Annotated in this window: 56 protein-coding genes and 1 riboswitch (2 of these 57 cut by a window edge); of the genes, 39 read left to right on the top strand and 17 right to left on the bottom strand. The window is 71.3% G+C overall.

Features of this window, described 5'->3' with window-relative positions; translation table 11 throughout:
- Positions 1 to 691, top strand: the 3' end of a protein-coding gene (gene ffh / locus ACFC0G_RS31085; protein ID WP_376409531.1) for a signal recognition particle protein. 863 nt of this gene lie to the left of the window's left edge; 691 of the gene's 1554 nt are visible here — the last part of the coding sequence; the start codon falls outside the window, past its left edge; the stop codon is at positions 689 to 691.
- 218 nt (positions 692 to 909) lie between these two features.
- Complete coding sequence (gene ftsH / locus ACFC0G_RS31090) at positions 910 to 2835, top strand: ATP-dependent zinc metalloprotease FtsH (protein ID WP_376409533.1); 1926 nt, start codon at positions 910 to 912, stop codon at positions 2833 to 2835.
- Between the two features lie 65 nt (positions 2836 to 2900).
- Here ftsH and ACFC0G_RS31095 read toward each other — a convergent pair whose 3' ends face one another.
- Positions 2901 to 3638 (bottom strand): class I SAM-dependent methyltransferase, encoded by a 738-nt coding sequence (locus ACFC0G_RS31095; RefSeq protein ID WP_376409536.1) that lies wholly within the window; start codon positions 3636 to 3638, stop codon positions 2901 to 2903.
- Between the two features lie 390 nt (positions 3639 to 4028).
- Between ACFC0G_RS31095 and ACFC0G_RS31100 the strand changes: the two genes are divergently transcribed.
- The 17 genes from ACFC0G_RS31100 (at position 4029) to ACFC0G_RS31180 (ending at position 16995) form a co-directional block, all read left to right on the top strand.
- The gene (locus ACFC0G_RS31100) at positions 4029 to 4622 is read left to right on the top strand and encodes a hypothetical protein (RefSeq protein WP_073912906.1); all 594 of its coding nucleotides are present in this window, start codon (positions 4029 to 4031) and stop codon (positions 4620 to 4622) included.
- Positions 4623 to 4823: 201 nt separating this feature from the next.
- Positions 4824 to 5267 carry a 30S ribosomal protein S16 gene (gene rpsP / locus ACFC0G_RS31105; RefSeq protein WP_376409539.1) on the top strand — a complete coding sequence of 148 codons (444 nt, stop codon included), beginning with the start codon at positions 4824 to 4826 and terminating at the stop codon, positions 5265 to 5267.
- Between the two features lie 2 nt (positions 5268 to 5269).
- A complete protein-coding gene (locus ACFC0G_RS31110) occupies positions 5270 to 5509 on the top strand; it encodes an RNA-binding protein (protein ID WP_005311361.1) in 240 nt (79 codons plus the stop codon).
- A 118-nt stretch (positions 5510 to 5627) separates the two neighbouring features.
- Positions 5628 to 6203: a ribosome maturation factor RimM gene (gene rimM / locus ACFC0G_RS31115; protein ID WP_376409542.1), complete on the top strand. Its 576-nt coding sequence runs from the start codon at positions 5628 to 5630 to the stop codon at positions 6201 to 6203.
- Positions 6200 to 7021 (top strand): tRNA (guanosine(37)-N1)-methyltransferase TrmD, encoded by an 822-nt coding sequence (gene trmD / locus ACFC0G_RS31120; protein WP_024755883.1) that lies wholly within the window; start codon positions 6200 to 6202, stop codon positions 7019 to 7021. The genes rimM and trmD overlap by 4 nt, the downstream gene beginning before the upstream one ends.
- Positions 7022 to 7148: 127 nt before the next feature.
- The gene (gene rplS / locus ACFC0G_RS31125) at positions 7149 to 7499 is read left to right on the top strand and encodes a 50S ribosomal protein L19 (protein WP_189510914.1); all 351 of its coding nucleotides are present in this window, start codon (positions 7149 to 7151) and stop codon (positions 7497 to 7499) included.
- Between the two features lie 68 nt (positions 7500 to 7567).
- Positions 7568 to 8326 (top strand): signal peptidase I, encoded by a 759-nt coding sequence (lepB, locus tag ACFC0G_RS31130; protein WP_376409546.1) that lies wholly within the window; start codon positions 7568 to 7570, stop codon positions 8324 to 8326.
- Entirely contained in the window at positions 8319 to 9257 is a 939-nt protein-coding gene (gene lepB, locus ACFC0G_RS31135; protein WP_376409549.1) for a signal peptidase I, read from the top strand. The genes lepB (ACFC0G_RS31130) and lepB (ACFC0G_RS31135) overlap by 8 nt, the downstream gene beginning before the upstream one ends.
- 10 nt (positions 9258 to 9267) lie before the next feature.
- Positions 9268 to 10191 carry a signal peptidase I gene (gene lepB / locus ACFC0G_RS31140; RefSeq protein ID WP_376409812.1) on the top strand — a complete coding sequence of 308 codons (924 nt, stop codon included), beginning with the start codon at positions 9268 to 9270 and terminating at the stop codon, positions 10189 to 10191.
- Positions 10192 to 10244: 53 nt separating this feature from the next.
- Positions 10245 to 11075: a signal peptidase I gene (lepB, locus tag ACFC0G_RS31145; RefSeq protein WP_376409552.1), complete on the top strand. Its 831-nt coding sequence runs from the start codon at positions 10245 to 10247 to the stop codon at positions 11073 to 11075.
- The gene (locus tag ACFC0G_RS31150) at positions 11072 to 11593 is read left to right on the top strand and encodes an NUDIX hydrolase (RefSeq protein WP_376409554.1); all 522 of its coding nucleotides are present in this window, start codon (positions 11072 to 11074) and stop codon (positions 11591 to 11593) included. The genes lepB (ACFC0G_RS31145) and ACFC0G_RS31150 overlap by 4 nt, the downstream gene beginning before the upstream one ends.
- Positions 11594 to 11648: 55 nt before the next feature.
- Positions 11649 to 11957, top strand: a complete 309-nt coding sequence (locus ACFC0G_RS31155; protein WP_005311352.1) for a DUF2469 domain-containing protein — start codon at positions 11649 to 11651, stop codon at positions 11955 to 11957.
- Positions 11958 to 12111: 154 nt separating this feature from the next.
- Positions 12112 to 12477 (top strand): YraN family protein, encoded by a 366-nt coding sequence (locus ACFC0G_RS31160; protein WP_376409557.1) that lies wholly within the window; start codon positions 12112 to 12114, stop codon positions 12475 to 12477.
- Positions 12477 to 14090 carry a YifB family Mg chelatase-like AAA ATPase gene (locus ACFC0G_RS31165; protein WP_376409558.1) on the top strand — a complete coding sequence of 538 codons (1614 nt, stop codon included), beginning with the start codon at positions 12477 to 12479 and terminating at the stop codon, positions 14088 to 14090. The genes ACFC0G_RS31160 and ACFC0G_RS31165 overlap by 1 nt, the downstream gene beginning before the upstream one ends.
- Positions 14087 to 15298, top strand: coding sequence for a DNA-processing protein DprA (dprA, locus tag ACFC0G_RS31170; protein ID WP_376409561.1), 1212 nt, complete (start codon positions 14087 to 14089; stop codon positions 15296 to 15298). The genes ACFC0G_RS31165 and dprA overlap by 4 nt, the downstream gene beginning before the upstream one ends.
- 239 nt (positions 15299 to 15537) lie before the next feature.
- Positions 15538 to 16374 carry an RNA polymerase sigma factor WhiG gene (whiG, locus tag ACFC0G_RS31175; RefSeq protein WP_376409563.1) on the top strand — a complete coding sequence of 279 codons (837 nt, stop codon included), beginning with the start codon at positions 15538 to 15540 and terminating at the stop codon, positions 16372 to 16374.
- A 54-nt stretch (positions 16375 to 16428) separates the two neighbouring features.
- Entirely contained in the window at positions 16429 to 16995 is a 567-nt protein-coding gene (locus ACFC0G_RS31180) for a TetR/AcrR family transcriptional regulator (RefSeq protein ID WP_376409814.1), read from the top strand.
- A gap of 65 nt (positions 16996 to 17060) precedes the next feature.
- Here ACFC0G_RS31180 and ACFC0G_RS31185 read toward each other — a convergent pair whose 3' ends face one another.
- Positions 17061 to 17510 (bottom strand): murein hydrolase activator EnvC family protein, encoded by a 450-nt coding sequence (locus tag ACFC0G_RS31185; RefSeq protein WP_376409566.1) that lies wholly within the window; start codon positions 17508 to 17510, stop codon positions 17061 to 17063.
- A gap of 255 nt (positions 17511 to 17765) precedes the next feature.
- Between ACFC0G_RS31185 and rpsB the strand changes: the two genes are divergently transcribed.
- The 9 genes from rpsB to ACFC0G_RS31230 all read left to right on the top strand — a co-directional run bounded on the left by rpsB (position 17766) and on the right by ACFC0G_RS31230 (position 27680).
- Positions 17766 to 18704, top strand: coding sequence for a 30S ribosomal protein S2 (rpsB, locus tag ACFC0G_RS31190; protein WP_376409569.1), 939 nt, complete (start codon positions 17766 to 17768; stop codon positions 18702 to 18704).
- Between the two features lie 102 nt (positions 18705 to 18806).
- Complete coding sequence (gene tsf, locus ACFC0G_RS31195) at positions 18807 to 19643, top strand: translation elongation factor Ts (RefSeq protein ID WP_376409572.1); 837 nt, start codon at positions 18807 to 18809, stop codon at positions 19641 to 19643.
- A 163-nt stretch (positions 19644 to 19806) separates the two neighbouring features.
- Positions 19807 to 20571, top strand: coding sequence for a UMP kinase (gene pyrH, locus ACFC0G_RS31200; RefSeq protein WP_356677385.1), 765 nt, complete (start codon positions 19807 to 19809; stop codon positions 20569 to 20571).
- Positions 20572 to 20669: 98 nt separating this feature from the next.
- Entirely contained in the window at positions 20670 to 21227 is a 558-nt protein-coding gene (frr, locus tag ACFC0G_RS31205; RefSeq protein ID WP_024755672.1) for a ribosome recycling factor, read from the top strand.
- Positions 21227 to 22330, top strand: a complete 1104-nt coding sequence (locus ACFC0G_RS31210; protein WP_376409576.1) for a phosphatidate cytidylyltransferase — start codon at positions 21227 to 21229, stop codon at positions 22328 to 22330. The genes frr and ACFC0G_RS31210 overlap by 1 nt, the downstream gene beginning before the upstream one ends.
- Before the next feature lie 208 nt (positions 22331 to 22538).
- A complete protein-coding gene (rlmN, locus tag ACFC0G_RS31215) occupies positions 22539 to 23651 on the top strand; it encodes a 23S rRNA (adenine(2503)-C(2))-methyltransferase RlmN (RefSeq protein ID WP_376409578.1) in 1113 nt (370 codons plus the stop codon).
- A 29-nt stretch (positions 23652 to 23680) separates the two neighbouring features.
- Positions 23681 to 23790, top strand: a riboswitch (TPP riboswitch).
- Between the two features lie 115 nt (positions 23791 to 23905).
- Positions 23906 to 24985, top strand: coding sequence for a thiamine ABC transporter substrate binding subunit (locus ACFC0G_RS31220; protein WP_376409817.1), 1080 nt, complete (start codon positions 23906 to 23908; stop codon positions 24983 to 24985).
- A 47-nt stretch (positions 24986 to 25032) separates the two neighbouring features.
- Positions 25033 to 26646, top strand: coding sequence for an ABC transporter permease (locus tag ACFC0G_RS31225; protein WP_376409819.1), 1614 nt, complete (start codon positions 25033 to 25035; stop codon positions 26644 to 26646).
- Positions 26646 to 27680 (top strand): ABC transporter ATP-binding protein, encoded by a 1035-nt coding sequence (locus ACFC0G_RS31230; protein ID WP_376409580.1) that lies wholly within the window; start codon positions 26646 to 26648, stop codon positions 27678 to 27680. Before ACFC0G_RS31225 ends, ACFC0G_RS31230 begins: the two co-directional genes overlap by 1 nt.
- Before the next feature lie 6 nt (positions 27681 to 27686).
- Here ACFC0G_RS31230 and ACFC0G_RS31235 read toward each other — a convergent pair whose 3' ends face one another.
- The 6 genes from ACFC0G_RS31235 to ACFC0G_RS31260 form a co-directional block, all read right to left on the bottom strand.
- Positions 27687 to 28739: a hypothetical protein gene (locus ACFC0G_RS31235; RefSeq protein WP_376409582.1), complete on the bottom strand. Its 1053-nt coding sequence runs from the start codon at positions 28737 to 28739 to the stop codon at positions 27687 to 27689.
- 118 nt (positions 28740 to 28857) lie between these two features.
- A complete protein-coding gene (locus ACFC0G_RS31240; RefSeq protein ID WP_376409584.1) occupies positions 28858 to 29997 on the bottom strand; it encodes an LOG family protein in 1140 nt (379 codons plus the stop codon).
- Between the two features lie 108 nt (positions 29998 to 30105).
- The gene (locus ACFC0G_RS31245; RefSeq protein WP_376409587.1) at positions 30106 to 31257 is read right to left on the bottom strand and encodes a hypothetical protein; all 1152 of its coding nucleotides are present in this window, start codon (positions 31255 to 31257) and stop codon (positions 30106 to 30108) included.
- The gene (locus tag ACFC0G_RS31250; protein WP_376409590.1) at positions 31239 to 31967 is read right to left on the bottom strand and encodes an ABC transporter ATP-binding protein; all 729 of its coding nucleotides are present in this window, start codon (positions 31965 to 31967) and stop codon (positions 31239 to 31241) included. The genes ACFC0G_RS31245 and ACFC0G_RS31250 overlap by 19 nt, the downstream gene beginning before the upstream one ends.
- Positions 31968 to 32239: 272 nt before the next feature.
- A complete protein-coding gene (locus ACFC0G_RS31255) occupies positions 32240 to 33619 on the bottom strand; it encodes an aspartate aminotransferase family protein (RefSeq protein WP_376409593.1) in 1380 nt (459 codons plus the stop codon).
- Positions 33604 to 34110: an Lrp/AsnC family transcriptional regulator gene (locus ACFC0G_RS31260; RefSeq protein ID WP_037641878.1), complete on the bottom strand. Its 507-nt coding sequence runs from the start codon at positions 34108 to 34110 to the stop codon at positions 33604 to 33606. The genes ACFC0G_RS31255 and ACFC0G_RS31260 overlap by 16 nt, the downstream gene beginning before the upstream one ends.
- Before the next feature lie 190 nt (positions 34111 to 34300).
- Between ACFC0G_RS31260 and ACFC0G_RS31265 the strand changes: the two genes are divergently transcribed.
- The 3 genes from ACFC0G_RS31265 (at position 34301) to ACFC0G_RS31275 (ending at position 37709) form a co-directional block, all read left to right on the top strand.
- Complete coding sequence (locus tag ACFC0G_RS31265) at positions 34301 to 35737, top strand: gamma-aminobutyraldehyde dehydrogenase (protein WP_376409598.1); 1437 nt, start codon at positions 34301 to 34303, stop codon at positions 35735 to 35737.
- Between the two features lie 145 nt (positions 35738 to 35882).
- Positions 35883 to 37046: a spermidine/putrescine ABC transporter substrate-binding protein gene (locus ACFC0G_RS31270; protein WP_376409601.1), complete on the top strand. Its 1164-nt coding sequence runs from the start codon at positions 35883 to 35885 to the stop codon at positions 37044 to 37046.
- Positions 37047 to 37169: 123 nt separating this feature from the next.
- Complete coding sequence (locus tag ACFC0G_RS31275; RefSeq protein WP_376409604.1) at positions 37170 to 37709, top strand: hypothetical protein; 540 nt, start codon at positions 37170 to 37172, stop codon at positions 37707 to 37709.
- Here ACFC0G_RS31275 and ACFC0G_RS31280 read toward each other — a convergent pair.
- On the bottom strand, positions 37654 to 38367 hold the full coding sequence (locus ACFC0G_RS31280; protein WP_376409607.1) for an IclR family transcriptional regulator: 714 nt from the start codon (positions 38365 to 38367) through the stop codon (positions 37654 to 37656). The two genes, ACFC0G_RS31275 and ACFC0G_RS31280, sit on opposite strands and share 56 nt — an antisense overlap.
- Positions 38368 to 38440: 73 nt before the next feature.
- On the opposite strand from ACFC0G_RS31280, the gene ACFC0G_RS31285 reads away from it, so the two are divergent.
- Positions 38441 to 39091, top strand: coding sequence for a nitroreductase family protein (locus ACFC0G_RS31285; protein WP_376409610.1), 651 nt, complete (start codon positions 38441 to 38443; stop codon positions 39089 to 39091).
- Here ACFC0G_RS31285 and ACFC0G_RS31290 read toward each other — a convergent pair whose 3' ends face one another.
- From ACFC0G_RS31290 to ACFC0G_RS31315, 6 genes are all read right to left on the bottom strand, one after another.
- Positions 39092 to 40282, bottom strand: a complete 1191-nt coding sequence (locus ACFC0G_RS31290) for a serine hydrolase domain-containing protein (protein ID WP_376409613.1) — start codon at positions 40280 to 40282, stop codon at positions 39092 to 39094.
- Between the two features lie 96 nt (positions 40283 to 40378).
- Positions 40379 to 41095, bottom strand: a complete 717-nt coding sequence (locus ACFC0G_RS31295) for a response regulator (RefSeq protein ID WP_376409616.1) — start codon at positions 41093 to 41095, stop codon at positions 40379 to 40381.
- Positions 41092 to 42273 (bottom strand): sensor histidine kinase, encoded by a 1182-nt coding sequence (locus tag ACFC0G_RS31300; protein ID WP_376409619.1) that lies wholly within the window; start codon positions 42271 to 42273, stop codon positions 41092 to 41094. Before ACFC0G_RS31300 ends, ACFC0G_RS31295 begins: the two co-directional genes overlap by 4 nt.
- Positions 42273 to 43052 (bottom strand): SAM-dependent methyltransferase, encoded by a 780-nt coding sequence (locus ACFC0G_RS31305; protein ID WP_376409621.1) that lies wholly within the window; start codon positions 43050 to 43052, stop codon positions 42273 to 42275. Before ACFC0G_RS31305 ends, ACFC0G_RS31300 begins: the two co-directional genes overlap by 1 nt.
- Positions 43049 to 43738 (bottom strand): glycerophosphodiester phosphodiesterase, encoded by a 690-nt coding sequence (locus ACFC0G_RS31310; protein ID WP_376409623.1) that lies wholly within the window; start codon positions 43736 to 43738, stop codon positions 43049 to 43051. Before ACFC0G_RS31310 ends, ACFC0G_RS31305 begins: the two co-directional genes overlap by 4 nt.
- A 19-nt stretch (positions 43739 to 43757) precedes the next feature.
- Positions 43758 to 44789 carry an adenosine deaminase gene (locus ACFC0G_RS31315; RefSeq protein ID WP_376409626.1) on the bottom strand — a complete coding sequence of 344 codons (1032 nt, stop codon included), beginning with the start codon at positions 44787 to 44789 and terminating at the stop codon, positions 43758 to 43760.
- Between the two features lie 75 nt (positions 44790 to 44864).
- Here ACFC0G_RS31315 and ACFC0G_RS31320 point away from each other — a divergent pair, with 75 nt between their 5' ends.
- Entirely contained in the window at positions 44865 to 45542 is a 678-nt protein-coding gene (locus ACFC0G_RS31320; RefSeq protein WP_376409629.1) for a DUF4190 domain-containing protein, read from the top strand.
- Between the two features lie 58 nt (positions 45543 to 45600).
- Here the strand turns inward: ACFC0G_RS31320 and ACFC0G_RS31325 are convergent, their stop codons facing one another.
- A complete protein-coding gene (locus tag ACFC0G_RS31325; protein ID WP_376409632.1) occupies positions 45601 to 46149 on the bottom strand; it encodes an NADAR family protein in 549 nt (182 codons plus the stop codon).
- A 175-nt stretch (positions 46150 to 46324) separates the two neighbouring features.
- Between ACFC0G_RS31325 and ACFC0G_RS31330 the strand changes: the two genes are divergently transcribed.
- Genes ACFC0G_RS31330 through ACFC0G_RS31355 form a run of 6 tightly spaced genes read left to right on the top strand, consistent with a single transcriptional unit; the run spans position 46325 to position 53556 of the window.
- On the top strand, positions 46325 to 47854 hold the full coding sequence (locus tag ACFC0G_RS31330; RefSeq protein WP_376409636.1) for a gamma-aminobutyraldehyde dehydrogenase: 1530 nt from the start codon (positions 46325 to 46327) through the stop codon (positions 47852 to 47854).
- Positions 47855 to 47903: 49 nt separating this feature from the next.
- The gene (locus tag ACFC0G_RS31335; protein WP_376409639.1) at positions 47904 to 49151 is read left to right on the top strand and encodes a PotD/PotF family extracellular solute-binding protein; all 1248 of its coding nucleotides are present in this window, start codon (positions 47904 to 47906) and stop codon (positions 49149 to 49151) included.
- A gap of 44 nt (positions 49152 to 49195) precedes the next feature.
- A complete protein-coding gene (locus tag ACFC0G_RS31340) occupies positions 49196 to 50374 on the top strand; it encodes an ABC transporter ATP-binding protein (RefSeq protein ID WP_376409642.1) in 1179 nt (392 codons plus the stop codon).
- On the top strand, positions 50371 to 51306 hold the full coding sequence (locus ACFC0G_RS31345) for an ABC transporter permease (protein WP_376409645.1): 936 nt from the start codon (positions 50371 to 50373) through the stop codon (positions 51304 to 51306). The genes ACFC0G_RS31340 and ACFC0G_RS31345 overlap by 4 nt, the downstream gene beginning before the upstream one ends.
- Positions 51306 to 52100 (top strand): ABC transporter permease, encoded by a 795-nt coding sequence (locus ACFC0G_RS31350; RefSeq protein ID WP_024755644.1) that lies wholly within the window; start codon positions 51306 to 51308, stop codon positions 52098 to 52100. Before ACFC0G_RS31345 ends, ACFC0G_RS31350 begins: the two co-directional genes overlap by 1 nt.
- A gap of 37 nt (positions 52101 to 52137) precedes the next feature.
- A complete protein-coding gene (locus ACFC0G_RS31355; RefSeq protein WP_376409650.1) occupies positions 52138 to 53556 on the top strand; it encodes an NAD(P)/FAD-dependent oxidoreductase in 1419 nt (472 codons plus the stop codon).
- A 22-nt stretch (positions 53557 to 53578) separates the two neighbouring features.
- On the opposite strand, the gene ACFC0G_RS31360 is transcribed toward ACFC0G_RS31355, so the two are convergent.
- A protein-coding gene (locus ACFC0G_RS31360; protein ID WP_376409653.1) for an MMPL family transporter crosses the window boundary here: on the bottom strand, positions 53579 to 55014 show its 3' portion. It continues 931 nt past the right edge of the window; the window shows 1436 of its 2367 coding nt (coding positions 932–2367); the start codon falls outside the window, past its right edge; the stop codon is at positions 53579 to 53581.

Below are 55014 nucleotides of genomic sequence, written 5' to 3' on the forward strand. Positions count from 1 at the left end.
CCCGGACCGCATGGCGTCGCGCATCCTCGGTATGGGCGACATGCTCTCCCTCATCGAGAAGGCCCAGCAGACCTTCGACGAGGACGAGGCCGCCAAGATGGCCTCGAAGCTCGCGTCGAAGAAGGGCCAGGACTTCACGCTCGACGACTTCCTGGCGCAGATGGAGCAGGTCCGCAAGATGGGCTCCATCTCCAAGCTGCTCGGCATGCTGCCCGGCATGGGCCAGATGAAGGAGCAGATCGCCAACATCGACGAGCGGGAAGTCGACCGTGTCGGCGCCATCATCAAGTCGATGACCCCGGCCGAGCGCCACGACCCGACCATCATCAACGGCTCCCGCCGCGCCCGTATCGCCAAGGGCTCCGGCGTCGAGGTCAGCGCGGTGAAGGGCCTCGTCGAGCGGTTCTTCGACGCCCGCAAGATGATGTCCCGCATGGCCCAGGGCGGCGGCATGCCGGGGATGCCCGGCATGCCCGGCATGGGTGGCGGCCCCGGCCGGCAGAAGAAGCAGATCAAGCAGGCCAAGGGCAAGCGCAAGAGCGGCAACCCGATGAAGCGGAAGGCCGAGGAGCAGGCCGAGGCCGAGCGCCGCGAGCAGGCGCAGCAGGGCGGCGCCTTCGGTCTCCCGGCCGCGGGCCAGAGCCCGAAGGACTTCGAGCTCCCCGACGAGTTCAAGAAGTTCATGAACTGATCCAGGAACGTCCCGGGCCGACCGGTCCGGTGAGGTCCGGGCCGACCAGCCCGGTGAGGTCCGGGCTGAGTGAGGCCTCATGAGGGGCCCGGAGCGGTGTGAAACCGCTCCGGGCCCCTTTTCACTCTCCCTTTCACCCCTCCGGCCCGCCCGCGATGCCGGGTTCGTCCCGCTCTTCGATACTGGGGCCACTGCCGCCGCGCCCCGAGGAGAGTCACGTGGCCAACCCCGTACCCCCGCGCGACCGGACGGACCAGCCGTGGCGCTCGGAAGGGGCCCCGCCGCCCCCGCCGCCGCAGAGGAAGAAGATGCCGGGCGGCTGGGGCGGGCTCATCCTCACCGCACTCGTCGTCTACCTGCTCGCCAACATCGTCCTGTCGTTCTTCAACGAGGGCGACGGGCCGACGATCTCGTACACCGAGTTCGACAAGCAGGTCGCCGCCGGGAACGTCACGAAGATCTACTCCAAGGGCGACGCGATCCAGGGGCAGCTGAAGGACAAGCAGCCCGTCCCCGACGGCAAGGGCGACTACACCAAGTTCACCACCCAGCGCCCCGCCTTCGCCGACGACGACCTGTGGGCGCAGCTGACCAAGCAGAACGTCGTCGTCACCGCCGAGCCGGTCGTCAAGGAACGCAGCTTCCTCGCCAACCTCCTCATCTCGCTCGCCCCGATGCTGCTGCTCATCGTGCTGTGGGTGTTCATCGCCCGCCGCATGAGCTCGGGCATGGGCGGTGCGGGCGGCGGCATGCTCGGCCGCAAGACCCCGCCCAAACCCGTCGAGCTGGAGGGCGGCAAGCGCACCACCTTCGCCGACGTCGCCGGCATCGACGAGGTCGAGGGCGAGCTCAACGACGTCGTCGACTTCCTCAAGAACCCGCAGGCCTACCGCGAGATGGGCGCCAAGATGCCCCGGGGCGTGCTCCTCGCCGGCCCTCCCGGCACCGGCAAGACCCTCCTCGCCCGCGCCGTTGCCGGCGAGGCCGGAGTGCCCTTCTTCTCCGCCTCCGCCTCCGAGTTCATCGAGATGATCGTGGGCGTCGGCGCCTCCCGGGTCCGCGAGCTCTTCGCCGAGGCCCGCAAGGTCGCCCCGGCGATCATCTTCATCGACGAGATCGACACCATCGGGCGCGCCCGGGGCGGCGGTTCGGGCATGGGCGGTCACGACGAACGCGAACAGACCCTCAACCAGATCCTCACCGAGATGGACGGCTTCACCGGCTCCGAGGGCGTCATCGTCCTCGCCGCCACCAACCGCGCCGACGTCCTCGACCCCGCCCTCACCCGGCCGGGCCGCTTCGACCGGATCGTCCACGTCAACCCGCCCGACAGGGGCGGACGCGAGGCCATCCTGAGGATCCACACCCGGGAGATCCCGCTCGCCAAGGGCGTCGACCTGGAGCACGTCGCCCGTACGACCCCGGGCATGACCGGCGCCGAACTCGCCAACCTCGCCAACGAGGCCGCCCTCCTCGCGGTCAAGCGCGACCAGAAGGCCGTCACCCAGTCCGACCTCTCCGACGCCCTGGAGAAGGTCCAGCTCGGCGCCGAACGTCCCCTGGTGATGCCGGAGGAGGAGCGGCGCCGCACCGCGTACCACGAGAGCGGGCACGCCCTGCTCGGCATGCTCCAGCCGGGCGCGGACCCGGTCCGCAAGATCACCATCGTGCCGCGCGGCCGGGCCCTCGGCGTCACCCTCTCGACGCCCGACGTCGACAAGTACGCCTACACGGAGGAGTACCTGCGCGGCCGGATCATCGGCGCCCTCGGCGGCATGGCGGCCGAGCAGGTCGTCTTCGGCGTCGTCACGACCGGCGCCGAGAGCGACCTGGAACAGGTCACCAGCATCGCCCGGGGCATGGCGGGACGCTGGGGCATGAGCGAGCGCGTCGGCCGCCTCACCGCCATCCCGAGCGACGCCCAGCAGGCGTACGGCCTGTCGGCGGCCCCCGCGACGCTCGACGCCGTCGACGCCGAGATGCGCCGCATCGTCGACGAGTGCTACGAGGGCGCCGTACGCCAGCTCCGCGACCACCGCGCCCAGCTGGACGCCCTGGCCGCCGCCCTCCTCGCGAACGAGACCCTGGAGGAGGACGCGGCCTACCGCGCGGCCGGCGTCGTCCGGCCCGGCAAGGACGACTGACCCCGGCGGGGGCCGCGGCAGGGGCCTCGCCGCCGGGCCTCGCCCCCGGGTCTCAGCGCCGGGTCTCAGCGCACCCGGGCGAGCACGTACCGGAAGACGTTCGGCATCCACACCGTCCCGTCCGCCCGGACGTACGGCGCGAGCGCCTCCTCGATCTCCTTCTCCACCTGCGAGAGCTCCGTCGCCCGGACGGCCTCGTCGAACGCGCCCGTCGACAGCAGGCCGCGCACCGCGCTCGTCCCGTCCGCGTACCCGAAGGGGCACGCGACCCGCCCCGAACCCGCGGGCCGGAGCCCCGCCCCGGCCACCAGGCCGTCCAGATCGGCCCGCACCGAAGGCGGCCGGTCCGCGAGCCGGTCCGCGACCCGCAGCACCGGCTCCGTGGCACACCGCTCCGGCGGCCCCCACCCCGCGAGGACGACCACCGCGTCCGATTGCGCCGAACGGGTGAGCGCCGCGAGCGCGGGGAGCAGCCCGTCCGTCGCGTGGAACGCCGTGATCACGTCGTACGGACCGTCGCCCCGCGGTACGCCCTGCACGTCCTCCGCGACCACCACGTCCTGCGGGAGACGCTCCCGGGCCAGCTCCACGCGCGCGTGGTCCCGGTCCACGCCGGCCACCCGCGCGCCCCGCGCCGCCGCCATCAGCAGCGCCAGACCGGTGCCCGAGCCGAGCCCGAGCACCCGGGACCGCGCACCCACGCCGACGCGGTCGTACACCGCCTCGTACAGCGGGACGAGCATGCGTTCCTGGATCTCGGCCCAGTCACGCGCGGGGTGGTGCGGGACGAGCGTAGGTGTCATGGAAAGAGCCCCAATCCGTGCCTGGACGACAGCCCCCCGTAGTCAGGGAACTGCGCAACCCCGGCCGCGTCCAGTGCTCGCGCCGCACCGATTCACCCCGGGGGAGGGGTGGTGCGCGCTCCCACGCGCCGACCCGGTAATGTCCCTGCAACGCTTCCCGCGCCCGTCCCGGAACGCAACGGGAGCCCCTCCAGGGGGCGTGAGCACCACGGCTGCGCGCCGGGGCGTATGCGTCACTACGCACCGGCTTGACGCCCACTGCGCGGCTTCTCCGCAGATCGGCGCACTGGCCCTCGTCAGGACGCATCAACGGCAACTGACGGGTAAGTGCAAAATATTTGGGATGCCCCGGAATGGAACCCGGGGGCACATCGGCTCGTTGTACACGACGTGAGCACGACACCACCTGTTCTCGCCGCAGAGCTGGCACAGGCGTGGGCCGACATTCAGCGGCACCACCCCGAGCTGCCCGATCTTGCCGCGCCCGAGTCCCTGATCGGAGAGTCCTCGTCCGCCTGCGGCGCCGAGCTCTCCTTCGAGCGACTGCTCCACGAGGCAGTCCACGGCATCGCCGCCGCCCGAGGTGTCCGTGACACCTCCCGCGCCGGCCGGTACCACAACCGCAGATTCCTCGCGATCGCCGAGGAGATGGGGCTCGACCACCCCGAGGAGCCACACGCCAGCAGCGGCTTCTCCCTGGTCACGCTCAACCCGGAGGCGCGGCGGCGGTACCGCCCCACCATGGAGCGGCTCCAGCGGGCCCTCAAGGCCCACACGGTCGCGACCGCGGCCGACACGAAGCGCTCCTTCCGGGGACCGGCCGCCCGGCACGGCTCCTCCGGCGGCGGCGTCCGCGTCAAGGCCGTCTGCGACTGCGGGCGGAACGTCCGCGTGGTGCCGTCCGTCCTGGCTCAGGCCCCGATCGTCTGCGGCGGCTGCGGCAAGCCCTTCCGCATCCCGGAGACGGTCGGCGCCGCCAGCTGACCCGGCGCCCTTCCCTGTCCCGCGGACAATGGGCGCCGCCAGCCGACCCGGCGGCGTGTGGCACAATGGACAGCTGTACTCGACAGTCGCACAGGACCCCTCTCTCCTCCGGCTGACGCGTCCATCGGGCATCCGAGTACCGCAACCCCACGTGGCATCTCAAAGTGCCCAACCACGTCAAGACCAGGAGACACCACTCCAGTGGCAGTCAAGATTAAGCTCAAGCGCCTCGGCAAGATCCGCCAGCCGCACTACCGCATCGTCGTCGCCGACTCCCGCACCCGCCGGGACGGTCGCGCGATCGAGGAGATCGGCCTCTACCACCCGACGTACAACCCGTCGCGTATCGAGGTCGACTCCGAGCGTGCGCAGTACTGGCTCTCCGTCGGCGCCCAGCCGACCGAGCCCGTCCTCGCCATCCTGAAGCTCACGGGCGACTGGCAGAAGGCCAAGGGCCTCCCGGCCCCCGAGAAGGCGCTGCTCGTCCCCGCCACCAAGGAGGCGAAGCGCGCCACGTTCGACGAGTTCGCGAAGGCCCTCGAGGGCGGCGACGACAAGGGTGAGGCCATCACCCCGAAGGCCAAGAAGGCCGACAAGAAGGCTGACGAGGCCGAGGCCGCGTCGACCGAGTCGACCGAGGCCTGAGCATGCTCGAGGAGGCTCTCGAGCACCTCGTGAAGGGCATCGTCGACAACCCCGACGATGTGCAGGTCGCCTCGCGCAACCTGCGCCGTGGCCGCGTGCTGGAGGTCCGGGTGCACCCCGACGACCTCGGCAAGGTGATCGGCCGTAACGGCCGCACCGCGCGTGCGCTGCGTACCGTCGTGGGCGCCATCGGCGGCCGTGGGATCCGAGTCGACCTCGTCGACGTGGACCAGGTCCGCTGAACAAGTCGGCCGCATCGGTTGAATGATGTGCCGGCACGGGCCGGGGAGGGCTTACGAGCCCACCCCGGCCCGTTGTCGTTTGTGTCGTACGAGCTGTGTGACAGGAGAGTGTGGAGCAGTGCAGTTGGTAGTCGCGCGGATCGGCCGCGCCCACGGCATCAAGGGCGAGGTCACCGTCGAGGTGCGCACCGACGAGCCCGAGCTCAGGCTCGGCCCCGGCGCCGTCCTGCTCACCGACCCGGCCTCCGCCGGGCCGCTGACCATCGAGTCCGGCAAGGTCCACAGCGGCAAGCTGCTGCTGCGCTTCGAGGGCGTCCGCGACCGCAACGCCGCCGAGGCCCTGCGCAACACCCTCCTCATCGCCGAGGTCGACCCCGAGGAGATGCCGGAGGAGGAGGACGAGTACTACGACCACCAGCTCATGGACCTCGACGTCGTCCTCGCCGACGGCACCGAGATCGGCCGGATCACCGAGATCTCCCACCTGCCGTCCCAGGACCTCTTCATCGTCGAGCGGCCCGACGGCACCGAGCTGATGATCCCGTTCGTCGAGTCGATCGTCATCGAGATCGACCTGGAGGAGCAGCGGGCCGTCATCGACCCGCCGCCCGGCCTGATCGACGACCGCGCCGAGATCGCCTCCTCCCGCGAGGAGTCCGAGGAGTCCGAGGAGTCCGAGGAGGCAGGGGAATGAGGCTCGACGTCGTCACGATCTTCCCCGAGTACCTCGAACCGCTGAACGTCTCCCTCGTGGGCAAGGCGCGCGCCCGGGGTCAGCTCGACGTCCACGTCCACCACCTGCGCGACTGGACGTACGACCGGCACAACACGGTCGACGACACCCCGTACGGCGGCGGACCCGGCATGGTCATGAAGACCGAGCCCTGGGGCGACGCCCTCGACCAGACGCTCGCCGACGGCTACGAGGCCGGCGCCCACGGTCCGGTCCTCGTCGTCCCGACCCCCAGCGGCCGGCCCTTCACCCAGGAACTCGCCGTCGAGCTCTCCGAGCGGCCCTGGCTGATCTTCACCCCGGCCCGCTACGAGGGCATCGACCGTCGCGTCATGGACGAGTACGCGACCCGCATGCCCGTCTACGAGGTCTCCATCGGCGACTACGTCCTCGCCGGCGGAGAGGCCGCCGTCCTCGTCGTCACCGAGGCAGTCGCCCGCCTCCTCCCCGGTGTCCTCGGCAACGCCGAGTCCCACCGCGACGACTCCTTCGCCCCCGGCGCCATGGCCAACCTCCTGGAGGGGCCCGTCTACACGAAGCCCCCCGAGTGGCGCGGCCGGGGCATCCCCGACGTCCTCCTCAGCGGGCACCACGGCAAGATCGCGCGCTGGCGGCGGGACGAGGCCTTCCGGCGTACCGTCGCCAACCGGCCCGACCTCATCGAGCGCTGTGATCCGGCCGCCTTCGACAAGAAGGACCGCGAGATCCTCTCGATGATGGGATGGGCGCCCGAGCCAGGTGGCCGATTTTGGCGCAGGCTCCCCGACGTGGAAGAATAGGCCGCTGTCGTCCGTCCGGCGCGCGCCCCTGCCACAGGGGGAACGACGCCCGCCAGGCACGAACGGCACCCCAGACATCCGAACGTACCGCTGATGACCTGTGGCATCAGCGAGGAAAGAGACCTCCATGGCCTCCCTGCTCGACCAGGTCAACGCGGCTTCCATCCGCTCCGACCTCCCCGCCTTCCGCGCCGGCGACACCGTGAACGTCCACGTGCGCGTCATCGAAGGCAACCGCTCCCGTATCCAGCAGTTCAAGGGCGTCGTCATCCGCCGCCAGGGCGCGGGCGTCAGCGAGTCCTTCACGGTCCGCAAGGTCTCGTTCTCCGTCGGCGTCGAGCGCACCTTCCCGGTGAACAGCCCGATCTTCGAGAAGATCGAGCTCGTCACCCGCGGTGACGTCCGTCGCGCCAAGCTCTACTACCTGCGCGAGCTGCGCGGCAAGGCTGCCAAGATCAAGGAGAAGCGCGACCGCTGAGCCCCGGCTCACCGCTCACGCGACGCTTGAGGTCCTCGCACAGACGGGCCGGATAGGCTCTGTCCCCGATGGACACCGAAGCACAGCACACGGAGCGCGACCCCTCCACCGACACGGAGGACGGGTCGCGCTCCGCGCGCGTTTCCTGGCGGCGTACGGGCTTCCTCGGCGCCGCCTGTGTGGTCTTCCTGCTGCTCCTGAGCCACTTCGTGATCCAGCCGTTCCTGATCCCCAGCAGCTCGATGGAGCCGACGCTCCGGGTCGGCGACCGGATCCTCGTGAACAAGCTGGCGTACCGTTTCGGCAGCGAGCCTCAGCGGGGTGACGTCGTCGTCTTCGACGGCACCGGCTCCTTCGTACGGGAGGACCTCGGCGGCAATCCGCTCACCGGGCTCCTGCACGACGCCGCGGCCGCCCTCGGCTTCGCCGAACCCGACGAGACCGACTTCGTGAAGCGGGTCGTCGGCGTCGGCGGCGACCGGGTCGTCTGCTGCGACAAGGACGGGCGGCTCACCGTCAACGGCGTCCCCGTCGAGGAGCGGTACGTGATGCTCGGCGACCGGCCGTCCAGCGTCCCCTTCGACATCGTCGTCCCCGACGGCAGGCTCTGGGTGATGGGCGACCACCGGAGCCAGTCCAGCGACTCCCGCGACCACCTCGGCAGCCCCGGCGGCGGCATGGTCCCCGTCGACAAGGTCATCGGACGCGCCGACTGGATCGCCTGGCCCTTCGGCCGCTGGTCCACCGTGCCCGGGACGGAAGCCTTCGACGCCGTACCGGCCCCGGCCGCAGCCGCCGGCGGGCACGGCACGGGCCCCCATGGGTAGCCGCGGCCGCCCGCCGGGCGGACCCGTCCACGGCCCCGGCGTCGCACCGCTGCCCGGACGGGCCGAGCGGCGCAGACTCGCCCGCAAGGTCAAGCGGCGCCGACAGCGCTCCGCGATCCGCGAGATCCCCATCCTCGTCACCGTCGCCGTGCTCATCGCGCTCGTCCTCAAGACCTTCCTGGTCCAGGCGTTCGTCATCCCCTCCGGCTCCATGGAGCAGACGATCCGCATCGACGACCGGGTCCTCGTCGACAAGCTCACCCCCTGGTTCGGCTCCCGCCCGCAGCGCGGCGACGTCGTCGTCTTCAAGGACCCCGGCAACTGGCTCCAGCACGAGGCCGCGCCGGCCTCCGAGGACCCGATCGGCGTCAAGCAGGTCAAGCAGGCCCTGACCTTCATCGGACTGCTGCCCTCCGCCGACGACCGCGACCTCATCAAGCGCGTCGTCGCCGTCGGAGGGGACACCGTCCGCTGCTGCGACAAGGACGGCCGGCTCACCGTCAACGGCGTACCCCTGGACGAGCCGTACCTGCACCCCGGGAACAAGCCGTCCACGATCCCCTTCGAGGTGAAGGTCCCGGAAGGCCGCATCTTCGTCCTCGGCGACCACCGCTCCAACTCGGCCGACTCCCGCTTCCACCTCGACGAGAAGGACCACGGCACCGTCTCAGAGGAGCAGATCGTGGGGCGCGCCGTCGTGATCGCCTGGCCCGTCGGGAACTGGCGGAGCCTGGAGGAGCGGGAGACTTTCGCCGCCGTACCGGACGCGCGTGCGAGTGCCGACCCCGCGCTCGGTCTGTCGCATAGTGTGTCCCCGCGCAATCTGAACGGATTGCCCGGGCTCCCGACCCCTGCGGAACTTCTGCTCGTTATGGGAGTGGTGGGCCTGTCCCTGTTCCGGGGCAGGCGATCGCACGGAGTGAGGAGTTGATGTGGGGGATTTGGCCGTCGGCGCACGATCCGGACACGATGAGCCCGAGAAGAGGGCCGACGAGGCCATCGGCGACGACGTGACGGGTGACGATGTGACGGATGACGAGCGGGCGCACGACGAGGGGGCGCACGACGACGAGGCGGCGGCGGGCAGGTCGGGCACGAGTCCGAAGAAGCCGCGCTCCTTCTGGAAGGAGCTGCCCCTTCTCATCGGCATCGCCCTGGTGCTCGCGCTCCTGATCAAGACCTTCCTGGTGCAGGCGTTCTCGATTCCCTCGGAATCCATGATGAACACGCTCCAGCGCGGTGACCGGGTCCTCGTCGACAAGCTCACCCCGTGGTTCGGCTCCGAGCCGGAGCGCGGCGAGGTCGTCGTCTTCCACGACCCGGGCGGCTGGCTGGAAGGCCAGGAGACCCCCGAGCCGAACGTCGTCCAGAAGTTCCTCAGCTTCATCGGCCTCATGCCGTCCGCCGAGGAGAAGGACCTCATCAAGCGGGTCATCGCCGTCGGCGGCGACACGGTCTCCTGCAAGGAGGGCGGCAAGGTCGTCCTCAACGGCGTCGCCCTGGACGAGACCTCGTACCTCTACCCCGGCTCCGTGCCCTGCCAGGACTCCTTCGGCCCGATCAAGGTCCCCAAGGACCGCATCTGGGTCATGGGCGACAACCGGCAGAACTCGCTGGACTCCCGCTTCCACCAGCAGCTCCCCGGCGGTGGCACCGTCGCCAACGACCAGGTCGTCGGCCGGGCCGTCGTGATCGCCTGGCCCGTCACCCGCTGGGCCACCCTCCCCGTGCCCGACATCTTCGACCAGCCCGGCCTCAACCAGGCCGTGGCCGCCGCCCCGCTGGGCGCGGCCGGTCTGGCCGGAGCGCTCCCGCTGGTGCTGTGGCGCCGGAAGAAGCGCACGGCAGGGCATACCGCCGAGTAGTGACCCGCGGGTAGATTGCCGTCCCGGACCGTCGACAGACCTCTGGGGTGCGCATGAGCGGAAACAAAAGAGCAGACAGCGGCCACGGCCGCCTCGGCAGCTTGCTGTCGGGGCTGACCGTGGCCGTCGGCTGTGTGCTCTTCCTCGGCGGCTTCGTCTGGGGCGCGCTCGTCTACCAGCCGTACACCGTCCCCTCCGACTCCATGACCCCCACCATCGCCGTCGGCTCCCGCGTCCTCGCCGAGCGCATCGACGGCGACGAGGTGCGGCGCGGCGACATCGTCGTCTTCACCGACGCCCTGTGGGGCTCCTCGCCTATGGTCAAGCGCGTCGTCGCGGTCGGCGGCGACACCGTCGCCTGCTGCGACCGGGACGGCCGGCTCACCGTCAACGGCCAGGCCGTCCACGAGCCCTACCTGCGCCCGGGACCCGGCGGCACCGTCGTCGCCTCCGGCCAGGAATTCTCCGTGACCGTTCCCGAAGGGAACCTCTTCCTCCTCGGCGACGACCGCCACACCTCGCTCGACTCCCGCTCGCACCTGGAGGACGTCGGGCAGGGGACCGTACCCCGCTCCGCGGTCGTCGGCAGGGTCGACGCCGTCGCCTGGCCCGCCGAGGGCCTCCTGGAGCCCGCGACGGGCTTCGCCGCCCTCCCCGGCGGGATCTCGACGCCAGGGCCCTTCACGGCCCTCTTCACGGCGATCGTGGCCGGGTGCGTCCTGGTCATGGCGGGGGCCGCTTACGGGCCCGTGGCGCGCCTTCTGACGCGACGTCCGGGCGGGACGGGCCCGGGGGCGGGCTCGGGGGCGCGGTCGGGGGCCGGCGCCGGGGCTGGGTCCGGGTCAGGGTCCGGGTCCGGGTCCGGGGAGAAGGTGGGGACATGACGGAAAGCCGTTCCTCCGAGGCGCCTCCGCCCGCCGCGCGCCAGGTGGCCCGGGTCGTCCTCCTCGACCCCGACGACCGCATCCTGCTCATGCACGGGTACGAACCGGACGACCCCGCCGACACCTGGTGGTTCACCCCCGGCGGAGGCCTGGAGGGCGACGAGACCCGGGCCGAGGCAGCGCTGCGCGAACTCGCCGAGGAGACCGGCATCACCGACGCCGAGCTCGGACCGGTCCTGTGGAAGCGGTACTGCTCCTTCCCGTTCGACGGACGCCGCTGGGACCAGGATGAGTGGTACTACCTGGCCCGCATCCGCCGCACCGGCACCGAGCCCCGCCCCCAGGCCCTCACGGAGCTGGAGACCCGCAGCCTCGCGGGCCTCAGATGGTGGACCTCCGCCGAACTGTCGGCGGCCCGTGAGACGGTGTACCCGACCAGACTCGCCGAGCTGCTGCGCACGCTGCTCGACGAGGGACCTCCGAGTGCACCGGTGGTTCTCGCCCCGGAAATCGTTTAGGGGTGCGGCCCGCTGGCGCACAATGGGTGGACGCACGGCTGAAGGGGAACATGCCATGAGCGCCGAGGACCTCGAGAAGTACGAGACCGAGATGGAGCTGAAGCTCTACCGGGAGTACCGCGACGTCGTCGGGCTGTTCAAATACGTGATCGAGACCGAGCGACGGTTCTATCTCACCAATGACTACGAGATGCAGGTGCACTCGGTTCAGGGTGAGGTCTTCTTCGAAGTCAGCATGGCTGACGCCTGGGTCTGGGACATGTACAGGCCGGCCAGGTTCGTCAAGCAGGTCCGCGTCCTCACGTTCAAGGACGTGAATATCGAGGAGCTCAACAAGAGCGACCTCGAACTCCCCGGCAGCTGACCCACCCCCTGACCCACCTCCTGACGCACCGCCCCGCCCGCCCCCCCTGAATCACCCTCAGGGGTGAGGGAGTTCTCCACAGCGCCCCGGCCCTCCACAGGGCCGCACACGGTCCCGCCCGCTCCGTCACAGTCGGTGACGGAGGTGGTACCGCATGAACAAGACCCAAGCCCTCGGACGGTACGGAGAACAGCTGGCGACCCGCCGGCTCACCGCGACCGGCATGCACATCCTCGCCCGCAACTGGCGCTGCGGCCGGGCCGGAGAGATCGACATCGTCGCCCGCGACGGCGACACCCTCGTCATCTGCGAGGTCAAAACCCGACGCCACGGCAGCTACGAACACCCGATGGCCGCCGTCACCCCGACCAAGGCCGAGCGCCTCCGCCGCCTCGCCGCATGCTGGCTCGACCGCAGCGGCACCCCCGCCCCGGCGGGCGGCGTCCGCATCGACCTCGTCGGCATCGTCCTCCCTCGCAAGGGCGCCCCCGTCCTCACCCACGCACAAGGGGTGGCCTGATGGGATTCGCCCGCACCTGCTCCGTCGCCCTCGTCGGCGTCGAAGGCGTCGTCGTCGAAGTCCAGGCCGACCTCGAACCCGGCGTCGCCGCCTTCACCCTCGTCGGCCTCCCCGACAAGAGCCTCAGCGAAAGCCGCGACCGCGTCCGCGCCGCCGTCGTCAACTCCGGCGCCGAATGGCCCCAGAAGAAACTCACCGTCGGACTCAGCCCCGCATCCGTCCCCAAGAGCGGGAGCGGCTTCGACTTGGCGGTCGCGGCCGCCGTACTCGGCGCCGCCGAGCGCATCGACCCCCGCGCCATCGCCGACCTCGTCCTCATCGGCGAACTCGGACTCGACGGGCGCGTCCGCCCCGTCCGAGGCGTCCTGCCCGCCGTCCTCGCCGCCGCCGACGCGGGATACCGCCAGGTCGTCGTCCCCGAACAGACCGCCGGCGAAGCCGCGCTCGTCCCCGGCGTCTCCGTCCTCGGCGTCCGCACCCTCCGCCAGCTCATCGCCGTCCTCACCGACGAACCCGTCCCCGACGAGGAACCCACCGAGGAAGGGCGACCCGACGCCATGCTCGCCGGCCTCCTCGTCCCCGGCGCCGGCATCGGCACCGGACTCGCCGCCGACCCCACCGAAGGACCCGACCTCGCCGACGTCGCCGGCCAGCGCCGAGCCCGCCACGCCCTGGAGATCGCCGCCGCCGGCAGCCACCACCTCCTGCTCTCCGGCCCACCCGGCGCCGGAAAGACCATGCTCGCCGAACGACTCCCCGGCATCCTCCCGCCCCTCACCCGACAGGAATCCCTCGAAGTCACCGCCGTCCACTCCGTCGCCGGCATCCTCCCGCCGGGCGAACCCCTCGTCCGCCGCGCCCCCTACTGCGCACCCCACCACTCCGCGACCATGCAGTCCCTCGTCGGCGGCGGCAACGGCCTCCCCAGGCCCGGCGCCGTCTCCCTCGCACACCGCGGCATCCTCTTCCTCGACGAAGCCCCCGAGTTCTCCGGCAAGGTCCTCGACGCACTCCGCCAGCCCCTCGAATCCGGACACGTCGTCATCGCCCGCGCCGCCGGCGTCGTCCGCCTCCCCGCCCGCTTCCTCCTCGCGCTCGCCGCCAACCCCTGCCCCTGCGGACGGCACACCCTCCACGGCGCCGGCTGCGAATGCCCCGCCTCCCTCATCCGCCGCTACCAGGCCCGCCTCTCCGGCCCCCTCCTCGACCGCGTCGACCTCCGCGTCGAGGCCGAACCCGTCACCCGCGCCGACCTCCTGGGACGCGGCGGGCGGGGCGAGACCACCGCCACCGTCGCCGCCCGCGTCCACGAGGCCAGAGCCCGCGCCACCGCCCGCCTCGCCGACACCCCCTGGAGCGTCAACAGCGAGATCCCCGGACACGAACTCCGTACGCGCTACCTCGCCGCACCCGGCGCCCTCGCCGCCGCCGAACGCGACATCGAACGCGGACTCCTCACCGCCCGCGGCCTCGACCGCGTCCTCCGCGTCGCCTGGACCGTCGCCGACCTCGCCGGACACGACCGGCCCGACAGCGAGGACATCGCCCTCGCCCTCGAAATGCGCACCGGCATCGCCCGCGGCGTGCCCGTCGGAGCGGGGGAGCGCCCATGACCGGCGGCCGCAACACACCGGACAACAACCCCGACACCCCGTGGACCGCACACACCACCGACACCACGGACGAGCGAATCGCCCGCGCCGCCCTCACCCGAGCCGTCGAACCCGGCGACGAGCACGCCGGCCGCTGGCTCCGCCACTTCGGAGCCATCGGCTTCCTCGACCGCCTCCTCCACCCCGGCGACGACCCCTTCCCCGGCACCGGAGCGCGACGCGTCGACGGCTGGCGACGACGCGCCACCACCGCCGACCCCGCCCGCGACCTCGACACCGTCCACCGGCTCGGCGGACGCTTCCTCGTCCCCGGCGACACCGAATGGCCCCGTCAACTCGACGACCTCGGCCACGCCCGCCCCCTCGGCCTCTGGATCAGAGGCCCCGCCGACCTGCGCACCTGGGCCCTGCGCTCCGTCGCACTCGTCGGAGCCCGCGCCTGCACCCCCTACGGCGCCCACATCGCCGCCGACCTCGCCACCGGCCTCGCCCGACAGGGCTGGGTCGTCGTCTCCGGAGCCGCCTACGGCATCGACGGCGCCGCCCACCGCGGCGCCCTCGCCGCCGGCGGAGCCACCGTCGCCGTCCTCGCCTGCGGCGTCGACACCCCGTACCCCCGAGGCCACGCCGGGCTCATCGGCCGCATCGCCGAACAAGGACTCGTCGTCGGAGAACTCCCACCCGACAGCCACCCCACACCCAGCCGGTTCATCCTCCGCAACCGCGTGATCGCCGCCCTCACCCGCGGCACCATCGTCGTCGAAGCCCAGCACCGCAGCGGCTCCCTCGTCACCGCCCGGGCCGCCACCCGCCTCGGCCGCCACACCATGGGCGTCCCCGGGCCCGCCACCAGCGCACTCTCCGCCGGCGTCCACGAACTCCTCCGCGGCGACGCCACCCTCGTCACCGACGCCCAGGAGATCGTCGAACTCGTCGGCGACATGGGCGAACTCGCCCCCGCCCGCCGCGGCCCCGTCCTCCCACGCGACCTCCTCGCACCCGCCACCGCGCACATCCTCGAAGCCGTCCCCGCCCGCGGCCCCACCCCCACCACCGTCATCGCCCGCCGAGCCGGAACCACCCCCGACGACACCCTCGCGAAGCTGTACGAACTGCACTCCCTCGGCTTCGTCGAACGACACGGAGAAGGCTGGCAGTTGACGAACACGGCCACACAGGGTTCGAACGCGCGGCGAGGCGATACTTGACCTGGAGCATTCGGGTGACAGGGTGAAGCCGATGAGCAACCGAGTTCTCTCGGCCGGATCCGAGGGGTCGACACGCGCCACGGCCCGGGTTCGAAGATGTGGCCGAGGGTGTCCACCCCGACCGGCGCGATCCACCGATGTTCGCGCACCGCGACAGCGCACTCACGCTACGCTCACCAGGATTCCCCACAGGACACCCCCGACGACACCCCCGACAGCAGAACGGCTCAAGGCAACGCATGCCCCAGCACACCTCCGGGTCTGACCGCGCTGCGGTGCCCCCAGCAGCCCGGGGCGCCGTGCGACCACCCGCACCGACCTCCCTCGACGAGCTGTGGCGGTCGTACAAGGACACGGGCGACGAGCGGCTGCGGGAGCAGCTGATCCTGCACTACTCGCCCCTCGTCAAGTACGTGGCCGGACGGGTCAGCGTGGGGCTGCCGTCCAACGTGGAACAGGCCGACTTCGTCTCCTCCGGGGTCTTCGGCCTCATCGACGCCATCGAGAAGTTCGACGTCGAGCGCGCCATCAAGTTCGAGACCTACGCGATCACCCGCATCCGCGGCGCCATGATCGACGAACTCCGCGCCCTGGACTGGATCCCGCGCTCCGTCCGCCAGAAGGCCCGCAACGTCGAACGCGCCTACGCGACCCTCGAAGCCCAGCTCAGGCGCACCCCCTCCGAGAGCGAAGTCGCCGCGGAGATGGACGTCACGCTGGAGGAACTGCACGCGGTTTTCAGCCAGTTGTCCCTGGCGAACGTAGTCGCCCTGGAAGAGCTGCTGCACGTCGGCGGCGAGGGCGGCGACCGCCTCTCCCTGATGGACACCCTGGAGGACACGGCGGCGGACAACCCCGTCGAGGTCGCCGAGGGCCGCGAGCTGCGCCGACTGCTCGCCCGGGCGATCAACACCCTCCCCGAGCGGGAGAAGACCGTCGTCACGCTCTACTACTACGAGGGCCTCACGCTCGCCGAGATCGGCAACGTCCTCGGCGTCACCGAGAGCCGCGTCAGCCAGATCCACACCAAGTCGGTCCTCCAGCTCCGCGCCAAGCTGGCCGACGTCGGACGCTGAGCCACTCGGGGCCGGTCGTACAGTGGAGCCGTGCCCAGGATTCGAGCGGCCTCCGTGGCCGAGCACCGGACGATGCAGCGAGGCGCCCTGCTGGACGCCGCGCGTTCCCTGCTGTCCGAGGGCGGTACGGAGGCGTTGACCTTCCCCGCACTCGCCGAGCGCACGGGCCTGGCCCGGTCCTCGGTGTACGAGTACTTCCGATCGCGCGCGGCCGTCGTCGAAGAGCTGTGCGCCGTCGACTTCCCCGTCTGGGCCGCCGAGGTCGAGACCGCCATGGCCGGCGCCGATACGCCCGAGGGCAAGGTCGAGGCGTACGTCCGCACCCAGCTGACCCTGGTCGGGGACCGGCGCCACCGGGCGGTCGTCGCCATCTCGGCGAGCGAACTGGACGACGGCGCCCGCGAGAAGATCCGCGCGGCCCACGGCGGCCTCGTCGCCATGATCGTCGAAGCCCTCGCCGCCCTGGGCCAGCCCGAGCCCCGCCTGGGCGCCATGCTGCTCCAGGGCGTCGTCGACGCGGCCGTCCGCCGCATCGAACTCGGCGCCGCGGAGGAACCCACGGCCATCGCGGAAGCCGCGGTCACCATGGCCCTCCACGGAGTGGCCGGCCCCCGCACCTGACCTTTAGGGCCCCCTCCCCCCTCCCTCCCCCGCCCTCCCGCCCCCGTGCCCTTGTGCCGCGTGTGTCAGCCGCCTGGGGGCAGCAGGCGGGACGGGGGCCTTCTCGTCAGGGTGAGCGGGTTCAGGTAGGTGGTGCCGCGGAGCAGGCCCCAGTGGAGGCAGGTCCGTGGGCAGTGGGTGTTCGGGGCGACCCGGGCCACGGGGGTTCCGGGGGTGACCCGGGTGCCCGCCTTCACCAGGGGGGTCACGGGGGAGAAGGTCGTGCGCAGTGGGGGAGTGCCCGTGCCCGGGAGGGTGAGGGTGAGGACTCCTCGGCCGCCGACCGGGCCCGCGAAGGTGACGGTGCCCGCGGCCGGGGCGAGGACCGGGGTGCCGGGCGGCGCCGCCAGGTCGATGCCGCGGTGGCCGGGGCCGTACGGGCCTGCCGGGGGTTGCCAGCCGCGGAGGATGTCCGGCGGGGGCGGGCCCACCGGCCACAGCAGGCCGAGGGCCAGGAACAGGGTCATGAGGTGCATGGGGGAAGACTCCCCCGGGTGACCGGTTCGCGGGGGTCGGGGACGGTATCTGTGGAGTACCCGCCGGTTGTGGACAGTGCCGTCACCCGTGGCTCCCCGGGTCCCGTACACTTCCTATGGCGACTCGGGTCACCGGGTCGACTTCGCACGCCCCGCCATAACCCTCACGGGTCATGGCAGCGCCTTTCGGTCCCTTGTGGGCATGGCGCGTCGGGGCGTCAGGAATACAACCGAGAAACCCAAGGAGATACGGCCATGGCCGTCGTCACGATGCGGGAGCTGCTGGAAAGCGGCGTCCACTTCGGTCACCAGACCCGTCGTTGGAACCCGAAGATGCGTCGCTTCATCTTCACGGAGCGCAACGGCATCTACATCATCGACCTGCTCCAGTCGCTGTCGTACATCGACCGCGCCTACGAGTTCGTCAAGGAGACCGTCGCGCACGGCGGCTCCATCATGTTCGTCGGTACGAAGAAGCAGGCCCAGGAGGCCATCGCCGAGCAGGCGACGCGTGTCGGCATGCCGTACGTCAACCAGCGTTGGCTCGGTGGCATGCTCACCAACTTCTCCACCGTCTACAAGCGTCTGCAGCGCCTCAAGGAGCTTGAGCAGATCGACTTCGAGGATGTGGCCGCGTCCGGCCTCACCAAGAAGGAGCTCCTGGTCCTCTCCCGCGAGAAGGGCAAGCTGGAGAAGACCCTTGGCGGTATCCGCGAGATGTCCAAGGTGCCCAGCGCCGTCTGGATCGTGGACACCAAGAAGGAGCACATCGCCGTCGGCGAGGCTCGCAAGCTCAAGATCCCGGTCGTCGCGATCCTCGACACCAACTGCGACCCCGACGAGGTCGACTACAAGATCCCGGGCAACGACGACGCGATCCGCTCCGTCACCCTGCTCACCCGCGTGATCGCCGACGCTGTCGCCGAGGGCCTCATCGCCCGCTCCGGCGCCGCGACCGGCGACTCGAAGCCGGGCGAGAAGGCCGCCGGCGAGCCCCTCGCCGAGTGGGAGCGCGACCTGCTCGAGGGTGAGAAGAAGGCCGACGACGCCGCCGAGGTCCAGACCTCCGCCGAGACCGAGAAGGTCGCGGACGCCGAGGCTGCCGACACCGCCGAGGTCGTCGCCGAGGCCGAGGCCGAGGTCGTCGCCGAGGTCGTCGCCGAGGCTCCGGCCGCGGACGCCGAGCAGGCCTGACCCTTCAGGACCTTCGGGTGACGACGGCGGGGGCCCACGAAGCCCCCGCCGTCCACCCGTGGACCCGCCCGATCTTTCAGACTTCGAGAGAGAAACAGACTCATGGCGAACTACACCGCCGCTGACGTCAAGAAGCTCCGCGAGCTCACCGGCGCCGGCATGATGGACTGCAAGAAGGCCCTGGACGAGGCCGACGGCGATGTCGACAAGGCCGTAGAGGCCCTGCGCATCAAGGGCCAGAAGGGTGTCGCCAAGCGCGAGGGCCGCTCCGCCGAGAACGGCGCCGTGGTCTCCCTCATCGCCGACGACAACACCTCCGGTGTCCTCGTCGAGCTGAAGTGCGAGACGGACTTCGTCGCCAAGAGCGAGAAGTTCCAGGTCGTCGCCGACCAGCTCGCCGCCCACGTCGCCGCCACCTCCCCGGCCGACCTCGCCGCGCTGCTCGCGTCCGAGATCGAGGCCGGCAAGACCGTGCAGGCGTTCGTCGACGAGGCCAACGCCAACCTCGGCGAGAAGATCGTCCTGGACCGCTTCGCGCAGTACACCGACGGCTTCGTCTTCTCGTACATGCACCGCACGATGCCGGACCTCCCGCCGCAGATCGGTGTCCTCGTCGAGTTCGACAAGGCCGACGCCGCCGTCGCCAAGGGTGTCGCCCAGCACATCGCCGCCTTCGCGCCGAAGTACCTCACCCGTGAGGACGTTCCGGCCGAGGTCGTCGAGACCGAGCGTCGCGTCGCCGAGGAGACCACCCGCGCCGAGGGCAAGCCCGAGGCCGCGCTCCCGAAGATCGTCGAGGGTCGCGTCAACGGCTTCTTCAAGGACGCGACGCTGCTCGGTCAGCCGTACGCCCTTGACAACAAGAAGTCCGTCCAGCAGGTCCTGGACGAGGCCGGTGTCACCCTGAAGCGCTTCACGCGCATCAAGGTCGGCATCTGAGTCCGTCCGCGAACGCGACGGACACCGGACCCCGGTAGGGTCTGAGGCAGTCGTCCGCCCCCGCGCAGGACGACCGCAGATCTGACGAGGAGGCCATTGCCGTACGGGATACCGCGAGGACCCAAGGCAATGGCCTCCTTCGTATGTGCACGAGGAGATCTCCATGAACCAGGGCGCCGTACAGGGCGACGACAACAACGGCAAAAAGGCCGGCCGCTACATGCTGAAGCTGTCCGGAGAAGCCTTCTCCGGCGGTACCGGCCTGGGCGTCGACCCCAACGTCGTGCACGCCATCGCGCGTGAGATCGCGGCGGTCGTACGCGACGGCGCGGAGATCGCGGTGGTGATCGGCGGCGGCAACTTCTTCCGTGGCGCCGAGCTCCAGCAGCGCGGCATGGACCGGGCCCGCTCCGACTACATGGGCATGCTCGGCACCGTGATGAACTGCCTCGCCCTCCAGGACTTCCTGGAGAAGGAAGGCATCGACTCGCGCGTCCAGACCGCCATCACCATGGGCCAGGTCGCCGAGCCGTACATTCCGCTGCGCGCCGTGCGCCACCTGGAGAAGGGCCGCGTGGTCATCTTCGGCGCGGGCATGGGCATGCCCTACTTCTCCACCGACACCACCGCGGCCCAGCGGGCCCTGGAGATCGACGCCGAGGCCCTGCTCATGGGCAAGAACGGCGTCGACGGGGTCTACGACTCCGACCCGAAGGCCAACCCCCACGCGGTCAAGTTCGACGCGCTGGAGTACGGCGAGGTGCTCTCCCGCGACCTCAAGGTCGCCGACGCCACCGCCATCACCCTGTGCCGGGACAACAAGCTCCCGATCCTCGTCTTCGAACTGCTCACCGAGGGCAATATCGCTCGCGCGGTGAAGGGTGAGAAGATCGGCACGCTCGTGAGCGACCAGGGCACCCGGGCCTGACACCCGAACCGGGAACCGCCCCGCAAGGGGATGGGACAGAGCCCTGCCGGTCGTACCCACCGTGCAGGACACAACGCGACGACACGCAGGAGCATGTGGTGATCGAAGAGACCCTCCTCGAGGCCGAGGAGAAGATGGAGAAGGCCGTCGTGGTCGCCAAGGAGGACTTCGCCGCGATCCGCACCGGCCGTGCGCACCCGGCGATGTTCAACAAGATCGTGGCGGACTACTACGGCGCCATCACCCCCATCAACCAGCTTGCGTCGTTCTCCGTTCCGGAGCCGCGCATGGCCGTGGTGACCCCGTTCGACAAGAGCGCGCTGCGCAACATCGAGCAGGCGATCCGTGACTCGGACCTCGGCGTCAACCCGAGCAACGACGGCAACATCATCCGGGTGGTGTTCCCCGAGCTGACCGAGGAGCGCCGCCGGGAGTACATCAAGGTGGCCAAGGGCAAGGCCGAGGACTCGAAGATCTCGATCCGCGCCGTGCGCCGCAAGGCCAAGGAGTCCATCGACAAGCTCGTCAAGGACGGCGAGGTCGGCGAGGACGACGGCCGTCGCGCGGAGAAGGAGCTCGACGACACCACCGCGAAGTACGTCGCGCAGGTGGACGAGCTGCTCAAGCACAAGGAAGCCGAGCTGCTCGAGGTCTGATGAACGACTCTTCCTGGGGGGCCCCGGGCGGCATCGGCCGCCGGGGACCCGACCAGGGGCCTGCCCCGGCGGGTCCCGCAGACGATCGGCATCAGGCGGCGCAGACTCGGCCCATGCCCATCGTGCCCGACGTTCCCGCCGGCGGATTCCAGGACGGTCACAGCCGGGGGGCCGCTCACCAGAGCGGTCCCCTGTTCCGTGACGAGACGCCGCACGAGCACCCGCAGGAGCCCATGTCCAGCCCCACCCCGCCTCCGCCGCCCGCGCCGACGGCGCCACGGCAGAAGAAGAGCGCGGGGCGTGACCTGGGCGCGGCCATAGGGGTCGGAGTCGGTCTCGGCGCCGTCATCGCCGCCTCGCTGTTCATCTGGAAGCCGGCGTTCGTCGGGGTGATCGCGGTCGCCGTGGTCGTCGGGCTGTGGGAGCTCACGTCCCGCCTCCAGGAGCGCAAGGCCATCAAGGCTCCGCTGGTGCCGCTCGCGGTCGGCGGTGCGGCGATGGTCGTCGCCGGCTACGTCCGGGGCCCGGAGGGCGCCTGGGTGGCGATGGCGCTGACGGCGCTCGCGGTACTCGTCTGGCGGATGACGGAGCCCCCCGAGGGCTACCTGAAGGACGTCACGGCGGGTGTCTTCGCCGCGTTCTACGTGCCGTTCCTGGCGACGTTCGTGGCGATGCTGCTGACCGCGGACGACGGTCCGCAGCGGGTGCTGACCTTCCTGATCCTGACGGTGGTCAGCGACACCGGGGCGTACGCGGTCGGCTGGCGCTTCGGCAAGCACAAGCTGGCGCCGAGGATCAGCCCCGGCAAGACCCGTGAGGGTCTCGGCGGGGCGGTGGCGTTCGCGATGGCGGCGGGCGCGCTGTGCATGGAGTTCATGATCGACGACGGGACCTGGTGGCAGGGTCTGCTCCTGGGTCTGGCGGTGGCGGCGAGCGCGACGCTCGGCGACCTCGGCGAGTCGATGATCAAGCGTGATCTCGGCATCAAGGACATGGGCACGCTGCTCCCCGGTCATGGAGGCATCATGGACCGGCTGGACTCGTTGCTGCCGACGGCGCCGGTGGTGTGGTTGCTGCTCGCGCTGTTCGTGGGGACGGGCTGACCGGCCGGTCGGTTTCCTCCGTCGACAGGTGTTGACGGACAGCGGGTACTCTGGAAGGGCTCGTGGCGCGTGCGCTGCGGGCCCTTCCGCCGTCCTCGCCGCCGTGAGGACGCTCCAGTGAGGTCTCCTGGCTTCGGCATCGTCATGCCGCGCTTCCCGCCGACGCGGGGCTGTCCGGACCTCGTGCCGTCTGAGGAGACACCCGATCGTGGCCCGTCCTGTGCCCGGAGAACTCACTTTCATCGCCCCCAAGGGAGCCAAGAAGCCGCCGCGGCACCTGGCGGACCTCACGCCCGCCGAGCGGAAGGAAGCCGTCGCCGCGACCGGCGAGAAGCCCTTCCGCGCCAAGCAGCTGTCGCAGCACTACTTCGCTCGGTACGCGCACGACCCCGCGCAGTGGACCGACATCCCGGCGGCCTCGCGGGAGAAGCTCGCCGAGGCGCTGCTGCCCGACCTGATGTCCGTGGTGCGGCACATCTCGTGCGACGACGACACCACCCGTAAGACCCTGTGGCGGCTGCACGACGGCACGCTCGTCGAGTCGGTGCTCATGCGCTACCCGGAGCGGGTGACCATGTGCATCTCCTCGCAGGCCGGCTGCGGCATGAACTGCCCGTTCTGCGCGACCGGGCAGGCGGGGCTCGACCGGAACCTGTCGACCGCCGAGATCGTGCACCAGATCGTGGACGGCATGCGGTCCCTGCGGGACGGGGAGGTGCCCGGGGGACCGGCGCGCCTTTCGAACATCGTGTTCATGGGCATGGGCGAGCCGCTCGCCAACTACAAGCGGGTCGTCGGCGCGATCCGCCGGCTCACCGACCCCGAGCCGGACGGCCTGGGCCTCTCGCAGCGCGGGATCACCGTGTCCACGGTCGGTCTCGTGCCGGCGATGCAGCGCTTCGCCGACGAGGGCTTCAAGTGCCGTCTCGCGGTCTCGCTGCACGCCCCGGACGACGAGCTGCGCGACACCCTGGTGCCGGTGAACACGCGCTGGAAGGTGCGCGAGGTCCTCGACGCTGCCTGGGAGTACGCGGAGAAGTCGGGGCGCCGGATCTCCATCGAGTACGCGCTCATCCGCGACATCAACGACCAGGCGTGGCGCGGCGACCTCCTCGGCAGGCTGCTGAAGAACAAGCGGGTCCACGTCAACCTGATCCCGCTGAACCCGACGCCCGGTTCGAAGTGGACGGCGTCCCGTCCGGAGGACGAGCGGGCGTTCGTCGACGCCATCGCCCGCCACGGCGTTCCGGTGACCGTCCGGGACACCCGCGGTCAGGAGATCGACGGTGCCTGTGGACAGCTGGCGGCCTCCGAACGCTGACCTTGTACTCTGAGCTCGAACACATCTTCATATTCCGACAGGGGAGCGCCACAGCGCTGAGAGTGCGGTGACCGTAGACCGCAGACCCTCTGAACCTTGCCCAGGTCATTCTGGGTAGGAAGTTCGGTCGTTAACTCAAGCTGTTGCGCCCTGCCCGCGTCCGGGTCCGCCGGACGTGGGCAGGGCCGCGTCTCTTCCTGGTCAACCCAGGAGGAATCTCAGTGAGCACCACCATTTCGGCGAGCACGAAGAGAATGGCCGCCGCCGCGCTCGTCGCGGCGCTGGGCGTCACCACGCTCGCCGCCTGCGGCGCGGAGGACGTCCGCGACGCCGCGGGCAAGACCGGCGCGCCCGCACCGAAGACCGTGACCCTCGTGAGCCACGACTCCTTCAACGCCTCCAAGGAGGTCCTGAAGGACTTCACGGCGCAGACCGGTTTCACGGTCAAGGTCCTCAAGGCCGGCGACGCGGGCGAGGCCGTCAACAAGGAGATCCTGACCAAGGGCTCCCCGCAGGGTGACGTCTTCTTCGGCGTCGACAACACCCTGCTGTCCCGTGCCCTCGACAACGGGATCTTCGTCCCGTACGAGGCGAAGGGCGTGGACCGGATCCCGGCCGCGTACCGTCTCGACAAGGAGCAGCGGGTCACGCCCGTCGACTCCGGCGACATCTGCGTCAACTACGACAAGAAGTACTTCGCCGACAAGAAGCTGGCGCCGCCGCAGACCTTCGACGACCTGGCGAAGCCGGCGTACAAGGACCTGCTCGTCGTCGAGAACCCCGAGCGGTCCTCCCCGGGTCTTGGCTTCCTCCTCGGTACGGCCGCGAAGTTCGGCGACGAGGGCTGGCAGGACTACTGGAAGAAGCTGAAGGCCAACGGCGTGAAGACCGTCGACAGCTGGGAGCTCGCCTACAACCAGGAGTTCTCCGGTTCGGCAGGCGGCAAGCAGGCCAAGGGCGACCGGCCGCTCGTCGTGTCGTACGCCTCCAGCCCGCCGGTCGAGGTGCTGTACGGCGAGCCGCAGCCGAAGGTGGCGCCGACCGGCGTCTCCACCGGTACCTGCTTCCGGCAGATCGAGTTCGCGGGCCTGCTGAACGGGACGAAGAACCCCGAGGGCGGCAAGGCGCTGATCGACTTCCTGATCTCGAAGAAGTTCCAGGACGACATGCCGCTCCAGATGTTCGTCAACCCGGTCGCCAAGGACGCGACGCTGCCGGAGCTCTTCACGAAGCACGGTGTGGTCGTCGACGAGCCGGAGACCATGGCGCCCGAGAAGATCGCCGAGAAGCGTGACCCGTGGATCCAGCAGTGGTCGTCGCTCGTCCTGAAGTAGTGCGGGGCCGGGGCGACCTCCGGAGGAGCGCGGCGCGGCTGGGGCTGATGGCCCTGCCCGTCGCGTTCTTCGGGATCTTCTTCGCCTGGCCCGTCGTGTCGATCGTCGACCGGGGGCTGCGGCCCGACGGCGCCTGGCGGTTCGGTCGCATCGGCGAGACGCTGAGCCGGCCGGAGATCCTCGACGTGCTCGGCTTCACCGTGTGGCAGGCGGCGGCCTCCACCGGTCTGACCTTGCTCGTGGCGCTGCCGGGGGCGTACGTCTTCGCGCGTTTCGCGTTCCCGGGCAAGGGTGTGCTGCGGGCCGTGGTCACGGTGCCGTTCGTGCTGCCGACGGTCCTCGTCGGCACGGCCTTCCTGGCGGTCGTCGGCCGGGGCGGTCTGACGGACGAGCTGTGGGGGCTGCGGCTCGACACCAGCGTGTGGGCGATCCTCCTCGCGCACGTGTTCTTCAACTACGCGGTCGTCGTGCGGACCGTCGGCGGCCTCTGGTCGCAGCTCGACCCGCGCCAGGAGGAGGCCGCGCGGGTCCTCGGCGCCTCGCGCTGGACGGCCTGGCGGACGGTGACCCTGCCCGCGCTCGTGCCGGCGGTGTCGGCGGCCGCCCTGATGGTCTTCCTCTTCACCTTCACCTCCTTCGGTGTCGTACAGATCCTCGGCGGGGACGCGTACTCGACCCTGGAGGCCGAGATCTACCGGCAGACCGCCCGGCTGCTCGACCTGCCGACGGCCGCCGTCCTCACCCTCGTGCAGTTCGCCGCGGTCGGGGCGATCCTGGCCGTGCACGCCCGGACGGTACGGCGGCGGGAGACGGCGCTGCGGCTCGTACCGCCGGAGACGACCGCGCGCCGGCCGCGCGGCATCGGGCAGTGGGCGCTGCTCGCGGGCGTCCTCGTCTCGGTGGCGGTGCTGATCCTGCTGCCGCTCGGCGTGCTCGTGGAGCGCTCCTTCGCGGGGCCGCACGGCTACGGGCTCGGCTACTACCGGGCGCTCGGCTCGCTCGACGAGTCCGGCACCTTCCTCGTGCCGCCGCTGGAGGCGATCGGGAACTCGCTGCGGTACGCGGCGGCCGCCACGGCCATCGCGGTGCTGATCGGCGGGCTCGCGGCGGCGGCCCTCACCCGGCGGGCCGGCCGGCTCGTGCGGGGCTTCGACGCGCTGCTGATGCTGCCGCTCGGGGTGTCGGCGGTCACCGTCGGCTTCGGGTTCCTCATCACGCTCGACGAGCCGCCGTTCGACCTGCGGGCCAGCTGGATCCTCGTGCCGCTCGCGCAGGCCCTGGTCGGCGTCCCCTTCGTCGTACGGACGATGCTGCCGGTGCTGCGGGCGGTCGACGAGCGGCTGCGGGAGGCGGCGGCCGTGCTCGGCGCGTCGCCGTGGCGGGCCTGGCGGGAGGTGGACCTGCCGCTGGTGCGGCGGGCGCTGCTCATCGCCGCCGGGTTCGCCTTCGCCGTCTCGCTCGGCGAGTTCGGCGCGACCGTCTTCATCGCCCGGCCCGACAGTCCGACGCTGCCGGTGGCGGTGGCCCGGCTGCTCGGGCGGCCCGGTGAGCTCAACTACGGCCAGGCGATGGCCCTCTCGACGATTCTGATGGTGGTGTGCGCGGTGTCCCTGCTCCTGCTGGAACGGCTGCGCACCGAGCGGACCTCCGGGGAGTTCTGATGCTTTCGATCCAGGACGCGACCGTACGGTTCGGGGAGCGGGCCGCGCTCGATGCCGTGGACCTGGAGGTCGCGGAGCACGAGATCGTGTGCGTCCTCGGCCCCAGCGGCAGCGGCAAGTCGACGCTGCTCCGGGCCGTCGCGGGGCTCCAGCCGCTCGACGGCGGCCGGGTGCTGCTCGGCGGCGCCGACCAGACGGGGGTGCCGGTGCACCGGCGGGGCGTCGGGCTGATGTTCCAGGACCACCAGCTGTTCCCGCAGCGGGACGTCGGCGGCAACATCGCCTTCGGGCCCCGGATGCGCGGGGCGGCCAAGGCCGAACAGACGGAGCGCGTACGGGAGCTGCTCGACCTCGTCGGGCTGCCGGGGGCCGAGCGGCGCTCGGTGGCCGCGCTCTCCGGCGGCGAGCAGCAGCGGGTGGCGCTGGCCAGGGCGCTGGCGCCGCGGCCCCGGCTCCTCATGCTGGACGAGCCTCTCGGGCAGCTCGACCGGGGGCTGCGGGAGCGGCTCGTCGTCGAGCTGCGGCAGTTGTTCGGGCGGCTCGGGACGACGGTCCTGGCCGTCACCCACGACCAGGGCGAGGCCTTCGCGCTCGCCGACCGGGTCGTGGTGATGCGGGACGGGCGGATCGCCCAGTCGGGTGGGCCCGTCGAGGTGTGGTCGCGGCCGGCCTCGGAGTTCGTGGCCCGCTTCCTCGGCTTCGACAACGTGGTGGCGGCGCGGGTCGTCGGCACGGTCGCGGAGACCGTGTGGGGGAAGGTCCCGGTGCCGGAGGGCTCGCCGCAGGGGGAGCGGCGGCTCCTCGTCCGGCCGGGCGGGGTGCGTCTCGTCCCGCGGGAGTCGCCGGGGTCGGGGGAGCCGGACGCGTGGACCGTCGAGTCCCGGACCTTCCGGGGCGACCGTGTCGTCGTACGGCTCCGGCCGGTGGACGGGCCGCCGCTGGAGGCGGAGTTCCCGCTGAGCGAGGCGCCGGCGCTGGGGGCCGGGGTGGGCGTGGGGTTCGCGGTGGAGGACGTCGTGGTGCTCGGCGACTGACCCGTGTCAGGGTGTGGTGCGCCCGTCGTAGAGCGCGCGCAGCCAGGGCTGCCGGACGGCGGGCAGCCGCGCCAGCGTATGGCGGAACACCTTCTGGTCCGGCTCGAACAGTCTCCACGGATGGTCGGGCAGGGGGTAGTCGTCGCGGAGGACACCGTCCGGGAGCCTGCCCGACATCGGACGCGGTGACGTCTCGCGGGGGAGGGCGAGATGGGCCCAGACCTCGATGGCCAGCGGCACGGCCACCGTGGCGTCGGACGGCGGCTGCCAGGGCTCGCCCGTGCGCGGATGCCGGGGTACGAGGGCGATGTCGGGGACCGGTACGGCAGTGCCGGGGGCGCGCGGGCCGGGACCCGCCAGGGCCACGGACTTCGCGGCGGGCCCCGGGGGCAGCAGCCTGGCGACCGCGCGGCCGAACAGATCCATGACGGGGCCCTCGGGCAGCGTCAGCGGGCCGCCGTCGGAGGCCACCAGGAGATGGGCGAGCGCCGATCCGGCCGCCGCCTGCCACCGGTAGTGCCAGGTGTCCTCCGGAGCGAAGGGGGGTGTGCTGTACGAGTGCCACGTCATGCCCTCCCAGCCGAGCGGCGGGGGGGCCGGCTCTCCGGCGGGCTCGGGGCGCACGGCGTCCGGTTCGAGCCACACCGCCTGCCAGAGAGAGCAGTCGTCGATGCGGGTCGCGACCGGGAGCCCGCACCGCTCGCACGCGAGATTGGGGCCGTCCCGGCCGTCCGGGCCGAAGCAGTCGCCGTCGCACTTCTCGGGAATCAGGACGGTGCCCCGTGTGTCGCCCGGTGCGACGACGGTCCGGCCCCGGGCTCCGAAGGAGACCGAGCCCACCGGAGCGAAGACGCCTTGGGCCTCGGCCTCGGCCTCCCCGATCCCCTCCCACCGCCACGGAGCCCCGGAAGGCGCCGGATCGACGGCGTACGTCCCGGGCTCCATCAGCGGCGGGAGCATCACGTGCCCGACGGACTGATGGGCGTGGGCGGGGAGCGCGACCGGGGACAACGGCGCGGTCAGCGCGGAGCCGCACCCCCTGCACACGAACACGTCCACGTACTCTCCCCCCGACCCCGTACCCCGCGGATTCTCTCCGTGCGGGGTACCGGCGGCCAAAGGGTTTTCGCCCGGACCGGCCCTGTCCCGCGCGCCCGGACCGTCCCCGCCCCGCGGGCTACGCCTTCGCGAGCCGTTCCAGCGCCTCCGGGGCCTCGTCGATCGAGTCGACCAGGGCAATGCGGGGCGCCATCGGGCGGTCGGCGGCGAGGGCATGCAGGAGGGGCCAGGCCGGGAGGCGGTCCGTCCAGTGGGCGCGGTCGACGAGGACCATCGGGGTGGGGGCGCCCAGGGAGCCGTAGTAGTTCGGGGTGGCGTTCGTGAAGATCTCCTGGACCGTGCCCGCCGCGCCCGGCAGGAAGACGACGCCCGCCGTGGAGCGGGCGAGCAGGCCGTCCTCGCGGAGGGCGTTGGCGAAGTACTTGGCGATGCGGCCCGCGAAGGCGTTCGGCGGCTCGTGGCCGTAGAACCAGGTGGGGATGCCGACCGAGTCGCCGCCGTGCGGCCACCGGGCCCGTACCACGAAGGCCGCGCGGGCCCACTCCGTCACGGAGGGGGTGAAGGACGGGGCGGCGGAGAGGAGGGCGAGGGCCGCCGGCAGGGCCTCGTCGGGGAACGGGGCCAGGTACGCGCCGAGGTTCGCCGCCTCCATCGCCCCCGGTCCGCCGCCGGTCGCCACGGTGAGGCCGGAGCGGGCCAGCGACCTGCCGAGCCGGGCGGCGCCCGCGTACGCCTCCGTGCCCCGGCCCATCGCGTGACCGCCCATCACACCGACGACCCGGGCTCCTTCGAGGAGTTCGTCGAGGGCGTCGGAGACGGCGTCGTCGTGGAGCGAGCGGAGCATCGACGAGAAGATGTCGCCGTCGGCCCTGGTCCGTCCGAACCAGGCGTACGCGAGGGCGTCGGGCGTCGACGCGTAGTCGGCGTCCGCGATGCCGTCGTACAGCTCCTCGGGGGAGTAGAGCCCCGCCCGGTACGGGGCGAACGGCAGATCGGGGACGGGCGGGAAGACGAGGGCCCCGTCGGCGCGCACCTTCGCCGCGGCCTCCGGCTCCATGGGGCAGCCGAGGAAGACGGCGCCGGCGGCGGAGGCGGAGAGCAGGGCGAAGGTGCGGTCGGTCAGGTCGACGGACTGGACGCGGAGCCCGGCGAGCGCGCCGGGCCGGGCGAGCGCCGCGTCGAACTCGTCGAGCGTGTGGATCTCGCGTCCGTGCCCGCGCGGACCGGGCGGCCTGTGTGCAGGAGGAGGCGTCGCCATGGGCCCACGATAGGGGCCGCCTGTCGATCGGGCGCGCGGGCGGCCCGTCGGCCGGTCAGGGCCCGGCCTGTCGGCCAGTCAGGTCCCGGCCGGTCGGCGGGCGGCTCGTCAGCCCGTCAGGGGGAGGGCCGCCAGTTCCGCCACGAACCAGGTCAGCGGCAGGAAGACGGCGACGAGCGCGCCCGCCCGCATGAGGGCCGCCGAGCGCAGGACCGTGGGCGGGGCGCCGAGGCGGAGGAGTGCCTCGGTGGTGTGGGCGCGGCACTGCTTGGACTCCAGCGCCGCCGTGAGGAGCGTGGCCGTGGTGCAGGCCATGACCAGGGCGGCGCCGAGACCGGTGAGCGGACCGAACGCGGACGGGCCGGTGCCCGAGGCGTACAGCGCGGCCGCCGCGAGCGTCCCGGAGAGCACCGCGCAGAGCACCCCGAGCGGGCGGCCGATACGGCGGGACTCGTCCATGAGGACGCGGCCCGCGAGCAGCCGGGTGGCGCCCGGCCGGACGGCCTGGAGGAGCCGGCCGCAGCCGTACGTGAGTCCGGGGCCCGCGAGTGCGAGGCCGAAGGCGGTGAGCACCCAGCCGGCCAGGACGCCCGCCGGGCTGCCGTCGAAGCGGCCCGGCAGCGGGAGGTCGTTCCCGGCGCCGCTGCGGCCCGCGTACGTCTCGATGGCCAGGCCGACCGCGACCAGGGCGACGCCCCACGGCAGCCCGGACGGCACCGGCTTCTCGACGCCCTCCGGCTCCGCGGGCGCGGAGCGGGGCCGCAGCGCGAGACCCGCGGCCGTGGCGGCGACGACCGGCAGGATCGCGAGGAGCGTGAGGGCGGCGGCGAGCGGCATCGGCTGGTCGGCGGCGAGGAGCTCGGCCGCCGCCCCGTCGAACGGCAGCCCCGTGATGTCGCCGCGCAGGTGCAGGTAGAAGAGGAGCGCGACCATCGAGCCGAGCGTGCAGGCGACGGCCGTCGACGCCGCCGCGACGGCCGTGAGCCGGACGGGGCCGAGTCCGACCGCCGAGAGTCCGGGGCGCGGCCGGGTGCTGGGGTCGGTGCGGGCCACGGCCACGGCGAACTGGACCGTGGCGGCGAGCGGCAGGGCGCACCAGAGCAGGCGCAGCACGGAGGCCGAGGACTGGGCCGGGTGCCCGACGGCGTATCCGAGGGTGCAGAGCAGCAGGAAGCCCACCCCCGCGGCCGCGGCGGCGACGAGGAGCCGGCGCGTCAGGACGAGCGGGTGGGTCCCGCGGGCTAGACGGAGAGCGAGCACGCGGTGACGCCCTCCGCCCCTGACGCCGGGGGTACGGTGCCGACGCGGCGGCCGTCGAGGAGGGCGACCGTGCGGTCGGCGAGCGCCGCCACCTCGACGTCGTGGGTGGCGAGGAGCACCGTGATGCCGTGCGAGCGGGCCGCCGCGGTCAGGGTGCGCAGGACCTGCGCCCCGTCGGCGCGGTGCAGCGCGGCGGTCGGTTCGTCGGCGAAGAGGACCGACGGGGTGGTGACGAGGGCGCGGGCGATCGCGATCCGCTGGCGCTGGGAGTGGGTGAGCGCGTGCGGGCGCTTGCGGGTGCAGACGCCGATGTCGAGGCGCTCCAGCCATTCGACGGCGGCGGTCTTCGCGGCCCGGTGGGAGGCGCCGCGGAGCAGCAGGGGGAGGGCGACGTTCTCCCAGCCGGTGAGCTCGGGGACGAGGCCGGGCTCGGGGTCGATCCAGCCGAAGCGGTCGCGGCGGAGCCGTTCGCGCTGGGCCGGGCTCAGGGTGTGCACGGGGCTGCTGTTGAACCAGATCTCGCCCTGCTGGGCGACGAGCTGGCCGGACAGGCAGCGCATGAGGGTGGTCTTGCCGCTTCCGCGCGGGCCGACGAGGGCGAGGATCTCGCCTTCGCGGACGCCGAGGGAGACGCCGCTGAGGGCGTCCGAGCCGCCCAGGGTGCAGTGCAGGGAACGCGCCCAGAGCACGTCGTTGTCCGGTGGGGCCATCGCGTACACCTCGATGTCGGATCCGATCTGTGTTCCCCCGTCCGGGGGAACGAAGAGACGGGCCTTTCGGTCACTGGCGCCGTGCGAATTCCGGGGGCGGCCAGGGGAGCCACCGGGAAGGCGACCAGGGATGAACCGTAAGGATTCAGATCGGTTTGTACGGACAGCACGCGGCCCGGGCACGCCGCCATCCACTCGGATGGCCGCATGCCCGGGCCGTTGTCACGCCGTGAGGGCGGCGTGAGGTCCTGTGCCTCGCGGGGAGGTGAGGATCAGAGCTTGGTCCACGCCTCCGTCAGCACCGAGCGCAGGATGCCTTCGATCTCGTCGAAGGTGCCCTGGTCGGCGATGAGCGGCGGGGCCAGCTGGATGACCGGGTCGCCACGGTCGTCGGCCCGGCAGTACAGGCCGTTCTCGAAGAGCGCCTTGGAGAGGAAGCCGTAGAGCACGCGCTCCGTCTCCTCGTCCGTGAAGGACTCCTTGGTGACCTTGTCCTTGACGAGCTCGATGCCGTAGAAGAAGCCGTTGCCGCGGACGTCGCCGACGATCGGCAGGTCGTGCAGCTTCTTCAGGGTGTTGAAGAAGTTGCCCTCCTGGTCCAGCACGTGCTGGTTCAGGCCTTCCTTGTCGAAGATGTCGAGGTTGGCGATCGCGACCGCCGACGACACCGGGTGGCCACCGAAGGTGTAGCCGTGGAGGAAGGTGTTGTCGCCCTTGTAGAACGGCTCCGCGATGCGGTCCGAGACGATGCAGGCACCGATCGGGGAGTAGCCCGAGGTCATGCCCTTGGCGCAGGTGATCATGTCCGGCACGTAGCCGAACTTGTCACAGGCGAACATCGTGCCGAGGCGGCCGAAGGCGCAGATCGTCTCGTCGGAGACGAGGAGCACGTCGTACTGGTCGCAGATCTCGCGGACGCGCTGGAAGTACCCGGGCGGCGGCGGGAAGCAGCCGCCGGCGTTCTGCACCGGCTCCAGGAAGACGGCCGCGACGGTGTCGGCGCCCTCGAAGAGGATCTCCTGCTCGATCTGGTCGGCGGCCCAGCGGCCGAAGGCCTCGGGGTCGTCGCCGTGGATCGGGGCGCGGTAGATGTTGGTGTTCGGCACCTTGTGCGCGCCGGGGACCAGCGGCTCGAAGGGGGCCTTCAGGGCCGGCAGACCCGTGATGGACAGGGCGCCCTGCGGGGTGCCGTGGTAGGCGACCGCACGCGAGATGACCTTGTACTTGGTGTGCTTGCCCTGCAGCTTGAAGTACTGCTTGGCGAGCTTCCACGCGGTCTCGACGGCCTCGCCGCCACCGGTGGTGAAGAACACCTTGTTCAGGTCGCCGGGGGCGTAGTCGGCCAGGCGCTCGGCGAGCTCGACGGCCTTGGGGTGCGCGTACGACCAGACGGGGAAGAACGCGAGTTCCTTGGCCTGCTTGTACGCGACCTCGGCGAGCTCCTCGCGGCCGTGTCCGGCGTTGACGACGAACAGACCCGCGAGACCGTCGAGGTAGCGCTTGCCCTTGTCGTCGAAGATGTAGGTGCCCTCACCACGCACGATGGTGGGAACGGGCGAGTTCTCGTACGACGACATGCGGGTGAAGTGCATCCACAAGTGGTCGTAGGCGGTCTTGCTGAGGTCCTGGCTCACGGCTATCGGGTTCCCCACATATAGGTCTGCTTCTTGAGCTTGAGGTAGACGAAGCTCTCGGTGGAGCGCACGCCGGGGAGAGTGCGGATGCGCTTGTTGATCACATCCAGCAGGTGGTCGTCGTCCTCGCAGACGACTTCCACCATGAGGTCGAAGGAGCCCGCGGTCATCACCACGTACTCGCATTCGGCCATGGCCGTCAGTGCCTCCGCAACCGGATCGAGGTCACCCTCGACGTTGATGCCGACCATCGCCTGGCGCCGGAATCCCACGGTGAGCGGGTCGGTGACGGCGACGATCTGCATGACGCCCTGGTCGAGCAGCTTCTGCACGCGTTGGCGCACCGCGGCCTCGGAGAGGCCGACGGCCTTGCCTATCGCCGCGTAGGGACGGCGACCGTCCTGCTGGAGCTGTTCGATGATTGCCAGGGAGACGGCATCGATCGTCGGGGACGAACCGGTTCCGGTTCTGGAGTCTGTGCTTCGACTGGCCACGGCTTCACTGTGCACCGAGATTGTCCGTCGTGCAAGCCCGAAGTGATGAAATTCGTTGTGAGCGGGTCTGGATCTCACTGAATCCGAAGTTGCGGAGGGTCGGGGCTGTTGAAAGCGTCAGTCGAGCGACTAGGCTGGGGTGTCTCACCCATCGGGACGCCGCACAGGGACGTGCGACGTCAGAACGTGACAGGAGGGGTGGCAAGTGACCACCGAGCTGCGCCGGCTGCGTAACTACATCAACGGGGAGTTCCGCGACGCGGCCGACGGCCGCACCATCGAGGTGGTCAACCCGGCCACCGGCGAGGTGTACGCCACCTCCCCGCTCTCCGGCCAGGCCGACGTCGACGCCGCCATGGAGGCCGCCGCGGCCGCCTTCCCCGCCTGGCGCGACAGCACCCCGGCCGACCGCCAGAAGGTGCTCCTCAAGATCGCCGACGCCTTCGAGGAGCGCGCCGAGGACCTCATCGCCGCCGAGGTCCTGAACACCGGCAAGCCCACCGCCCTCGTCGGGAGCGAGGAGGTACCGCCGATGGTGGACCAGATCCGCTTCTTCGCCGGCGCCGCCCGCATGCTCGAGGGCCGTTCGGCCGGCGAGTACATGGAGGGCATGACCTCCATCGTCCGCCGCGAGCCCGTGGGCGTCTGTGCCCAGGTCGCGCCGTGGAACTACCCGATGATGATGGCCGTCTGGAAGTTCGCCCCGGCGCTCGCCGCGGGCAACACCGTCGTCCTCAAGCCCTCGGACACGACCCCCGCGTCGACCGTCCTGATGGCCGAGATCATCGGGCAGATCGTCCCCAAGGGCGTCTTCAACGTCATCTGCGGCGACCGCGAGACCGGCAAGGCCATGGTCGAGCACCCGACCCCGGCGATGGCCTCCATCACCGGCTCGGTCCGCGCCGGCATGCAGGTCGCCGAGTCGGCCGCCAAGGACGTCAAGCGCGTCCACCTGGAGCTGGGCGGCAAGGCCCCCGTCGTCGTCTTCGAGGACACCGACATCGAGTCGGCCGTCGGGGACATCGCGGTCGCGGGCTTCTTCAACGCCGGCCAGGACTGCACGGCCGCCACCCGCGTCCTCGTCCACGAGTCGATCCACGACGAGTTCGTCGCCGCCCTCGCCAAGGCCGCCGCCGAGACGAAGACCGGCCAGCCGGACGACGAGGACGTGCTCTACGGCCCGCTCAACAACGCCAACCAGCTGAAGCAGGTCTCCGGCTTCATCGAGCGCCTCCCGGCCCACGCCAAGGTCGAGGCCGGCGGCCACCGCGTCGGCGACAAGGGCTACTTCTACGCCCCGACCGTCGTCTCCGGCCTCAAGCAGGACGACGAGATCGTCCAGAACGAGGTCTTCGGCCCGGTCATCACCGTCCAGTCCTTCACGGACGAGGCCCAGGCCCTCTCGTACGCCAACGACGTCGAGTACGCCCTCGCCTCCTCCGTCTGGACCAAGGACCACGCGCGCGCGATGCGCATGTCCAAGGCCCTCGACTTCGGCTGCGTGTGGATCAACACCCACATCCCGCTCGTCGCCGAGATGCCCCACGGCGGCTACAAGAAGTCCGGCTACGGCAAGGACCTCTCCGCGTACGGCTTCGAGGACTACACGCGCATCAAGCACGTCATGACCTCCCTGGGCTGATCCCACCCCGGCGCGTGGACCGCGGCCCCGGCATCCTGGTCGACAGGGTGTCGGGGCCGCGGTCCGTCGCTCGACGGACCGTCCATTGCCGCAGGTGGCCGCGGGTGGGGATGCTGGGGCGGTGAGAGCGATAGCCAGGAAGAGCATGTCCCGCAGGTCCCTGCTGCGCGGGATCGGCGGTGTCGGAGCGGCCGCGGCGCTCGCCGGGTGCGGGGTGCCCGCCGCCTACGTCGACGAGCGGGACCGGGCGGGCCGCGACCTGTCCGCCCGCGACCGGACCCTCGACTTCGCCAACTGGCCGCTCTACATCGACACCGATGACGACGACACGTCGAAGCGCCCGACCCTGGACGCCTTCCGCGCCCGCACCGGGATCTCCGTCCGCTACACGGAGGAGATCAACGACAACGACGAGTTCTTCGGCAAGATCGGCCCCTCCCTGATGAACCATCAGGATCCCGGCCGCGACATCGTCGTCGTCAGCGACTGGATGGCCGCCCGCTTCGTCCGCCTCGGCTGGGTCCAGGAGATGGACCGCGCCGCCCAGCCCCACGTCGCGCAGCACCTCAACCCGCAGCTCCGCTCGCCCGCCTTCGACGCGGGCCGGCTGCACACCGTGCCCTGGCAGTCCGGGATCACCGGCATCGCGTACAACCGGAAGAAGCTCGGCCGGGAACTCCGCTCCACCAAGGAACTGTGGGCCGACGACCTGCGCGGCAAGGTCACCCTGCTCTCCGGCCTCGACGAGTCGATGTCCCTGCTCCTCCAGGGCAACGGCGTCGACGTGACCCGGTGGACCCGCGACGACTTCCACGCCCTGTGCGAGCAGATCGAGGGACTCGTCCGGAAGAAGCACATCCGCCGCTTCACCGGCAACGACTACATCAAGGACCTGTCCACCGGCGACGTGCTCGCGTGCCAGGCGTACTCCGGCGACGTCATCCAGCTCCAGGCCGACAACCCGGACATCGAGTTCGTCGTCCCCGAGGAGGGCGCCGAACTGTGGGCCGAGTCCCTCATGATCCCCAACCGGGCCCAGCACAAGTCCAACGCCGAGAAGCTGATCGACTACTACTACGAGCCCGAGGTCGCCGCCGAACTGGCCGCCTGGGTCAACTACGTCTGCCCCGTGCCGGCCGCGCAGGCCGTCCTCGCGGACTCCGGCGACGAGGAACTCGTCGCCCTCGCCGAGGACCCGCTGATCTTCCCGGACGCCGACATGCAGAGCCGGCTCGCCATCGCCCGCGACATCCGCGCCGACGAGCGGCAGGAGTTCGCGAAGCGGTGGAACGGGATCGTGGGTCTGTGAGTCCGGGTTCGTGAGTCCGGGTTCGTGAGTCCGGGTTCGTGAGTCCGGGTTCGTGAGTGGGGGTCCGCGCGTGAGGCCGACCCCCATTTTTGAACACGTTCATGTGAGGCGTACGCTGCCGTCATGAGCGACTCGAACGGGCCGAGAGCCCTTCTCACGCGCATCCGTGGCTGGCTGGTCGTCTTCGTCGTCTGCCTGGTCCTGAGCGGCGCCACCGCCTTCCCGCTCGTCACCGAACTCCGGCTGCTCGACGAGGCCTTGGCCTCGTGGGCGGCGCCCGTGGCCGAGCTGTTCCCCGGACTCGCGGACTGGATCGCCCGGGTGCGGGACGGGGTCCAGGCCGCAGACCGGCAGGCGCCGTACCTTCTCTACGGAACGGACTGGCTCGCCTTCGCGCACCTCGTCATCGCGGTCGCCTTCTACGGCGTGTACCGCGACCCCGTCCGCAACATCTGGGTCGTCGAGTTCGGGATGATCGCCTGCGCGGGCATCGTCCCGCTCGCCCTGATCTGCGGGCCGATCCGGGACATCCCCTTCTGGTGGTCGGTCATCGACATGTCCTTCGGCGTCATCGGGATCCTGCCGCTGCTCGTCGTACGCCGGATGATCAAGCGCCTTGAGGCCGCGACGACGGCTCCGGCGCCGGAGGCCGTACCCGCGTAGCGGCCTCCCGGACCGCCGCCGTCACCCGGTCCAGGGGTACGCCGGTGGGGACGGTCACGCCCAGGGCGGCGACCGTCCCGGCCGGGCCCCGGACCGGAGCGGCCACCGTGATCTCGCCCAGGCGGTACTCCTCGGCGCAGACCGCCAGGCCCTCCGCGCGGACCCGGGCCAGCTGCGCGGCCAGGACGCCCGGCGAGACCACCGTGTGGCGGGTGTGACGAGCGGGCCGGGGGAGGTCCGTCGGGGGAGCGGTGAGCAGGATCTTCCCGTACGCCGTCGCATGGCCCGGCAGCCGCTCCCCGCTCACCAGGCACAGCACGCCGTCGGCACCGGGACCGGACAGGACCGCCACGTCCGCGTGCCCGCCCGTCCTGGCGCCCAGCACCCGCAGCGCGGGCAGCGCCGCGTCGAGGAGCCCGCGCGGGCAGGGCGCCGCCGCGCCGAGCGACCGCAGCCGCAGGCCCAGCCGGTACGTGCCGTCCGCGCCCCGCTCCAGACCGCCCCAGGCCACCAGCTCCCGCACCATGCGCAGCGCCGTCGGCGCCGGGAGTCCCGTCCGCGCCGCGATGTCGGTGAGCCGCAGCGCCACCGGGCCGCCCGGCGGCCCGTCGAAGGCGTCCAGTACCGAGAAGAGCCGTCCCGCCACGCTCTCGCCCATGTCCCCGACCGTGCCTTTCACTCAGTGGAAGCCCGGACTTCCCGCCCCGCCCGGCCCGTACGAGGCTCAACGCATGAACCTCGGTCTCGCTTCCGACACCCTGCTCTCCACCACCCGCGCCGTCCGCCACCGCCTCGATCTCACCCGGCCCGTACCCCGCGCGCTCCTGGAGGAGTGCGTGGACCTCGCAGTCCAGGCGCCCACCGGCCGCAACCGGCAGCGCTGGCACTTCGTGATCGTCACCGACCCGGCCCGCCGCGCCGTCCTCGCCGACCTGTGGCGGGCCTCCCTCGCCGCGCCCGGCGCCCACCAGCCGCTGCCCGACCGGGACGTGCGCCGGGCCGAGGTCGCGCCCGGCGTGATGAACCGGGTCTACTCCGGCGTCGGGCATCTCCACCGGCACCTGCACGAGGTCCCGGCCTATGTCATCCCCTGTGTCGAGGGACGGACCGAAGACGCCTCCGTCACCCATCAGGCCGGTACCTGGGGGTCGATCCTGCCCGCCGCCTGGAGCTTCATGCTCGCCGCCCGCGAGCGCGGGCTCGGCACGGTGTGGACGACGGGGAACCTGCCGATGGAGCGGGAGTTCGCGCGCTTCCTCGGCATCCCGTACGAGCACGTGATGCAGGCCGCCTTCATCCCCGTCGCGTACACGATCGGCACCGACTTCCGGCCCGCCCGGCGGATCCCGCGCGAGCAGGTCCTCCACTGGGACGCGTGGTGATCAGTCCGGGAGGCCGTACGCCGACACCATGAGCGTCAGCGCCGTCCGGTTCATGTCCTGGCCCTTGGCGTCGGTGGAGTTGACGCTGTAGACGAGGGTGCGCGCGCCGTCGCGGGTCGAGGCGACGGCCGCGTTGTAGCCCCAGCGGCCGCCCGTCTTGCCCCACACCTCGCGCCCGCCGAGCCGCTTCATCGACAGACCGGAGGCGTACGCGGCCGGGCCGCCCGTCTTCATGTCCGGGACCTTCGGCAGCGTGAACATCTCCTCCAGGAGCGGTCCGCGCACCACCCGGCCCGCGAACAGCTCCCGGGTGAACCGCTCCAGGTCGGCGGTGGTCGAGACGATGTCGCCGGCCGCCCAGCCGTCCGTCGACCCCCAGACGGAGACGTCCCGCAGCCCGGTCGTGCCGTCGTCGAGCCGCATCGTCTGGTAGCCGTGGTTGTACGGACCGGTGATCTCGGGGTCCGTACCCGGGAAGGACGTGCCGTGGAGGCCGAGCGGGCGCAGGATCCGACGCTCCACCTGCCGCTCGTACGTGTCGCCCGTGACCCGCTCCACGATCAGACCGGCGATCGTGTAGCCGATGTTGAGGTAGTGCTGCTTCGTGCCCGGCCGGAACTCGCGCGGCTTCGCCGTCGCCGAGCGGACCATCCCCTCCGGGGTGTGGACGGTGAACCGGTTCGCGTACCACTCCTCCACGGTCGTGCCCGGGAAGTCGGGGGCCGGGATGCCGTGGGTGTGGTTGAGGAGCTGTCGGACGGTCACCGTGGCGTACCGGCCGGGGATCAGCTCCGGGAGGTACGAGCGGGCCGACCGGTCCAGGTCGATCCGGCCCTCGGCGGCGAGCTGGAGGACGGTCGCCGCCGTGAAGACCTTCGTCACCGAGCCGGCCCGGAAGCGGGCGGCCGGGTCCGCCGGGGCGCCGCTCTCCAGGTCGTGGACGCCCGAACTCCCCTGCCAGGAACCCTCGGTGCCGCCGACCCGGACCAGCGCGGCCGTCGCGTCCGCGCGGGGGAGACCGGCGATCGCGGCCGACATCGCCGCCTCCAGGGAGGGAGTCTCCTGAGAGGAGGTCGCCTGCGCGGCGGCCTGCGCGGTCGCGGTCGCGGCCGTGGCCGGGACGATCGCCGGCCCCGTCGCCACCCCCAGGACCAGGGCGGCGGCGAGCAGGGTGCGGGTGGACTTCTTCATGGTCAACTCCCGTGGTGTGAGCCGTTGTTCTCGATGGCTCCATCCTGCTGACCTGGGAGGATCCGCGGATCGCCCGCACCGGCGGTCTTGAAGGGGTCAGTTCCTCGCCGACGCGGGGGAGGAGCCGGGGCCCGGGCCTCCCCCGGCCGGGGGAGAACCCGCCGCGACCAGGCCCGTCTCGTACGCGCAGATCACCGCCTGGATCCGGTCGCGCAGCCCCAGCTTGGCCAGCACGTTCCCCACATGGGTCTTCACCGTGTGGTCGCTCACCACCAGCTCCGCCGCGATCTCCGCGTTCGACAGGCCGCGCGCGAGCAGCAGCAGCGTCTCCCGCTCCCGGCCGGTCAGGACGTCGAGCCGCGGGTCAGGGCCGGGGGCCGTCCGGCGCGGCCCGCCCGCGGTGTACTGCTCCACGAGGCGCCGTGCCACGGACGGCGCGAGGAGCGAGTCGCCCGCCGCCACCACCCGGACCGCGTGCACGAGGTCGTCCCTGCGCACGTCCTTGAGGAGGAAGCCGCTCGCCCCCGCGTGCAGCGCCTCGTACACGTACGCGTCGGTGTCGAAGGTCGTCAGGATCACCGTCCGGCAGTCCGACTCCGCGCTGATCGTCCGGCAGGCCTCGATGCCGTCCGTCCGGGGCATGCGGATGTCGAGCAGCGCCACGTCGGGCGCCAGCCGGCGCACCGCCTCGACGGCCTCCGTCCCGTCCCCGGCCTCCGCGACCACCTCGATGTCCGGCTGCGCGTCCAGGATCATCGCGAACCCGCTGCGGACCAGCTCCTGGTCGTCGGCGACCACCACCCGGATCGTCATGCCCTCGCCCCCGTCGTCTCCGTCGTGGAGGGTACGGGGAGCAGGACCCGCACCTCGAAGCCCCGGCCGCCGGGGCCCGGGCCCATCGCCGCCGTGCCGCCGTGCGCGGCCGCCCGCTCCCGGATGCCGACGAGGCCGTGGCCGCCGGAGCCCGCCTGCGGGCCGCGCCCGTCGTCGGTCACCGTCACCCGCAACACGCCCTCCGCATGGGCCAGCCGGACCTCGGCCGTACGGGCCCGAGCGTGCTTGACCACGTTCGTCAGGGCCTCCTGGACGATCCGGTAGGCGCTCGCGCCGGTCGCCGAGGGCAGGGAACGGACCCCGCCCTCCGTCGCGTACGTCACGGTCAGGCCGCCGACCCGGACCCGCTCCACCAGCTCGGGGATGCCCGCGAGGCCGGGCTGCGGCTCGCGCGGGGCGGCCCCGCTCTCGGAGCCCTCGCGCAACACCCCGAGCATCTGCCGCAGTTGGACCATCGCGTCGCGGCCGGTCGACGAGATCGCCTCGAAGGCGGCCTCCGCGCGCTCCGGGGCCGCCCGCACCGCCACGGGTCCCGCCTCCGCCTGCACGACCATCAGGCTCACCGCGTGCGACAGGATGTCGTGCATCTCCCGCGCGATCCGGGCCCGTTCGCGGGCGGCGGCCCGCTCGGCCTCGATCCGGTGCTCCCGCTGCCGCGCGTCCTGGAGCCGGCCGAAGACGTACGCAGCGCCGAACACGAAGAGGGAGAAGGTCAGTTCCCGCATCGACTGGGTGTTGAGCCACACCGAGGCCGGTACCGCGACCACGAGCAGGGCCGCCGTCGCCAGCCGCTTCCACGGCGGGGAGAGCACGGCGATCGTGTAGACGCTGACGAGCCCCGTGTACGGCAGCGGCTGCCCCGGCCCCTCCAGGGCCACCTTGTACAGCGCGCTCGCCGCGAGGATCGCGAGCAGGACGGCGAGCGGCGCGCGCCGCCGCCAGACCAGCGGCAGCACCGTGAGCGACGTCAGCCCGTACGCCGGCCAGGTCGCCGGCTCCAGCTCGGGCCCGCGCGGCACCACGAACGGCATCGTCATCGCCGCCTGCACGAGGAGCGCGATCCCGATGTCCACCGCCCACGGGTTCGCCGCGCCCCAGCGCCGCGCCCGCTCCCACCCGCCGCGTACCGCCCCCGGTATCTCCCCCCGCCCGGCCATTACGGCTTGCGGCCCACCGCGCCGAACTGTGCGACCTCGGCCGTCCCTTCGGAGCGCCAGCGCGCGCAGGACACGATGCCCGGCTCCAGCAGGTCGAGCCCGTCGAGGAAGGAGGTGAACTCGGCCCGGCTGCGGGCGGTGATCGGCGGGGTCGCGTTCTCGTTCCAGAACGCCATCGCGGCCTTGTTGCCCTCGCCGCCGAGCTCCGGCTCCAGCGTCGGGTGGGTCAGCACCAGGTAACTGCCGGAGGGGACGGCGTCCATCAGGGTCCGCACGATCTTCCGGGCCTCGCCGGTGTCCAGGACGAAGTTGAGGATGCCGAGCATCAGCACCGCGACCGGCCGGGACAGGTCGAGCGTCGCGGCGGCGGCCGCCAGGATCTTCTCCGGGTCCTGCGCGTCCGCGTCCACGTACTCGGTGACCCCCTCCGGCGCGCTCGTCAGGAGCGCCCGGGCGTGGGTGAGGACGATCGGGTCGTTGTCGACGTAGACGATCCGGGAGTCGGCGGCGACCCGCTGCGCCACCTCGTGGGTGTTGTCGGCGGTCGGCAGGCCCGTACCGATGTCGAGGAACTGGCGCACGCCCGCGTCGGCGGTCAGGTGCGTCACCGCCCGGCCGAGGAACGCCCGGTCGGCGCGGGCGACTTCGCCGATGCTGGGGTAGAAGGAGGTGACCTGGTCGCCGACCGCGCGGTCCACCGGGTAGTTGTCCTTGCCGCCCAGCCAGTAGTTCCACACCCGGGCGTTGTGGGCGATGTCGGTGCGGATCCGGTCGTTCATGCGCGAGCCTTTCGCAGGACGGCGGCGAGTGCGTCGACCCGGTTCGTGGTGATCGAGTCGACCCCGTTGAAGATCAGCTTACGCATGGTGCGGGCGGTGTCCGCCGTCCAGGCCGACACGAGCAGACCGTCCCGGTGCACCCGCTCGGTCAGCTCCCGACTCACGAGACCGAAGCGGTAGTTGAGCCACTTCGGCCGCACCGCGTCGAGCAGGACCCGCCGGGGCGGGGCGAGCGAGGTCCAGGTCAGGGCGATCTCGGCGGACGGGTCGGCGGCCCGCACCTGGAGCATGGCCACGGACCCCGCGCAGTAGTACACGCGCTCCCCGGCGCCGCACTCGCGGACCGTGCCGACGATCCTGCGGACCGAGTCCTCGTTCCCGCCGGGAAGGTCCAGCATCAGCCGGTGCGCCCCCGCCGTGATCAGCGCCTGGCGCAGGGTCGGTACGCCGTCGTGCGTCAACTCGCGCAGCAGCTCGTACGAGAGCCGGGACAGCGGCTGGTCGTGGCCCCACAGCCGCTTGAGGGTGTCGTCGTGGAGGAGGACGGGCACGCCGTCCTCGGTGAGCCGGACGTCGACCTCGACCGCGTCCGCCCCCCGCTCGATCGCCGAGGCGATCGAGGGGAGGGTGTTCTCACGGACGCGGTACGGGTCGCCGCGATGACCTACGACAGTGACAGGGCGCATGGCCCCATTCTCACCGTCGTCAGCGGGCCAGCCAGCCGTCCGTGTACGTGTCGATCTCGGCGGCGATCCGCGCCTTGCCGGCCGTGTCGAGGAACGAGGCCTCCACCGCGTTCTTCGCGAGGGCGGCGATCCCGCGCTCGTCGAGGCCGAGGAGCCGGGCGGCGACGGCGTACTCGTTGTTGAGGTCCGTGCCGAACATCGGCGGGTCGTCGCTGTTGATCGTGACGAGGACCCCGGCGTCCACCATCTGCCGGATCGGGTGCTCGTCGAGCGTGGCGACGGCCCGCGTGGCGATGTTGGAGGTCGGGCAGACCTCCAGGGCGATGCGGTGCTCGGCCAGATGGGCGAGGAGCGCCGGGTCCTGGACCGAGCTGGTGCCGTGGCCGATGCGCTCGGCGCCCAGGTCGTTGATCGCGTCCCAGACCGTCTGCGGGCCGGTCGTCTCGCCCGCGTGCGGGACGGAGCGCAGACCGGCGGCGCGCGCCAGGTCGAAGTACGGCTTGAACTGCGGGCGCGGGACCCCGATCTCGGGGCCGCCGAGACCGAAGGAGACCAGGCCCTCGGGGCGGATCCCGTCGGTCGTGGCGAGCCTCGCGGTCTCCTCGGCGGAGGCGAGGCCGGCCTCGCCGGGGATGTCGAAGCACCAGCGCAGGATCGTGCCGAACTCGGCCTCGGCCGCCTTGCGGGCGTCCTCGATCGCCGCCATGAAGGCGCGCTCGTCGATGCCGCGGCGGGTGGAGGAGTAGGGCGTGATGGTCAGCTCGGCGTACCGGATGTTCTGCCGGGCCATGTCCCGGGCGACCTCGAAGGTCAGCAGCCGGACGTCCTCGGGGGTGCGGACCAGGTCGACGACCGACAGGTAGACGTCGATGAAGTGCGCGAAGTCCGTGAACGTGAAGTAGTCGGTCAGGGCCTCGGGGTCCGTGGGGACCTTGGAGTCCGGGTGCCGGGCCGCGAGCTCGGCGACGATGCGGGGCGAGGCGGAGCCGACGTGGTGGACGTGCAGCTCGGCCTTGGGCAGGCCCGCGATGAAGGGATGGAGGTCGGTCATCAGGTCATCGTAGGCCGGGCGGTTCCCCCTCAGGGGTGAGGTCGTAGCATGGCGTGACCACGATGGGGGAGGCCCATGTCTGACAACCGAGACCAGCCGCAGGGCGGGTACGACCCGGCGGACCCGTGGGCTCCGCCGAACCGTGACGGGGTGGAACTGAGCAAGCCGACGCCGGCGACGCCGCCGGTGCACGACCAGCTGACCGTCACGTCCATGCCGGCCGCGACCGGCCCCGGTGGCGAGGTACCGCCGCCCCCGGTCGCCCCCGGCGGCCCGGCGGCCACGCCCGGCTACGGCTACCCGGCGGCCACACCGCCCGCCGGCGCCTACGGCTACCCGCCCGCCGCGAGCACGCCGCCCGGCGCGCCGACGGCTTCGGGGTACGCGTACCCCTCCTACGGCGCCGGGTACGGCGCCCAGCCGCCCGGCTGGCAGCAGCCGCCGTCCAACGGCATGGGCACCACGGCGATGGTGCTCGGCATCGTCGCCGTGGCCGGATTCTGTCTGTACGGCCTGGGCGTGATCCTCGGCATCCTGGCGCTGATCTTCGGCATCATCGGCATGAAGAAGGCCGGCCGGGGCGAGGCGACCAACCGGGGCATGGCGCTCGCCGGCGTCATCCTCGGCTCGATCGGCATCGTCGTCAGCGCCGTCTTCCTGGGATTCATGATCTGGGCGATCGCCCAGGACTCGACGTCCTACGAGGACGGCGGCGACCCGTACGGCAGCCTGACCGTCCAGAGCACCCGCTAGCCGGACCCGTATGTGACAGGGCCCCGCACCTCACGAGGTGCGGGGCCCTGTGCCGTGCTCACCCGCCGCGCAGCCGCTCCCGTGCCTCCATCAGGGCGAAGCCCAGGAGGTTCAGGCCGCGCCAGCGGGCCGGGTCGTGGGCGCGGGGGTCGTCGGCCGCGAGGCCGATGCCCCAGATGCGGTCCATGGGACTGGCCTCCACGAGGACACGGGTGCCCGTGCCGAGGAGGTACGCGCGCAGGGCCTCGTCCGAGGCGAACTTGTGGACGCTGCCCTCGACGACGATGCCGAGGCGCTCCCGCTCCCACACCGTGTCGTCGAAGTCCCGCACCAGCCGGCCGGCCTTCTTCGCCTCCGCGGGGGTACGGGCGGACAGCGCGGCCCGCTCGGCCTCGGCGTCTCCGAAGAGGCGGGCCTTGGCCGCCATCATCCAGTGCTCGGCGGTCGCGTACGGCACCCCGTCGACCACGAAGCGTGCCGGCCACCACTGGCTCAGGCAGCTGGCCGAGAGCCGTCCGTCGGGGTGCGGGCGGTGGCCCCAGAAATGCAGCCATTTGACGTGCTCACCGGCGTTGACCTGCTGTGTCAGCTCGTCGATCTTCTTCATGCACGCGAGTCTGGCATCCGCCACGGACACTCCGTACGGAGATTTTCCGGCCACCTCGACACATGGTCGACCGATTCCGTTGCGTAACCAAAAGGCAACAACGGAATCACTTGTTGGGGTGGCATCCTCATGTCAGGATCGGCACTCAATTCGAGCTGGGACAACGGAGAGCGTCATGGGCAACCGCTTCCAGGTGACGGACCGCTTCGCGGACGGCGCACAGTACATCGGCGGACGGCTCCGGGCCGGGACCTCCGATCGGGAACACACGATCATCAACCCCGCGACCGGCGAGGGCATCTACACCTACCGGCTCGCCTCCACCGCGGACGTGGACGAGGCCGTGGCCGCCGCCAAGGCCGCCTTCCCCGGCTGGTCGGGCGCCACGCCGGGCGAGCGCTCCGACGCCCTCCACCGCTTCGCCGGCGTCCTCGCCGACCGGGCCGAGGACATCGCGCGGGTCGAGTCGCTCCAGGCGGGCAAGCCGCTCCGGCTCACCACCGAGTTCGACGTACCGGGCACGATCGACAACACCGCCTTCTTCGCGGGAGCCGCCCGGCACCTCCAGGGCCAGGCCGCCGCCGAGTACAGCGGCGACCACACCTCGTACATCCGGCGCGAGGCGATCGGCGTCATCGGCTCCATCGCCCCCTGGAACTACCCGCTCCAGATGGCGGCCTGGAAGATCCTCCCGGCGATCGCCGCCGGCAACACGATCGTCCTGAAGCCCGCCGAGATCACCCCGCTGACCTCGCTGATGTTCGCGCAGGCGGCGACCGAGGCCGGTATCCCCGACGGTGTCATCAACATCGTCAGCGGCTCCGGGCGGGTCGTCGGCGAGCACCTCGTCGGCCACCCCGACGTCGTCATGACCTCCTTCACCGGCTCCACCCCGGTCGGCAAGCGCGTCGCCGAGGTCGCCACCTCCACCGTCAAGCGCCTCCACCTGGAGCTCGGCGGCAAGGCCCCCTTCGTCGTCTTCGACGACGCCGACCTGGAGGCCGCCGCCAACGGCGCCGTCGCCGCCTCCCTCATCAACTCCGGCCAGGACTGCACCGCCGCCACCCGCGCGTACGTCCAGCGCCCGCTCTTCGACGCCTTCGTCGCCCGCGTCGCCGAGCTGATGGAGACGGTCCGCGTCGGCGACCCCTTCGAGCCCGGCACCGACCTCGGCCCGCTGGTCAGCCACGCCCACCGCGACAGCGTCGCCGGCTTCGTCGAGCGCGCCCGCGGCTACGCCACCGTCGTGACGGGCGGCGAGATCCCGGGGGCCGGAGAAAATGAAGACAGCCTGAAGGACGGCGCGTACTATCGTCCGACCCTGATCACCGGTGCCGCGCAGGACAGCGAGGTCGTGCAGTCGGAGATCTTCGGACCGGTCCTGGTGGCCCTGCCCTTCGACAGCGACGACGAGGGCATCCGGCTCGCCAACGACACCCCCTACGGCCTCGCCGCCTCCGCCTGGAGCCGGGACGTCTTCCGGGCGAACCGCGCCACGCGAGAGCTGCGGGCCGGCTGCGTCTGGGTCAACGACCACATCCCGATCATCAGCGAGATGCCGCACGGCGGCACCAAGGCATCGGGATACGGAAAGGACATGTCGATGTACTCCTTCGAGGAGTACACGCAGGTCAAGCACGTGATGTTCGACAACACCGCGGTGGCCGCGAAGGACTGGCACCGCACGATCTTCGGGGACCGATAGCCCGTTGCCGCCTGACCAGCGGCGAACCCATCCCGAAAGGGCACAGCGCATGGAGCAGTACGAGCCCGAAAGCCTGTCCGCCGCGCAGCTCGCGGCGGTACGGCGCAGCATGACGAGCGGCCGGGGTGCCCTCAGCCGTCGTTCGATGCTCCGCGCGGGCGGCGTGGGCGCGCTCACGGTCGGCGGTCTCGCCGGCCTGAGCGCCTGTGGCATCCCGCCGGCCAAGCGGGAGGGACAGGGCCCCGCCTCCACGGACGTCTCGGCCAAGGAGAAGAGCGTCGCCTTCTCCAACTGGACCGAGTACATGGACATCAGCGAGGACGAGAAGTCCCGTCCGACGCTGGAGGCGTTCGCGAAACGCACCGGGATCAAGGTCAAGTACACCGAGGACATCAACGACAACGTCGAGTTCTTCGGCAAGATCAAGCCGCAGCTCGCGGCCGGCCAGGACACCGGCCGCGACCTGATCTGCGTCACCGACTGGCTCGCCGCCCGGATGATCCGGCTCGGCTGGGTGCAGAAGCTCGACCCCGCGAACCTGCCCAACGCCTACGCGAACCTCTCCGCGCAGTTCCGGCGCCCCGACTGGGACCCGGGCCGCTCCTACTCGTACCCGTGGACGGGCATCTCCACCGTCATCGCGTACAACTCCAAGGCGACCGGCGGCAAGAAGGTCGACTCGGTCACCCAGCTCCTGGACGACCCCGCGCTCAAGGGCCGCGTCGGCTTCCTCACCGAGATGCGCGACACCGTCGGCATGACCCTGCTCGACATGGGCAAGGACCCGGGCGACTTCACCGACGCCGAGTACGACCAGGCGATAGGCCGGCTCCAGAAGGCCGTCGACAAGAAGCAGATACGCCGCTTCACCGGCAACGACTACACCTCCGACCTGGACAAGGGCGACCTGGCGGCCTGCCTCGCCTGGGCCGGTGACGTCATCCAGCTCCAGGCGGACAACCCGGACATCAAGTTCGCCGTCCCGTCCGCCGGATACATCACCTCCAGCGACAACCTGCTGGTTCCCGCCCAGTCCAAGCACAAGACCAACGCCGAGAAGCTCATCGACTACTACTACGAGCTTCCCGTCGCCGCGCAGCTCGCCGCGTACATCAACTACGTCTGCCCCGTCGACGGGGTGAAGGACGAGCTCTCCAAGATCGACCCCGAGCTCGCGAACAACACGCTGATCCTCCCGGACAAGGCCATGGCCAAGAAGTCGCGCGCCTTCCGCTCGCTCACCAGCGCGGAGGAGACGGCGTACGAGGAGAAGTTCGCCAAGCTCATCGGCGCCTGAGCCCGACGTCGTCCACCTCCCTCACTCCCCTGGGACAGCAACCCATGACTGACAAGACTGCTCATACCGGAAAGAACACTGGCGGCGGCGACGTCCGTCTCACCGGGATCAGCAAGGCGTACGGCTCCTTCACCGCCGTCCACCCGCTCGACCTGACCGTCCCGCAGGGCTCCTTCTTCGCCCTGCTCGGCGCCTCCGGCTGCGGAAAGACCACCACGCTGCGCATGATCGCCGGCCTGGAGGACCCGAGCACCGGCACCATCTTCCTCGGCGACAAGGACGTCACGGACCTCCCGCCCTACAAGCGGCCCGTCAACACCGTCTTCCAGTCCTACGCGCTCTTCCCGCACATGGACATCACCGAGAACATCGCCTTCGGTCTGCGCCGGCGCGGCGTCAAGTCGGTGAAGAAGCAGGTCGACGACATGCTGGAGCTCGTCCAGCTCGGCGACAAGGCCCACCACAAGCCGCACCAGCTCTCCGGCGGCCAGCAGCAGCGCGTCGCCGTGGCCCGTGCGCTCATCAACCACCCGCAGGTCCTGCTCCTCGACGAGCCGCTCGGCGCGCTCGACCTCAAGCTGCGCCGCCAGATGCAGCTGGAGCTCAAGCGGATCCAGACCGAGGTCGGCATCACCTTCGTGCACGTCACGCACGACCAGGAGGAGGCCATGACCATGGCCGACCAGGTCGCGGTGATGAACGGCGGCCGTGTCGAGCAGCTCGGCGCCCCCGCCGACCTGTACGAGAACCCGCAGACCACCTTCGTCGCCAACTTCCTCGGCACCTCGAACCTCATCGAGGCCGAGGTCCTGGAGACCGGCTCCGCCGGCGGCGACGTGCTCGCCACGGCCGGCGGCGGCAAGCTCCGGATACCCGGCGACCGCTGTACCTCCGCCGTCCGCCAGGGCGGCAAGGTGCTCGTCGGCGTCCGCCCCGAGAAGATCTCGCTCGCGCACGCGGACGACGCCGGTTCGATCGCCGACGGCCGCAACCGGGTCACCGGCCGGATCGTCGACTCCTCCTTCATCGGCGTCTCCACCCAGTACGTGGTGAACAGCCCGGCGGGCGCGGAGCTCCAGGTGTACGAGCAGAACGTCGACAGGCGTACGGGACTCCTTCCCGGCGCCGAGGTCGTCCTGCACTGGAACCCGGCGCACACCTTCGGGCTCGACGCGGCGCAGGACATCGACGCGGGCGTGGAGACGGTGGAGGACGCCGGATGAGCACATCGACCCTCACGAAGGAGGAGGCACCGCAGCCGGTCGCCGAACCGGTGCTGCGCAAGCCCTCCACCCGCAAGCGGCTCGTCCCGTACTGGCTGCTGCTGCCCGGCATCATCTGGCTGCTCGTCTTCTTCGCGCTGCCGCTGGTCTACCAGGCGTCGACCTCGATCCAGACCGGCTCCCTGGAGCAGGGCTTCCAGGTCACCTGGCACTTCCAGACCTACTGGGACGCCTTCACCGAGTACTGGCCGCAGTTCGTCCGCTCCCTGCTGTACGCCGGGACCGCGACCCTGCTGTGCCTGCTGCTCGGCTACCCGCTGGCGTACCTGATCGCCTTCAAGGCCGGCCGCTGGCGCAACCTGCTCCTGGTCCTCGTCATCGCCCCGTTCTTCACCAGCTTCCTCATCCGGACGCTCGCGTGGAAGACGATCCTGGCCGACGACAGCGTCGTCGTCGACGTGCTGAACGCGCTGCACGTCCTCGACGTGACCAGCTGGCTCGGCTGGACCGAGGGCGAGCGCGTGCTCGCCACGCCGATGGCCGTGGTCTGCGGTCTCACGTACAACTTCCTGCCGTTCATGATCCTGCCCCTCTACACCTCCCTGGAGCGGATCGACGGCCGGCTGCACGAGGCCGCGCAGGACCTGTACGCCTCCCCGGCGACGACCTTCCGCAAGGTGACCTTCCCGCTGTCGATGCCCGGCGTCGTCTCCGGCACCCTGCTCACCTTCATCCCGGCCAGCGGCGACTACGTCAACGCCGAACTGCTCGGCTCGACCGACACCAAGATGGTCGGCAACGTCATCCAGTCGCAGTTCCTGCGGGTCCTCGACTACCCGACGGCCGCCGCGCTCTCCTTCATCCTCATGGCGATCGTGCTGGTCATGGTCACCGTCTACATCCGCAAGGCCGGAACGGAGGACTTGGTCTGATGCGTTGGATCCGCCGGAACCTCGTCGTCATCGCGGGCCTGCTCACGCTCGCGTACATGATCCTGCCGAACATCGTCGTGATGGTGTTCTCGTTCAACAAGCCGAACGGGCGCTTCAACTACTCCTGGCAGCGCTTCTCCCTGGACGCCTGGAAGGACCCCTGCGGCGTCGCCGACATGTGCGAGTCGCTCTCCCTCTCACTCCAGCTCGCCGCCTGGGCCACCGTCGGTGCCCTGATCCTCGGCACGATGATCGCCTTCGCGCTCGTCCGCTACCGCTTCCGGGCGCGCGGCGCGATCAACTCGCTCATCTTCCTGCCGATGGCGATGCCCGAGGTCGTCATGGCCGCCTCGCTGCTCACGCTCTTCCTCAACATGGGGATCGAGCTGGGCTTCTGGACGGTCCTGATCGCCCACATCATGTTCTGTCTGTCGTTCGTCGTCACGGCGGTCAAGGCCCGGGTCATGTCCATGGACCCGCGTTTGGAGGAGGCCGCGCGCGACCTCTACGCGGGCCCCGTGCAGACCTTCCTGCGCGTGACCCTGCCGATCGCCGCGCCCGGCATCGCCGCCGGCGCGCTGCTCGCCTTCGCGCTCTCGTTCGACGACTTCATCATCACCAACTTCAACGCGGGCTCCACCGTCACCTTCCCCATGTTCGTCTGGGGCTCGGCGCAGCGCGGAACCCCCGTTCAGATCAACGTCATCGGCACCGCGATGTTCGTCCTCGCGGTACTGATGGTGGTGGCCGGGCAAATCATTACGAACCGGCGCAAGAAAACAGCAACAGCCTGAGCAATAGGCAGCTCAGGCACCGAAGGAGTTGGAAACCATGGCCCCCGTCGCCATGCGTCTCGCTGCACAATCTCTCTCCGACGCCCAGCCCGTCCCCTTCTGGCTGGAAGACCCCGGCAAGCCCGGAGCCCTGCCCGCCCTCACCGGCACCGAGAAGTGCGATCTCCTCGTCGTCGGCGGCGGTTACAGCGGACTGTGGACCGCGCTCCTCGCCAAGGAGCGCGAACCCTCCAGGGATGTCGTCCTGATCGAAGGCCGCGAGGTGGGCTGGGCCGCCTCGGGCCGCAACGGAGGCTTCTGCGCCGCCTCCCTCACGCACGGCTTCGGCAACGGGCTCGCCCGCTGGCCGGGCGAGCTGCCGAAGCTGGAGGAGCTCGGCGAGCGCAACCTCGACGGAATCGAGGAGGCGGTCGCCCGCTACTCGCTGGACTGCGACTTCGAGCGCACCGGCGAGATCGACGTGGCCACCGAGCCGTACCAGGTCGAGGAACTGACCGAGATGTACGAGGAGATCGAGCGGCTCGGTCTCGCGGACGGCCTCGAACTCCTCGACCGGGACGCCGTCCGGGCCGAGGTCGACTCGCCGACCTTCCTCGGCGGCCTCTGGGACCGCCGCGGCGTCGCCATGCTCAACCCGGCCAAGCTGGCCTGGGGCCTGAAGAAGGCCTGCCTCGACCTGGGTGTCCGGATCTTCGAGAACACCCCCGGTCTGGAGCTGGTCTCCGTCGGCGCCGGCATGGGCGTGCGCACGCCGTACGGCAAGGTCGTCGCCCGCCGGGTCGCGCTCGGCACCAACGTCTTCCCGTCGCTGGTCAAGCGGGTCCGGGCGTACACCGTCCCGGTGTACGACTACGCCCTGATGACCGAGCCGCTCAGCCCCGAGCAGCTCGCCTCCGTCGGCTGGAAGAACCGGCAGGGCCTCGGGGACTCCGCCAACCAGTTCCACTACTTCCGGATCACGGCCGACAACCGGATCCTGTGGGGCGGCTACGACGCGATCTACCCCTTCGGCGGGAAGCTCGACGCCGAGATGGACCACCGCCCGGAGACCTACCTCAAGCTCGCCAAGCACTTCTTCCGCTGCTTCCCGCAGCTGGAGGGCCTGCGCTTCAGCCACGCCTGGGGCGGCGCGATCGACACCTGCTCGCGCTTCTCGGCCTTCTTCGGTACGGCGTACCAGGGCAAGGTCGCTTACGCGGCCGGGTTCACCGGCCTCGGCGTCGGCGCCACCCGCTTCGGCGGCGACGTCATGCTCGACCTGCTCGCGGGGGAGCGCACCGAGCGCACCGAGCTGGACATGGTCCGCTCGAAGCCGCTGCCGTTCCCGCCGGAGCCGATCGCCTGGGCCGGCATCGGCATCACCAAGTGGTCGATGGCCCGCGCCGACGAGAACGGCGGTCGGCGGAACCTGTGGCTGAAGACCATGGACAAGCTGGGCCTGGGCTTCGACAGCTAGGCGGTGGATTCCCGCGGCGGGGTCACGGTGTCTTCCGTGGCCCCGCCGCGCCGTTCCCGTCCGCCGCGGCCAGCTCGCCCTCGCCCTCCGTGTCGACGTGCGGCAGGATCCTGTCCAGCCAGCGCGGGGTCCACCAGGCCCACTTCCCGAGCAGGGTCATCACCGCGGGCACGAGCAGCAGCCGCGCGACCGTCGCGTCGATGAGCACGCTCGCGGCCAGACCGAGCCCCATCATCTTCACCACGATGCTGTCGTTGAGGATGAAGGCCGCGAAGACGCTCACCATGATGAGCGCCGCGCAGGTGATGACGCGCGCGGTGATCTCCAGGGCGTGCGCCACGCTCGCCTTCGCGTCGCCGGTGCGCAGCCACGCCTCGTGGACCCGGGACAGCAGGAAGATCTCGTAGTCCATGCTCAGGCCGAAGACGATGGCGAACATCATCATCGGCACGTAGCTCTCGATGGGGACGTCGCCGGAGACGCCGAGCGCCGGGCCGCCCCAGCCCCACTGGAAGACGGCGACGACGACGCCGTACGAGGCGGCGATCGACAGCAGGTTGAGCACCGCCGCCTTGAGGGCCACGAGCGGGCCGCGGAAGACGATCAGGATGACGAGGAACGCCAGGAAGACGACCACGGCGATGATGAGCACCAGCCGGCTGGAGACGATGTCGAGGAAGTCCACCTGCGCGGCGGTGGTGCCGGTGATGTACGTGGCGGCGGTGGTGCCGTCGACGGCCTGCGGGAGGACGTCGTCGGCCAGGTGGTTGACCAGCGACGTCGTCTTCTCGTCCTGCGGCGCGGCCGTCGAGTAGGCCGTGGCGATCAGGACGTCGCCGTCCGAGGTCGGGGTGAGCGGGGTGATCAGGAGGGCGTCGGGGACCCCGGTGAGCGCCTTCTGGGCCTGGCTCGCCAGGGAGGAGCGGTCGGCCGAGGGGACCGAGGTCTGGTCGATCACCAGGGTCAGCGGCCCGTTGGAGCCGGGGCCGAAGGCCGTGGACATCAGGTCGAACGCGCGCCGGTCGGTGAAGGACTCGGGGTCCGCGCCGTCGCCGATGTGGCCGAGCTGGATGGAGAACAGGGGGATGGCGAGCACCGCGAGGACGACGACGCCCGCGGTCAGGAACCACCAGGGGCGGCGCTCCACGCGCAGGGCGTAGCGGTGCCAGGTGCCGTGGGCCTCCTCACCGGCCGTCTCGCCGGTCGCTTCACCGGTCCCGCCGGTCGACGGCTCGGTCTCGGCGACCGGCGTGCGCAGATGCAGCCGGTCGATGTGGCGGCCGATGAGCCCGAGCATCGCCGGAACGAGCGTGAGGGCTCCGGCGACGGCGGTGACGACGGTGGAGGTCGCGGCCAGGCCGAGCAGTCCGATGAAGCTCAGTCCGGAGACCCACAGTCCGCCGAGGGCGATGACGACGGTGCAGCCCGAGACGAGGACGGCCCGCCCGCTGGTCGCGG

Origin of the sequence: Streptomyces sp. NPDC056169 (assembly GCF_042268445.1) — a bacterium.
In the GTDB taxonomy this organism is placed as follows: Bacteria; Actinomycetota; Actinomycetes; order Streptomycetales; family Streptomycetaceae; genus Streptomyces.

What these genes read in the sequence shown, in the direction of transcription:
- ACFC0G_RS31095 (WP_376409536.1), bottom strand. Translation starts at nt 3,638, where the DNA reads ATGACACCTACGCTCGTCCCGCACCACCCCGCGCGTGACTGGGCCGAG.
- ACFC0G_RS31110 (WP_005311361.1), top strand. Translation starts at nt 5,270, where the DNA reads ATGCTCGAGGAGGCTCTCGAGCACCTCGTGAAGGGCATCGTCGACAAC.
- trmD (WP_024755883.1), top strand. Translation starts at nt 6,200, where the DNA reads ATGAGGCTCGACGTCGTCACGATCTTCCCCGAGTACCTCGAACCGCTG.
- rplS (WP_189510914.1), top strand. Translation starts at nt 7,149, where the DNA reads ATGGCCTCCCTGCTCGACCAGGTCAACGCGGCTTCCATCCGCTCCGAC.
- lepB (WP_376409546.1), top strand. Translation starts at nt 7,568, where the DNA reads ATGGACACCGAAGCACAGCACACGGAGCGCGACCCCTCCACCGACACG.
- lepB (WP_376409549.1), top strand. Translation starts at nt 8,319, where the DNA reads ATGGGTAGCCGCGGCCGCCCGCCGGGCGGACCCGTCCACGGCCCCGGC.
- lepB (WP_376409552.1), top strand. Translation starts at nt 10,245, where the DNA reads ATGAGCGGAAACAAAAGAGCAGACAGCGGCCACGGCCGCCTCGGCAGC.
- ACFC0G_RS31150 (WP_376409554.1), top strand. Translation starts at nt 11,072, where the DNA reads ATGACGGAAAGCCGTTCCTCCGAGGCGCCTCCGCCCGCCGCGCGCCAG.
- ACFC0G_RS31155 (WP_005311352.1), top strand. Translation starts at nt 11,649, where the DNA reads ATGAGCGCCGAGGACCTCGAGAAGTACGAGACCGAGATGGAGCTGAAG.
- ACFC0G_RS31160 (WP_376409557.1), top strand. Translation starts at nt 12,112, where the DNA reads ATGAACAAGACCCAAGCCCTCGGACGGTACGGAGAACAGCTGGCGACC.
- ACFC0G_RS31165 (WP_376409558.1), top strand. Translation starts at nt 12,477, where the DNA reads ATGGGATTCGCCCGCACCTGCTCCGTCGCCCTCGTCGGCGTCGAAGGC.
- dprA (WP_376409561.1), top strand. Translation starts at nt 14,087, where the DNA reads ATGACCGGCGGCCGCAACACACCGGACAACAACCCCGACACCCCGTGG.
- whiG (WP_376409563.1), top strand. Translation starts at nt 15,538, where the DNA reads ATGCCCCAGCACACCTCCGGGTCTGACCGCGCTGCGGTGCCCCCAGCA.
- ACFC0G_RS31185 (WP_376409566.1), bottom strand. Translation starts at nt 17,510, where the DNA reads ATGCACCTCATGACCCTGTTCCTGGCCCTCGGCCTGCTGTGGCCGGTG.
- rpsB (WP_376409569.1), top strand. Translation starts at nt 17,766, where the DNA reads ATGGCCGTCGTCACGATGCGGGAGCTGCTGGAAAGCGGCGTCCACTTC.
- tsf (WP_376409572.1), top strand. Translation starts at nt 18,807, where the DNA reads ATGGCGAACTACACCGCCGCTGACGTCAAGAAGCTCCGCGAGCTCACC.
- pyrH (WP_356677385.1), top strand. Translation starts at nt 19,807, where the DNA reads ATGAACCAGGGCGCCGTACAGGGCGACGACAACAACGGCAAAAAGGCC.
- ACFC0G_RS31210 (WP_376409576.1), top strand. Translation starts at nt 21,227, where the DNA reads ATGAACGACTCTTCCTGGGGGGCCCCGGGCGGCATCGGCCGCCGGGGA.
- ACFC0G_RS31220 (WP_376409817.1), top strand. Translation starts at nt 23,906, where the DNA reads ATGGCCGCCGCCGCGCTCGTCGCGGCGCTGGGCGTCACCACGCTCGCC.
- ACFC0G_RS31225 (WP_376409819.1), top strand. Translation starts at nt 25,033, where the DNA reads ATGGCCCTGCCCGTCGCGTTCTTCGGGATCTTCTTCGCCTGGCCCGTC.
- ACFC0G_RS31230 (WP_376409580.1), top strand. Translation starts at nt 26,646, where the DNA reads ATGCTTTCGATCCAGGACGCGACCGTACGGTTCGGGGAGCGGGCCGCG.
- ACFC0G_RS31240 (WP_376409584.1), bottom strand. Translation starts at nt 29,997, where the DNA reads ATGGCGACGCCTCCTCCTGCACACAGGCCGCCCGGTCCGCGCGGGCAC.
- ACFC0G_RS31250 (WP_376409590.1), bottom strand. Translation starts at nt 31,967, where the DNA reads ATGGCCCCACCGGACAACGACGTGCTCTGGGCGCGTTCCCTGCACTGC.
- ACFC0G_RS31270 (WP_376409601.1), top strand. Translation starts at nt 35,883, where the DNA reads ATGTCCCGCAGGTCCCTGCTGCGCGGGATCGGCGGTGTCGGAGCGGCC.
- ACFC0G_RS31275 (WP_376409604.1), top strand. Translation starts at nt 37,170, where the DNA reads ATGAGCGACTCGAACGGGCCGAGAGCCCTTCTCACGCGCATCCGTGGC.
- ACFC0G_RS31280 (WP_376409607.1), bottom strand. Translation starts at nt 38,367, where the DNA reads ATGGGCGAGAGCGTGGCGGGACGGCTCTTCTCGGTACTGGACGCCTTC.
- ACFC0G_RS31285 (WP_376409610.1), top strand. Translation starts at nt 38,441, where the DNA reads ATGAACCTCGGTCTCGCTTCCGACACCCTGCTCTCCACCACCCGCGCC.
- ACFC0G_RS31290 (WP_376409613.1), bottom strand. Translation starts at nt 40,282, where the DNA reads ATGAAGAAGTCCACCCGCACCCTGCTCGCCGCCGCCCTGGTCCTGGGG.
- ACFC0G_RS31295 (WP_376409616.1), bottom strand. Translation starts at nt 41,095, where the DNA reads ATGACGATCCGGGTGGTGGTCGCCGACGACCAGGAGCTGGTCCGCAGC.
- ACFC0G_RS31300 (WP_376409619.1), bottom strand. Translation starts at nt 42,273, where the DNA reads ATGGCCGGGCGGGGGGAGATACCGGGGGCGGTACGCGGCGGGTGGGAG.
- ACFC0G_RS31305 (WP_376409621.1), bottom strand. Translation starts at nt 43,052, where the DNA reads ATGAACGACCGGATCCGCACCGACATCGCCCACAACGCCCGGGTGTGG.
- ACFC0G_RS31310 (WP_376409623.1), bottom strand. Translation starts at nt 43,738, where the DNA reads ATGCGCCCTGTCACTGTCGTAGGTCATCGCGGCGACCCGTACCGCGTC.
- ACFC0G_RS31315 (WP_376409626.1), bottom strand. Translation starts at nt 44,789, where the DNA reads ATGACCGACCTCCATCCCTTCATCGCGGGCCTGCCCAAGGCCGAGCTG.
- ACFC0G_RS31320 (WP_376409629.1), top strand. Translation starts at nt 44,865, where the DNA reads ATGTCTGACAACCGAGACCAGCCGCAGGGCGGGTACGACCCGGCGGAC.
- ACFC0G_RS31325 (WP_376409632.1), bottom strand. Translation starts at nt 46,149, where the DNA reads ATGAAGAAGATCGACGAGCTGACACAGCAGGTCAACGCCGGTGAGCAC.
- ACFC0G_RS31330 (WP_376409636.1), top strand. Translation starts at nt 46,325, where the DNA reads ATGGGCAACCGCTTCCAGGTGACGGACCGCTTCGCGGACGGCGCACAG.
- ACFC0G_RS31335 (WP_376409639.1), top strand. Translation starts at nt 47,904, where the DNA reads ATGGAGCAGTACGAGCCCGAAAGCCTGTCCGCCGCGCAGCTCGCGGCG.
- ACFC0G_RS31340 (WP_376409642.1), top strand. Translation starts at nt 49,196, where the DNA reads ATGACTGACAAGACTGCTCATACCGGAAAGAACACTGGCGGCGGCGAC.
- ACFC0G_RS31345 (WP_376409645.1), top strand. Translation starts at nt 50,371, where the DNA reads ATGAGCACATCGACCCTCACGAAGGAGGAGGCACCGCAGCCGGTCGCC.
- ACFC0G_RS31350 (WP_024755644.1), top strand. Translation starts at nt 51,306, where the DNA reads ATGCGTTGGATCCGCCGGAACCTCGTCGTCATCGCGGGCCTGCTCACG.
- ACFC0G_RS31355 (WP_376409650.1), top strand. Translation starts at nt 52,138, where the DNA reads ATGGCCCCCGTCGCCATGCGTCTCGCTGCACAATCTCTCTCCGACGCC.